Source organism: Stenomitos rutilans (assembly GCF_059505485.1).
On record NZ_JCACKR010000097.1, the window covers coordinates 1 to 53,471 of the forward strand.

General features: G+C 50.2%; 47 protein-coding genes and 1 other RNA gene. 24 read left to right on the plus strand and 24 right to left on the minus strand.

The genetic code is table 11. From position 1 onward, the window contains the following. Window positions 1–229: 229 nt before the first annotated feature. Window positions 230–775, plus strand: a complete 546-nt coding sequence (locus tag AC5JLP_RS19055) for a Dps family protein (protein WP_496069520.1) — start codon at window positions 230–232, stop codon at window positions 773–775. A 139-nt stretch (window positions 776–914) separates the two neighbouring features. Here AC5JLP_RS19055 and AC5JLP_RS19060 read toward each other — a convergent pair whose 3' ends face one another. Beyond that, the gene (locus AC5JLP_RS19060) at window positions 915–2,765 is read right to left on the minus strand and encodes a protein kinase domain-containing protein (RefSeq protein ID WP_496069521.1); all 1,851 of its coding nucleotides are present in this window, start codon (window positions 2,763–2,765) and stop codon (window positions 915–917) included. 855 nt (window positions 2,766–3,620) lie between these two features. Here AC5JLP_RS19060 and AC5JLP_RS19065 point away from each other — a divergent pair. The 4 genes from AC5JLP_RS19065 (at window position 3,621) to AC5JLP_RS19080 (ending at window position 8,107) form a co-directional block, all read left to right on the plus strand. Continuing rightward, the gene (locus tag AC5JLP_RS19065) at window positions 3,621–4,799 is read left to right on the plus strand and encodes a M20 family metallopeptidase (protein ID WP_496069522.1); all 1,179 of its coding nucleotides are present in this window, start codon (window positions 3,621–3,623) and stop codon (window positions 4,797–4,799) included. A gap of 249 nt (window positions 4,800–5,048) precedes the next feature. Further along, window positions 5,049–5,330: a hypothetical protein gene (locus AC5JLP_RS19070; protein WP_496069523.1), complete on the plus strand. Its 282-nt coding sequence runs from the start codon at window positions 5,049–5,051 to the stop codon at window positions 5,328–5,330. Between the two features lie 216 nt (window positions 5,331–5,546). Then, window positions 5,547–5,984, plus strand: coding sequence for a GNAT family N-acetyltransferase (locus AC5JLP_RS19075; protein WP_496069524.1), 438 nt, complete (start codon window positions 5,547–5,549; stop codon window positions 5,982–5,984). A 290-nt stretch (window positions 5,985–6,274) separates the two neighbouring features. Further along, complete coding sequence (locus AC5JLP_RS19080; protein ID WP_496069525.1) at window positions 6,275–8,107, plus strand: glycosyltransferase family 2 protein; 1,833 nt, start codon at window positions 6,275–6,277, stop codon at window positions 8,105–8,107. 80 nt (window positions 8,108–8,187) lie between these two features. Here AC5JLP_RS19080 and AC5JLP_RS19085 read toward each other — a convergent pair whose 3' ends face one another. Then, window positions 8,188–9,636, minus strand: a complete 1,449-nt coding sequence (locus AC5JLP_RS19085) for a uracil-xanthine permease family protein (RefSeq protein ID WP_496069526.1) — start codon at window positions 9,634–9,636, stop codon at window positions 8,188–8,190. 206 nt (window positions 9,637–9,842) lie between these two features. Further along, complete coding sequence (locus tag AC5JLP_RS19090) at window positions 9,843–11,135, minus strand: S-layer homology domain-containing protein (RefSeq protein ID WP_496069527.1); 1,293 nt, start codon at window positions 11,133–11,135, stop codon at window positions 9,843–9,845. A gap of 494 nt (window positions 11,136–11,629) precedes the next feature. Between AC5JLP_RS19090 and AC5JLP_RS19095 the strand changes: the two genes are divergently transcribed. Next, entirely contained in the window at window positions 11,630–12,211 is a 582-nt protein-coding gene (locus tag AC5JLP_RS19095) for a Uma2 family endonuclease (RefSeq protein WP_496069528.1), read from the plus strand. Window positions 12,212–12,334: 123 nt separating this feature from the next. On the opposite strand, the gene AC5JLP_RS19100 is transcribed toward AC5JLP_RS19095, so the two are convergent. After that, on the minus strand, window positions 12,335–12,796 hold the full coding sequence (locus AC5JLP_RS19100) for a hypothetical protein (protein ID WP_496069529.1): 462 nt from the start codon (window positions 12,794–12,796) through the stop codon (window positions 12,335–12,337). Window positions 12,797–13,214: 418 nt separating this feature from the next. On the opposite strand from AC5JLP_RS19100, the gene AC5JLP_RS19105 reads away from it, so the two are divergent. Then, window positions 13,215–13,391 (plus strand): hypothetical protein, encoded by a 177-nt coding sequence (locus AC5JLP_RS19105; protein WP_496069530.1) that lies wholly within the window; start codon window positions 13,215–13,217, stop codon window positions 13,389–13,391. Between the two features lie 280 nt (window positions 13,392–13,671). Further along, complete coding sequence (locus AC5JLP_RS19110) at window positions 13,672–16,773, plus strand: COR domain-containing protein (protein WP_496069531.1); 3,102 nt, start codon at window positions 13,672–13,674, stop codon at window positions 16,771–16,773. A 316-nt stretch (window positions 16,774–17,089) separates the two neighbouring features. On the opposite strand, the gene AC5JLP_RS19115 is transcribed toward AC5JLP_RS19110, so the two are convergent. The 5 genes from AC5JLP_RS19115 to blaOXA all read right to left on the minus strand — a co-directional run bounded on the left by AC5JLP_RS19115 (window position 17,090) and on the right by blaOXA (window position 20,853). Next, window positions 17,090–17,302, minus strand: a complete 213-nt coding sequence (locus AC5JLP_RS19115; RefSeq protein WP_496069532.1) for a type II toxin-antitoxin system HicA family toxin — start codon at window positions 17,300–17,302, stop codon at window positions 17,090–17,092. Then, window positions 17,299–17,544: a type II toxin-antitoxin system HicB family antitoxin gene (locus tag AC5JLP_RS19120; protein WP_496069533.1), complete on the minus strand. Its 246-nt coding sequence runs from the start codon at window positions 17,542–17,544 to the stop codon at window positions 17,299–17,301. The genes AC5JLP_RS19115 and AC5JLP_RS19120 overlap by 4 nt, the downstream gene beginning before the upstream one ends. 256 nt (window positions 17,545–17,800) lie before the next feature. Further along, window positions 17,801–19,336, minus strand: a complete 1,536-nt coding sequence (locus AC5JLP_RS19125) for a sodium:solute symporter family transporter (RefSeq protein ID WP_496069534.1) — start codon at window positions 19,334–19,336, stop codon at window positions 17,801–17,803. After that, window positions 19,333–19,638 (minus strand): DUF485 domain-containing protein, encoded by a 306-nt coding sequence (locus AC5JLP_RS19130; protein WP_496069535.1) that lies wholly within the window; start codon window positions 19,636–19,638, stop codon window positions 19,333–19,335. The genes AC5JLP_RS19125 and AC5JLP_RS19130 overlap by 4 nt, the downstream gene beginning before the upstream one ends. A gap of 351 nt (window positions 19,639–19,989) precedes the next feature. After that, entirely contained in the window at window positions 19,990–20,853 is an 864-nt protein-coding gene (gene blaOXA / locus AC5JLP_RS19135; protein ID WP_496069536.1) for a class D beta-lactamase, read from the minus strand. A gap of 347 nt (window positions 20,854–21,200) precedes the next feature. Here blaOXA and AC5JLP_RS19140 point away from each other — a divergent pair, with 347 nt between their 5' ends. Next, complete coding sequence (locus AC5JLP_RS19140; protein WP_496069537.1) at window positions 21,201–21,866, plus strand: SGNH/GDSL hydrolase family protein; 666 nt, start codon at window positions 21,201–21,203, stop codon at window positions 21,864–21,866. 230 nt (window positions 21,867–22,096) lie between these two features. Beyond that, entirely contained in the window at window positions 22,097–22,318 is a 222-nt protein-coding gene (locus tag AC5JLP_RS19145; protein WP_496069538.1) for a hypothetical protein, read from the plus strand. 73 nt (window positions 22,319–22,391) lie between these two features. Here AC5JLP_RS19145 and crtW read toward each other — a convergent pair whose 3' ends face one another. Beyond that, on the minus strand, window positions 22,392–23,183 hold the full coding sequence (gene crtW / locus AC5JLP_RS19150) for a beta-carotene ketolase CrtW (protein WP_496069539.1): 792 nt from the start codon (window positions 23,181–23,183) through the stop codon (window positions 22,392–22,394). 556 nt (window positions 23,184–23,739) lie between these two features. Between crtW and AC5JLP_RS19155 the strand changes: the two genes are divergently transcribed. Continuing rightward, complete coding sequence (locus tag AC5JLP_RS19155) at window positions 23,740–24,495, plus strand: TVP38/TMEM64 family protein (protein WP_496069540.1); 756 nt, start codon at window positions 23,740–23,742, stop codon at window positions 24,493–24,495. 450 nt (window positions 24,496–24,945) lie between these two features. On the opposite strand, the gene AC5JLP_RS19160 is transcribed toward AC5JLP_RS19155, so the two are convergent. Continuing rightward, a complete protein-coding gene (locus AC5JLP_RS19160; RefSeq protein WP_496069541.1) occupies window positions 24,946–27,759 on the minus strand; it encodes a valine--tRNA ligase in 2,814 nt (937 codons plus the stop codon). An 18-nt stretch (window positions 27,760–27,777) separates the two neighbouring features. Then, window positions 27,778–28,113, minus strand: a complete 336-nt coding sequence (locus AC5JLP_RS19165; RefSeq protein ID WP_496069542.1) for a hypothetical protein — start codon at window positions 28,111–28,113, stop codon at window positions 27,778–27,780. Between the two features lie 143 nt (window positions 28,114–28,256). On the opposite strand from AC5JLP_RS19165, the gene AC5JLP_RS19170 reads away from it, so the two are divergent. From AC5JLP_RS19170 to AC5JLP_RS19185, 4 genes are all read left to right on the plus strand, one after another. Then, window positions 28,257–30,176 (plus strand): pentapeptide repeat-containing protein, encoded by a 1,920-nt coding sequence (locus tag AC5JLP_RS19170; protein ID WP_496069543.1) that lies wholly within the window; start codon window positions 28,257–28,259, stop codon window positions 30,174–30,176. Window positions 30,177–30,607: 431 nt separating this feature from the next. Then, a complete protein-coding gene (locus tag AC5JLP_RS19175; protein WP_496069544.1) occupies window positions 30,608–30,805 on the plus strand; it encodes a type II toxin-antitoxin system VapB family antitoxin in 198 nt (65 codons plus the stop codon). After that, window positions 30,802–31,206, plus strand: coding sequence for a type II toxin-antitoxin system VapC family toxin (vapC, locus tag AC5JLP_RS19180; protein ID WP_496069545.1), 405 nt, complete (start codon window positions 30,802–30,804; stop codon window positions 31,204–31,206). The genes AC5JLP_RS19175 and vapC overlap by 4 nt, the downstream gene beginning before the upstream one ends. A 242-nt stretch (window positions 31,207–31,448) precedes the next feature. Then, window positions 31,449–31,688, plus strand: a complete 240-nt coding sequence (locus AC5JLP_RS19185; RefSeq protein WP_496069546.1) for a DUF2283 domain-containing protein — start codon at window positions 31,449–31,451, stop codon at window positions 31,686–31,688. Between the two features lie 19 nt (window positions 31,689–31,707). Here AC5JLP_RS19185 and sbcD read toward each other — a convergent pair whose 3' ends face one another. The 3 genes from sbcD to cysH form a co-directional block, all read right to left on the minus strand. Continuing rightward, entirely contained in the window at window positions 31,708–33,015 is a 1,308-nt protein-coding gene (sbcD, locus tag AC5JLP_RS19190) for an exonuclease subunit SbcD (RefSeq protein WP_496069547.1), read from the minus strand. 174 nt (window positions 33,016–33,189) lie between these two features. Beyond that, window positions 33,190–34,005 carry an SDR family oxidoreductase gene (locus AC5JLP_RS19195; protein ID WP_496069548.1) on the minus strand — a complete coding sequence of 272 codons (816 nt, stop codon included), beginning with the start codon at window positions 34,003–34,005 and terminating at the stop codon, window positions 33,190–33,192. Window positions 34,006–34,216: 211 nt separating this feature from the next. Beyond that, window positions 34,217–34,948: a phosphoadenosine phosphosulfate reductase gene (cysH, locus tag AC5JLP_RS19200; protein ID WP_496069549.1), complete on the minus strand. Its 732-nt coding sequence runs from the start codon at window positions 34,946–34,948 to the stop codon at window positions 34,217–34,219. A 150-nt stretch (window positions 34,949–35,098) separates the two neighbouring features. Here cysH and AC5JLP_RS19205 point away from each other — a divergent pair, with 150 nt between their 5' ends. From AC5JLP_RS19205 to ssrA, 4 genes are all read left to right on the plus strand, one after another. Continuing rightward, window positions 35,099–35,485, plus strand: a complete 387-nt coding sequence (locus tag AC5JLP_RS19205) for a glutaredoxin family protein (RefSeq protein WP_496069550.1) — start codon at window positions 35,099–35,101, stop codon at window positions 35,483–35,485. A 500-nt stretch (window positions 35,486–35,985) separates the two neighbouring features. Next, entirely contained in the window at window positions 35,986–37,524 is a 1,539-nt protein-coding gene (locus tag AC5JLP_RS19210) for a UDP-N-acetylmuramoyl-L-alanyl-D-glutamate--2,6-diaminopimelate ligase (protein WP_496069551.1), read from the plus strand. A 28-nt stretch (window positions 37,525–37,552) separates the two neighbouring features. Further along, complete coding sequence (locus AC5JLP_RS19215) at window positions 37,553–37,873, plus strand: transposase (protein ID WP_496069552.1); 321 nt, start codon at window positions 37,553–37,555, stop codon at window positions 37,871–37,873. A 380-nt stretch (window positions 37,874–38,253) separates the two neighbouring features. Next, window positions 38,254–38,642: a transfer-messenger RNA gene (gene ssrA / locus AC5JLP_RS19220) on the plus strand. Between the two features lie 242 nt (window positions 38,643–38,884). Here the strand turns inward: ssrA and AC5JLP_RS19225 are convergent. The 5 genes from AC5JLP_RS19225 to AC5JLP_RS19245 form a co-directional block, all read right to left on the minus strand. Next, window positions 38,885–39,241: an urease subunit beta gene (locus tag AC5JLP_RS19225; protein WP_496069553.1), complete on the minus strand. Its 357-nt coding sequence runs from the start codon at window positions 39,239–39,241 to the stop codon at window positions 38,885–38,887. Between the two features lie 30 nt (window positions 39,242–39,271). Next, window positions 39,272–39,685, minus strand: coding sequence for a GNAT family N-acetyltransferase (locus AC5JLP_RS19230; protein WP_496069554.1), 414 nt, complete (start codon window positions 39,683–39,685; stop codon window positions 39,272–39,274). 114 nt (window positions 39,686–39,799) lie between these two features. Next, on the minus strand, window positions 39,800–40,102 hold the full coding sequence (gene ureA, locus AC5JLP_RS19235; RefSeq protein WP_106258762.1) for an urease subunit gamma: 303 nt from the start codon (window positions 40,100–40,102) through the stop codon (window positions 39,800–39,802). Window positions 40,103–40,140: 38 nt separating this feature from the next. Next, window positions 40,141–40,974 carry an urease accessory protein UreD gene (locus tag AC5JLP_RS19240; RefSeq protein ID WP_496069555.1) on the minus strand — a complete coding sequence of 278 codons (834 nt, stop codon included), beginning with the start codon at window positions 40,972–40,974 and terminating at the stop codon, window positions 40,141–40,143. 205 nt (window positions 40,975–41,179) lie between these two features. Next, window positions 41,180–42,133 (minus strand): leucine-rich repeat domain-containing protein, encoded by a 954-nt coding sequence (locus AC5JLP_RS19245; protein WP_496069556.1) that lies wholly within the window; start codon window positions 42,131–42,133, stop codon window positions 41,180–41,182. Between the two features lie 556 nt (window positions 42,134–42,689). Between AC5JLP_RS19245 and fmdA the strand changes: the two genes are divergently transcribed. The 3 genes from fmdA to AC5JLP_RS19260 all read left to right on the plus strand — a co-directional run bounded on the left by fmdA (window position 42,690) and on the right by AC5JLP_RS19260 (window position 45,788). Further along, window positions 42,690–43,895, plus strand: coding sequence for a formamidase (fmdA, locus tag AC5JLP_RS19250; protein WP_496069557.1), 1,206 nt, complete (start codon window positions 42,690–42,692; stop codon window positions 43,893–43,895). 226 nt (window positions 43,896–44,121) lie between these two features. After that, window positions 44,122–44,388, plus strand: a complete 267-nt coding sequence (locus AC5JLP_RS19255) for an FmdB family zinc ribbon protein (RefSeq protein ID WP_496069558.1) — start codon at window positions 44,122–44,124, stop codon at window positions 44,386–44,388. 317 nt (window positions 44,389–44,705) lie between these two features. Further along, window positions 44,706–45,788 (plus strand): aliphatic amidase, encoded by a 1,083-nt coding sequence (locus AC5JLP_RS19260; protein ID WP_496069559.1) that lies wholly within the window; start codon window positions 44,706–44,708, stop codon window positions 45,786–45,788. Window positions 45,789–45,927: 139 nt separating this feature from the next. Here the strand turns inward: AC5JLP_RS19260 and AC5JLP_RS19265 are convergent, their stop codons facing one another. Beyond that, complete coding sequence (locus AC5JLP_RS19265) at window positions 45,928–48,123, minus strand: alpha/beta hydrolase (protein WP_496069560.1); 2,196 nt, start codon at window positions 48,121–48,123, stop codon at window positions 45,928–45,930. Window positions 48,124–48,465: 342 nt separating this feature from the next. Between AC5JLP_RS19265 and hisA the strand changes: the two genes are divergently transcribed. Then, complete coding sequence (gene hisA, locus AC5JLP_RS19270) at window positions 48,466–49,239, plus strand: 1-(5-phosphoribosyl)-5-[(5-phosphoribosylamino)methylideneamino]imidazole-4-carboxamide isomerase (RefSeq protein ID WP_496069561.1); 774 nt, start codon at window positions 48,466–48,468, stop codon at window positions 49,237–49,239. Window positions 49,240–49,291: 52 nt separating this feature from the next. On the opposite strand, the gene AC5JLP_RS19275 is transcribed toward hisA, so the two are convergent. The 3 genes from AC5JLP_RS19275 to AC5JLP_RS19285 form a co-directional block, all read right to left on the minus strand. Continuing rightward, window positions 49,292–49,516: a hypothetical protein gene (locus AC5JLP_RS19275; RefSeq protein ID WP_496069562.1), complete on the minus strand. Its 225-nt coding sequence runs from the start codon at window positions 49,514–49,516 to the stop codon at window positions 49,292–49,294. 352 nt (window positions 49,517–49,868) lie between these two features. Further along, entirely contained in the window at window positions 49,869–50,840 is a 972-nt protein-coding gene (locus tag AC5JLP_RS19280) for an Npun_F2552 family protein (protein WP_496069563.1), read from the minus strand. Window positions 50,841–50,991: 151 nt separating this feature from the next. Then, the gene (locus AC5JLP_RS19285; protein ID WP_496069564.1) at window positions 50,992–51,291 is read right to left on the minus strand and encodes a hypothetical protein; all 300 of its coding nucleotides are present in this window, start codon (window positions 51,289–51,291) and stop codon (window positions 50,992–50,994) included. A 360-nt stretch (window positions 51,292–51,651) separates the two neighbouring features. On the opposite strand from AC5JLP_RS19285, the gene gatB reads away from it, so the two are divergent. Continuing rightward, window positions 51,652–53,166, plus strand: coding sequence for an Asp-tRNA(Asn)/Glu-tRNA(Gln) amidotransferase subunit GatB (gatB, locus tag AC5JLP_RS19290; RefSeq protein WP_496069565.1), 1,515 nt, complete (start codon window positions 51,652–51,654; stop codon window positions 53,164–53,166). Window positions 53,167–53,471 lie beyond the last annotated feature (305 nt).

Genomic DNA, 53,471 nt, shown 5'->3' on the forward strand with positions numbered 1-53,471 from the left:
AGCGATTTCCTCAAGTCTTATGTCACCTTTCTACGCCCCAACTGCGTAAGTCCTAGGTTATTTAGAGTTGATTGATGGACAAGTGGCAGTAACGTCTTGCAGACTCTGTTCTATCCAAGGTGTAACGGTTGCTCTGCAATAATCCTCCATCTGGTTGATGCTCCGATCGCGGTGAATCTGGTCAACTGTAGCTGATGACCAAAAACGATCTTGAACAGGAGCTAGAATAATGCGGAAGCTAAATATTGGGTTGACGGACGAGCAACGCAGCGGTGTCTCTGAACTGCTGAACAAAGACTTGGCGGATGCAAACCTGCTATTGATCAAAACCAAAAAGTATCATTGGGATGTCACTGGGCCTGAGTTTCGCTCCTTGCACCAGATTTGGGAAGAGCAATACGAAGTTTTGAACGAAACGATTGATGCAATCGCAGAACGTGTGCGTGCTCTGGGCAATTATCCCCTTGGTACCGCAGAAGGCTTCTTGAAGTATGGCTCGATCAGTGAGCATACAGGTGACGTACCGCCTTCTTACGAAATGGTCGCAAATCTGGTGAATGACCACGAGCAGATCATTCGGAACCTGCGCGAACACATCGATCAGTGTTCAGAAGAGTTCCATGACGAAGGTACGGCTGACTTCCTTACAGGGTTGATGGAAGGACACGAAGAAATGGCGTGGATGCTTCGTTCCTTCATCGAAGGTAAGGCCGTACAGACAGATAATCAACAGCCTCCTGCTAATGTGAAGTTCCCTGTCGGTGCTGGGAAGTAAAGGCGTTCAGTGCTAGAGCGTGCAGGTTGATTGCAACAGAGTGCAGTCGGCCTGTATAGCTGTTGAAGTACTCTTGAGACACAGAACCTTTTGATTTGTACTCTTTAGATTTGTAAATGTATCCTTCTATCACATTCAACTAATAGCCCAACTGATCGCGGGCTTGTTGCCGTAGGGCACGGGCACCTTCGGCTTTTGGTTGAATCTGCAAGGCTTTGTCTAAAGCGGCGATCGCCTCGTCAAATCGTCCCAGGTTCCAGAGTGCCGCTCCTTTGGTGCTCCAGGCTTCCGCAGAGTTACGGTTAAGCGCGATCGCTTGGTCGAGTACATCGATCGCTTCGGATGAACGCCCAAACTCTTGCAGGGTGATACCGCGATCGACCCATGCTTCCATGAGCTTTGGTTTAATCAACGTAGCTTGCTCAAACAGTCCGAGTGCTTCAAGTGATCGCTCTTGGAGCTTTAACGCCTTCCCTTGGCTCCACATCGCTTCAGCATAGTCGGGATTAAGCGCAAGGGCATCGTTGCAGGCCACGATCGCCTGATCGGGGCGTTTCAGACCAGTCAGAGCATCGCAACGCCCCCAGTACGCCTTTGCCATCTTGGGCTTCAGCTTGATCACCTTATCGTAGTTGGCTAACGCTTCTGCATACTGCCGCTGCTGGCGCTGACGATTTGCCTGCTCTAAAAGTGTTGCCGCTTGTTGCTCAGGTGTCAGCGGTGTGGGACTGGTAAGGGGCGATCGCTTGGGAGTAGGGTAGGTAATCGCGCTCAGGGGTGTCGCTGGTTGGCGAATGCGCAACATGGGGCTTACTTTGAAGCCCAAAAACACCAGTCCCACCGCAGCGGTAGATAGCAGCATCCATTGCTTAAGAGAGGCTTTCTGGAAAAAAGCAGGTAGTCGATCGCTGAAGGATGGCTGTGCTGGTGCTGCTGCCAGTGCCGATGCTCTCAAGAACGATTCAGAAGCTGTGCGACCAGATAAGGTTAGCGTTTCATCTTTCGGGTCTGTCGGCACAAAGTCATAGGTCGCACTGGGCTGCTTTAACGTCATGAGCGGCGATTGAGACGGATCAAGCAGGACGGTCGAGGCCAAATCGGCCCCAAGCTCCGTCGATTGCCCTTGCTCGGCGGCATCTGGAGCGATGCTCCGGAGTGCTTCCAGGGCTTCTACTGCCGTGGGATAGCGATCGCGGAAATCGTAGCAGACCATGCGATCAAGTATCACAGCCAGTTCAGGGCTAACCTGCGGGGCATGCACGCGCCAGTCTAGCTCGCTGGTTTGAGCATCTTCGCCCAAGTCGCGTGGCAGCACGCCCGTCAAAGCCTGAATGCCCGCCAGCCCCACCGCATAGATGTCACTGCTAAAGCGGGGCTTTCCAGCAAGCTGCTCATTGGGAATGTAGCCATGAGTGCCGATCGACACCGTAGAGTCAGCTATATCCGTATTGGGGTCAGCCGCCTGAACGCTAACGCGCTTCACCGCGCCAAAATCGATCAGCACCAACCTGCCATCCCGTCGGCGACGCATCAGGTTAGACGGCTTCACATCTCGGTGAATGACGTTCTGCTGATGGACAAAGACCAGCACTTCCAGAATGTCTTTCAAGAGTGTAATCACCCGCGTTTCTTCCCACGGCTCGCCTTTGACAATCTGCCGCGTCATAGGTTCGCCTTCGACAAACTCCTGAACCAGGTAAAATTCCTGATTCTCCTCAAAGTGGGCGAACAATGAGGGAATCTGGTCGTGATTGCCCAGTTGATAGAGCACTCTAGCTTCAGTGTTGAACAATCGCCTCGCGGTATGAAGATTTTTAGGCTCGTTTGTCTTCACTAACAGCCGCTTAACGACGCAGCGAGGGCAATCTGGCAAATGGAGATCTTGCGCCAGAAACGTCTGACCAAACCCGCCAATGCCTAATTGACTGATGAGCTTGTAGCGCTTGCCCACCACTGCGGTGGGGCTGTCCTGTTGAAGTTGGTGAGTCATGTTTAGTTAAGCGACTCCAGGTTCATCAAACATTGAGGCAGCCGAACATTCTCATTTTTCCGCCTGCAACTGCAATATCAGGATGCCCTGAAGAGGTTCCTATCGATTTCAATTCCGATCGATTTCAATCATTGAGACTCGATGCTAAACCTGTGACTAGATAGGTGCCACGATCGGGTGCTACAAACGTGCCAACGATCGCTCAAGTACCGATATAGAAAGCAATTGGCAGACGGCAAATAAGCAGCATGCATCCCCTGAAGTAACACAATACAGCGCCTCGCCAAGGCATTAGCTAACGACATTCTCTCCACTCCTCACCTTTGCGTACTCGAATCGCTGCATCCAACGATCACTGTACAACTGCAACGACTGCGCGACTTCTAGAAGGCGGCACCCGATCGAGATACTAGTGTATTGGCTAAGCGCACACCTGGCAAACTTTGAACGAAAAACGGCAGTTTTGTGCAAGGCAAACCACACTTAAGAGCAAAACGTTTCCTAAGACCTAGGCAGCATTTCTGAAGACAACCGCATTAGCAGATCTGGCAACAAGCAGTGATAGATTAACATCTCTGCGTGCAGATGTTACTGCCTGATGATCCAGATGATGCAACGGCACACAGCCTTTCATCCTGACCATTTATTAGGAGCAAGAAAGGCGACAAGAATCGATCGCGATCGTGTTGGTTGTGTTCTAAGCCACAGCCTCCACGCCTTGCGGCCACCAGTCCTACTCCACCTGGTTTAGACGGCGATTGTCCGCTCTTACCACCCAAAAGCGCTGCACATCGTCCACGTTCAGAACCTTGTAACAATCCGTATCATGTAGGTAAAGCACCATACATTTGATTCATGCTCGCCCAAATCAAAGCGCTTGCTGACAGCCTCGCTCCACGGTTAGTCAAAATTCGTCGTCATTTGCATAGCCACCCCGAACTTAGCGGGCAAGAGCATCAGACAGCCGCCTATGTTGCAGGGGTGCTTTCATCCTGCGGGCTTCAGGTCAAAGAAGGGGTTGGCAAAGTTGGCGTTGTTGGAGAATTACCCGGTCAAGGGGCAGATCCTCGCTTGCTGGCAATCCGCACTGATATGGATGCCTTGCCGATTCGTGAGCGCACTGGTCTGGCTTTTGCGTCACAGCACCCCGGAGCCATGCACGCCTGTGGTCACGATGTACATACAACAGTGGGGCTGGGAACTGCGATGGTGCTTTCCCAACTGGGGCACGTTTTACCGGGCAACGTGCGGTTTCTGTTTCAGTCAGCAGAAGAGATTGCTCAGGGTGCCAGATGGATGGTAGATGATGGCGCAATGGCAACCGTAACAAATATCTTATCGGTGCATGTGTTTCCATCTATTCCCGCTGGAGTTGTAGGCATTCGCTATGGAGCACTCACAGCGGCAGCAGATGATCTTGAAGTCACGATTTTGGGTGAGTCGGGGCATGGAGCACGCCCGCATGAGGCGATCGACGCTATCTGGATTGCCTCTCAAATCATTACGGCACTGCAACAGGCTATCAGCCGAACCCAAAATCCCTTGCGCCCCGTCGTGCTGACGATCGGCCAAATCAATGGGGGACGTGCGCCCAACGTCATTGCTGATCAGGTGCATCTGCTAGGGACGGTGCGATCGCTCCACCCTGAAACAAGCGCCGCCTTGCCCGCCTGGATTGAACAAATCGTGGCAAATACCTGCCAGACCTATGGCGCTCGCTATGAACTCCACTACCGACGCGGTACACCGTCTGTGCAGAACGACAAAAGCATGACCCAACTTCTAGAGTCGTCTGCCAGAGCGGCGTGGGGTGCCCAAGGCGTGCAGCTCATTCACGAACCATCCCTTGGGGCAGAAGATTTCTCAGTCTATTTACAACACGCTCCAGGAAGCATGTTTCGGCTAGGAGTTGGGTTTAAAGACCAGCACAACTACCCCCTCCACCATCCTCAATTTGAAGTAGATGAGGCTGCCATTACAACAGGGGTTGTAACCCTTGCTTATGCAGCCTGTCAGTATTGGCAGCAGGCGTAGGGAGGCAGAGGGCAGAAGAAGCAGGGGAGCGGGGAAAGTTTTGAGTTGTAGAAGGGGCGTAGGGCGTAGGAAGTTTTGAGTTTAGCTTCTGCCTCATGCCTCCTCTACTTCCCCTGCCTCCTCTGCTTCCCCTGCCTCCTCCGCTTCCCCACACCCTATACCCCACGCCCCAACCCCCTGCACCCTCTCCCACACGAATCTGCCCATTGATGGAGTACCTGCCGACCGCCCTTTGCTAAAGATAAGGAGATGTCCGTTATTCCAGAGGATTTTATGGCAGCAAGCACACCGCTTAAAGGGCTAGAGCTAGTCGATTGCGCGCGAGCAAACGCAAAGCAGGGAGCCGAAACGGCTGCTAACCTATGCGGCTATGGTGCTGATCTCAACACGTTTAAGCAGGAGCTACAACAAGCCTGTGATGCAATGGGAGTCGAATTCCACGAACTCAGTGATTTGATTACGGATCAGCAAAGAATTCTGACGCTGGGAGAAGGAGAGGTTGTTGCACCCGATTCGCCCTCAGAACTTTGATGGTCAGCGTTTTAGCAAGCTGTCAGATCACTAGCGCAGGGTAAAATCTCTACCTAGGTCAACGCCCACATTGTCGTCCAATATTCTGGCTTCGTGGCCGATCACAAAGTTCTCGATGCAGAGTCTTGTGAAATTGCAGAGTCTTGTGAAATTATTGGTTAGTGTTATACAGCAAGTGAAACTGCAACGTGCAGGGCGCAGGGGTATAGCCTAAAAATGGATACGGCACAATTCTCCATCACGCGTCTGACAATTGATCAGTGGGAGAAAGCACGGGCAAGTATCATGCTGTTTTGGGATACAACGCCTAGTCACGAAACAATTGCCAAATTTCTAAGTAATCCTCAAAACATTCTGCTTTCAGCAGAAGTCGGTGAGGTGCTGGCTGGTCAAGCCATTGCCTATATGCTTGAGCGTTGGGACAGAGATGAACCAATGCTGTTCTTGTATTCCATTGATGTAGAAGAAGCCTACCGACATCAAGGAATTGGAACAGCTTTAATCAAGGCAGCCAGATCACTTGGGCAAGCAGAGAGTTGCTCTGAGGCGTTTGTTTTCACCAATGAAAGCAATCTTGCCGCTAAGCAACTGTATCAATCTACAGGTGGCAAAAGGTCGAGTCCTGATGACATTGTGATGTTTGAGTATGATTAGAAGCGCTGCCTAATAATTCTGTTGTAAACCAATCAATACAAAGGTTCAGTTAACTCAAGAAACTTTAGCAACAGGTGGTTGGAGCCGCTGAGTTAACGCGTGCCCTTGGGTTGATTGACCCAATCGTACCAAGAGAATGTCTGAGATGTTGCGATCGTCTCGCGTAGATAGACCTCGCAAGCTCGTAGCTATTTGTTAATCGTTAAATCTAGCGAATTGCATTCAGGAATAGTTTAGGATTGCTATGCAAGTAGAGTGACTGTTGATGTGCCCTAGATCTGACCGAATCTATGAGTGATTCAAATCCCATTCTTTTTGTGAGCAAAAAACTCGGCAAGTTGGTCAAGGTCTGGCAAGAGCGCAATACGCTGGGGCTGCTGAAATTTCTGTATCGACGGAGTTTAGAGAAGGTTCGAGGCCGGGTCTCGTACCAAAAGTGGATAGCCCGCGATCGCCTGACCAAGCAAGATATCGTTGCCGCTCAACGGGCGATCGAGCAATGGTCATTACGCCCCACGTTTTCAATCATCATGCCCGTGTACAACGTCGAGGCACGGTGGCTCGAAAAAGCTATCCAGTCGGTACAGAACCAGCTTTACCCCGATTGGGAGCTGTGTATTGCTGATGATGCGTCACCCAAACCGCACATTAAACGGATTCTGACCCACTACAGCAAATCGGATGCCCGCATTAAAGTGGCCTTTCGGCCCGAAAATGGGCAGATTGCCGCTGCCAGCAATACCGCGCTTGAGCTGGCGACAGGCGATTATATTGCGCTACTGGATCACGACGATGAACTGGCGATCAACGCTCTCTTTGAGAACGCCAAGCTCATCAATGAGCATCCTGATGCCGACTTCATCTACAGCGATGAAGACAAAATGGATACAAGGGGAAGGCGGATTGATCCATTTTTCAAGCCCGATTGGTCGCCCGACTACTTTCATGCGTGCATGTACACCTGCCATCTAGGGGTGTATCGGACGAGCCTGGTGCGCGCGATCAGGGGGTTTCGTGCGGGTTTCGATGGTGCTCAGGATTACGACCTGGTGCTGCGAGTAGCCGAAAAAACCAAACATATCTATCACATTCCCAAGATCCTGTATCACTGGCGAGTGATTTCAGCATCGGTCACCGCTGGTGGAGAGCAAGCAAAGCCTTGGGCCTACGATGCGGCGCGTAAGTCACTGGAGGAAATGCTGACACGAAGCGCTTATCCTGGTGTGGTCGAAACCGTCCCCGATCGACCGGGGTTTTGGCGTGTGCGTCGTCATATTATTGGCGAACCATTGATCAGCATCATCATCCCCAGTGCAGGCAAAGGCACAACGACATCAGAAGGTTCCTTCATTGCCGTGGAAAATTGTCTCCGCAGCCTTCAAGAGCGCAGCACGTACCGCAAGTTTGAGGTGGTGTTAGTCGATGGTTACGATATTCCCGATGACACGATCGCCAGGGTGATGCCACCGTCTGAGGATGCTGCTGATCGAGCGATTCGCCTGGTTCGCTGCCGAGAACCCTTTAACTTTGCTCATCGCATTAATCAGGGTGCCGCTCATGCCAAGGGAGAATTTCTGCTGCTGCTGAACGATGATACCGAAGTCATCACACCCGATTGGCTGGAATCGATGCTTGAGTTTGCCCAGCAGGAAGACGTTGGTGCTGTCGGCGCAAAACTACTCTATCCCGATGGCAAAATTCAGCATGGCGGAGTGATGGTGCTGGATGGCAACCCAGGTCATGCCTATCACGGTTTCGATCGTGACCATCCTGGCTACTACTGCTCGAATCTGGTCAATCGCAATTATTTAGCAGTGACGGCGGCTTGCCTGATGCTGCGTCGATCGGTGTTTCAGCAGGTTGGCGGCATGGACGAAATCTTTCCGCTGAACTACAACGATGTAGACCTGTGCTTAAAGGTACATCAAGCTGGCTACCGCAATGTGGTAGTGCCCTACGCTCAGTTGATTCACTACGAGTCGCTGAGCCGACAGCCAGGGCTACAACCTAAAGAATGGGAAACCCTGAACCAAAAATGGCAGGACTATTTCAAGCAGCTTAACGGCGACCCGTACTACAACCCCAACCTCTCGCACCGAGCCGTCACATTTGAACTCTGGTAAAACCCAACACCACGATCGATCCTGGGTTTTGCATCTAGAAGTCGCGATCAGCTTGGCTCTGAACCTACATCAAAGCAGTTTTAAGTCTCTACTTCTGACGTGACGGCTTCTGTTTCAGCATTCTCAGCACTTTCACTCTGCGGTAACAGCCAACTCAGGAGGATTGCTGTTAGTCCGCCTGTGGAAATAGCTGAGCCAAATAAGTTGCTAAACAGGGGTGGCTTATTCGCAAAGATCTGGGGTGCATAAACAACCCCCAACCCTAAGCCAAGCGAAACCGCCACAATAATCATCGATCGGCGATCTAACCCTGCTGAGGCAACAATGCCCAATCCGGCAACTGCAATGGAGCCAAACATCACCAGCGTGGCACCGCCCAACACAGGCTGAGGAATGGCTTGAAACACACCGCCCACAATAGGAAGCAAGCCCAAAATGGCAAAAATCCCTGCCACAAAGAAGCCTACATAACGGCTACCAACCCCTGTCATTTGGATCACACCGTTATTTTGGCTAAAAGTGGTATTTGGGAAGGTGTTTAACACAGCGGCAATGAGCGAGTTAACACCATCGCCCAGTACTCCACCTTTAATACGTCGGACGTAAAGCGCCCCCTTCACAGGTTCACCTGAAACAGCAGAGGTTGCAGTCAAGTCGCCAACTGTTTCAATTGCAGTTAGCACATACAGGAGGATAAACGGAGCAAATGCCGCCCAATCAAAGCTCATGCCATAGCGGAATGGAATGGGCAAGCTGAAGACAGGCAGTGTGCTCAACGCGCTGAAATTGACAATGCCCAAAAAGAGCGAGATGACATAACCCACTGCCAGCCCGATCGCGATCGCGCCCATCCGCAAAAACCGATTCTTTGCCAGGGTGAGGACGACAACAATCAGTAGCACAGTGCTGCCAAGCGCCAAATTTTGCCAACTGCCAAAGGAACCATCATTTTTAGCCAAAGCACCCGCCCCGCCCGCCAGACTGATGATGCCAGTCTTGATCAAACCTAGACCAATAATCATTACAACCGTTCCAGACACGACGGGCGTGATGATTTTATTCATCAAATGCAGAAAGCGGCTCAGAATGATTTCCACAAACGAGCCAAAGAAGCAAACGCCAAAAATGAGCGCTAGCGCCTGTTCGGGTGTTTTGCCGCCCTGCAAGGCAACAGTACCAACGCCTAAAATGGGCCCAAGAAACGCAAAGCTTGTGCCCTGAAGACTGAGCAAACCTGACCCAACAGGACCAATTTTTTTACATTGAATAAAGGTGCAAATCCCAGAGGCAAACAGCGACATGCTAATCAAATAGCTCGTATTTGCAGCATCCAAGCCCAGGCTGCTGCAAATAATGATGGGAGGCGTAATAATACCGACAAAGGCCGCCAGCACATGCTGAAAAGCGACAAAAATAGCTTCTCCAATCGGAGGTTTGTCTGTCAAACCGTAAATGAGTTCTGAGCGTCTGAGGGGGCGATCGTCCCTTTGAGCATCTTCTAAGGCAAGATCGGTATTTGTTTGTGTCATACAGCTATAGGTGAAGAACGATGAATCAATATACTGTATGCAAACAAATCTAGCTGTTGCGTTTTGCAATCTAAGATACATAGCAATTGTTGGGTGCCCACGTACCTTTGTAGTGGAATAAATGCTAAAAACCCCAACTGCACGAATGCATGTCGGGGTTTGTGTTCCAACGCGATCAACTAGAGCGGCGATCGCCCAACAGCCAACTATGGATTGGCGTAGAAATCGTTGCTCACTGTCAAGCGCAGATCAGCAGAGGGGTCAATCAAGATTACGTTTTGAGGAGTTTGCGATTGGCTAGCAGGTTGTCCACCCGTGGCACCCGCCAGAATGTTACCCAGATCAATCTTTTGTCCCAAAATGGTTGCCAGTACCGCGCTTGTTGCCGCAGAGGTTGCTGCATCTTTGAGCGTGCCAGGGCTAGTGTTTTGGGTTACGGGTTGTCCGTTCACCACCTGTGATCGCGCACTGAAAGGATAGGATTGGTTGCCGATCGTCACCCGTTGAGCAATAAACTGAGTGCCCAAGACTTGTCCATTACTGGTCACTGGAATCAGTTGACCGACAATATCGCTATCTCTCGGCACCACAATTTGCCCTTGCGGATTCTTGAGATCATCCACGACTCGTAGCGTCAGATTATTGATGGTTTCGCCAGGAGCTACCACAATTTTTTGCGAACCGAGGTAGCGAATGCCAAACGATGTTCCTTGTGGCACCAAATAACGAGGATTCAGCGCCGTTTGAGGAGTGGTTGGTGTGGGATTATTACCGCCTGTGGTTGGCGTGCTGCCGTTGAGTCGAGCAATGTAGTTGTTTGCACCTTCGCTGGTGGCGATCGGGGGAAGTTTGCCCTGATTCACCAACGTCTGATAGATGTAGGCCGCAACATCGGCGCGGGTCGCGGTTTCATTCGGGTTGAGGAAGCTGACGTTGGGGTAATTGACCACCACATCCCGCTCTGCCGCTGCTGCCACGCCAGTTCTTGCATAAGCAGGAATTTCGCCGCCATCTCTAAACGTTGCCAGAGTTGTATCGGCAGCGCGTGCAGGCGTGAAGTTCAAACCGCTGGACAGGGCAACCAATACCTGTACTTTCGGAATTTGCTGTTCTGGTTTAAAGGCTCCATCCGGATAGCCACTCATAAAGCCCGTTTCATACGCTTTGCCGATCGCCGCTGCACCCCAATAGGTGTTGGGAACATCACCAAACCCACGCGAGCCCCGCACCGCACCGTTACTAAACGCGTTTTTGACGATCGCGGCAAACTGAGCACGAGTCACGGGCGCATCGGGTTTGAATGTGCCATCGGGGAAGCCTGCAATAATCTGCCTGTCAGCCAGCGTGTCGATGAAGGGGCGCGCCCAGTGCGATCGAGTATCGGAAAAGTTGGCGGCACTGGCAGGAGCCGAAACGACAAACGGTGCAATGGCGCTGGAGGTCAGACCCACTGCCAGCAGTACTGCACTTGCTGAAGACCAATGACGAACATGAGACATAAAAAAACTCCGTAAACGCTGAAGCGATACTGATGAACAAGACGTATGAGCGATGGTAAAAAGCAGTTTCCTTGTGAGCGTTTATCTATACGGTCAACAAGAATGGATGATGCAACTGTGGCCTGTGCGTGCAAGTTGATAACTTGGTTTGGATAGCAAAGCCATTGATCACTTATTAATCCCTGACCGCAATACTATGACTTTGTTCCCAGGACATTTGATGCATCCGGATCGACCTGCCCTAAAGTGCCCCAACGAAAGCCAAAAGCGACAATCACCCTTTGCCTAAAGTCGGAAAGACCTGCAAAGGTTGCACTTAACAGGAAGAAAGCGAGATCTTATCGACTGGGCTGAAGCAAGACGTTCATCACCGGGTTTGTGTCTCTCTCAGTACTTCGCCAGGTTGCGAAAACACGCCACGCTTCAGGGTAATGAGCTATCAGAACGATACGGTAGATTAATGGATATGCTGCATCCGTACAGGAAGAATCGCCATGACGACCACCACGCGCCGCATGACCTTGGAAGAATATCTGGACTATGACGATGGGACTGATACTCGCTATGAATTAGTGAACGGGGAGTTGGCTGAAGTGCCTTCTGAAAGTGACCTGAACAATGAGATTGCGATGATCCTGCTCTTTGCGATCGGTCAATTTATCAATCCCAAACTCTTGCGACGTGGTACTGAAATTGTGGTCAATGGCTATCGCACCACGACGCGGATTCCTGACCTGATGGTGCTAACCGAAGATCTGGCGGCTGCCCTATCTGGCTCAAAGCGGAGCGTTGTCATGCCCGATATGCCACCACCTGCCCTCGTAGTCGAGATCGTTTCTCCTGGCACGGCTAACGAAGCGCGAGACTACCGTTACAAGCGTTCTGAATATGCCGCACGCGGCATTGCCGAATATTGGATTGTCGATCCGCAGCAGTCACAGATGACGATTTTGACGCTAGTTGATGGATTGTATGAGGAAGCTGTTTTCAAAGGGAACGATCGCCTCCTTTCTACCACACTGCCAAACTTAAATCTGACTCCAGCACAAGTGCTCCAAGCAGGCGCAAGTGAGTAATCGACGATTGCTCGATCAAGGGAACCAGGCAATTTGTCTCAAGCATCCAACTCCGCTAGAAAGTCCTTCACGGAGCCATATTTAATACTGCCGTTTGCAACGTCCTGACGAACGTCTTGAATATTAGGAAACAAGCACGTTTCCGTTTCCGTTTCTTGGTTGAGGTTCGCTTGTTGCTTTGAAAGGAACTGTAGTGATTGGTTTTGCTGTTGTAGCCTGCGATGGTTCAGTTGCAAGCTCTGTCTTTTTCCGCATTGGACGACGACGCTCACGTTTGAGGACACCACCCGCTTTGCCGTACTCACCGCTATTTTTGCCGTACTTAGCGGCAACACCTAGCAACATCTGCTCTGACAGGTCACGCAATGACTGCTCTGCGCTTTTGATGTCGCGGGAGAGATTGTCCAGCGTTGATAGGGTGCTGTTGTAGGTAAAAATTTGCGATCGCAGCGCTTGAATGCGTTGAGTGTATGTCTGTAGAGTCAACTCATTCCCCAGATCAAGACTGTCACTGATGGATTGCAAACCAGCCTCGCGTTTTTCTGCTTTTTGCAGCACGGCTGATGATCGTTTGGGTCGCGCCATCGTAAAGTCCTCTGGTAGAAATCAACGTACCTTTACACTCTATCGATCGTGCCAATCGCCTAACCTGAGTGAAATTGAGTAAAATCTAAAGAAAAGATAAAAACTTTTTCGTTGTTTTTCTCTAGGCGATCGCTCTCCGTTTAAGCTAAGTCCTACAAAGTTACAATTCTATTCTTGTAGGGGCTTGGCATTTGGGCAAAAAACTCTGCCACCACTGAAAGCATACCTGCCAAATGCTAAGCCCTCACAATTGGAGTTGCTGATGTAATTGAATTCATGATTTCAATTCAATCTCGCGTTGTCGGTGGTTTGGCTGCAAACGTAGGTGCAAAGTCCAAACCAGTTTAGAAATGGGCGGCACTTCGTTTGGATGATCACGATCGCATCGAGTCACACGTCGATCGCACTCAGTTAGGTAATGATCAAATCGAGTTACACGCTGATCGCATCGACTAACATCACGCTCGTACTTAGTAAGATGACGATCGAATCCAGTATGACGATGGTCGAACTGAGTAACGCGACGATCGCATCGAGTTTGACGACGATCGAATTGAGTAACACAACGATCGCATCGAGTTTGATACCAAATTAAACGGCGATCGCCATGCGAACCGTTGCCTACAAGAGAAAAAATAAGGCTATAACAGGCGTGAACAAACCCTTTGAACGAAACCTCGGAGGTTTGTGTCAGACCTTGAACCTCACAATCCATTGACGGTAAACCTCCGAGGTTTGAGGAACGGCTATAGTTTGCGCCAGATCGATAGCAACCGAAGAGACCGTTGGGACAGCTATCGTGCCTCAGCCCTGCTGCTAGTAAAGAGTCTACTTTTTTATCCTCATCCTTCATCCCTTATCCCTTCCTTCACGTCATGCCCGACAACCCACGCAATTTTCTCGCCAGCCCGGAAGGTGTAGAGCGCTTAAACGATGCCAAGGAACGGTTGAATCTGACAACCGCTGCCATTGCCGAACGGGCAGGGGTAAGTACCGATACTGCGAGGCGCTTGTGGCAACCGGAGCGGGGCAAGCGGGTGAGTAGAGCGAATGTGGTTGCCATTGCTCACGCGCTAACCCTGCTGCCAGAAGACATTGTGCCTGAAGGAGAGTGGCAGTATGACGATCCGCTGGCAGAAGCAGAGCGACGGATACAAGAGGCACGACGAAGCAATGCCACTTTTTTAGATTTATCACGGTTGGGCTTGTCTCGTATTCCAGAGGCGATCGACCAACTCACCCAGTTAACGCGGCTTGACCTCTACCAAAATCAACTGACGAGCGTGCCCGAGTCGCTGGGCAACCTGTCCCAGTTGACGACGCTTGACCTCTACCAAAATCAACTGACGAGCGTGCCCGAGACGTTAGGCAACCTGTCCCATTTGACGGTGCTTTCCCTCTCCCGAAATCAACTGACGAGCGTGCCCGAGACGTTAGGCAACCTGTCCCATTTGACGGCGCTTTCCCTTGCCCAAAATCAACTGACGAGCGTGCCTGAGACGTTGGGCAACCTGTCCAGTTTGACGGAGCTTTACCTCTCCCGAAATCAACTGACGCGTGTGCCTGAGACGCTAGGCAATCTGTCCAACCTGACGGGGCTTTCCCTTAACCAAAATCAACTGACGCGTGTGCCCGAATCGCTAGGCAATCTATCCAAGCTGATGTGGCTTACCCTTGATCGAAATCAATTAACGCGTGTGCCCGAGTCGTTGGGCAGCTTGTCTAAGCTAACGCAGCTTTACCTCTTCCAAAATCAACTGACGAGTGTGCCGGGTTGGATTGCTCAGCTCGTCCGGCTAGAACGGCTTGATTTAAACGATAACGCGCTCACAGATCTGCCAGCGTTTTTAACGGAACTGCCCCACTTGCAGGCACTCTTGCTGCACGGCAATGAGCCACTCGGTCTTTCTGACGAGATTCTTGGACCCACAGATCGAGAGATCAGTGAAGGCGCTACACCAGCCAGTCCTCAAGCCATTCTGGACTATTACTTCCGCATCCAGGCAGAGCGCCAACCCCTCAACGAAGCCAAGCTCATTCTGGTGGGGTACGGCAACGTGGGCAAAACCTCCCTCGTCAACCGCCTGCTTCACCAAACCTTCGACCCCGACTCCAAAAAGACCGAAGGCATCCAAATTACCCCCTGGCAATTGCGGCTGCACGACACCGAAGACATTACCCTCCACGTGTGGGACTTTGGTGGGCAGGAAATTATGCACTCCACCCATCAGTTTTTCCTCACCGAACGCAGCCTCTATCTGCTGGTGCTCAACGGTCGGCAAGGGCACGAAGACACCGATGCCGAATACTGGCTAGAGTTAATCCAGAGCTTTGGCGGCAACTCCCCCGTTTTGGTAGTGCTCAACAAAGTGCAGGAACACCCCTTTGACGTGAACCGCAGCGCTCTCCGGCAAAAGTTTCCCAACATTCGTGAGTTCATTGCCACCGATTGCCATACCCAGCAGGGACTGGATCAACTCCAGGCTGCCATTGAGCGCGAAACCGACCAACTGGAGCATCTGCGTGCCCCCTTTCCCGCCAGTTGGGTTGCCATCAAACAGCGCCTGACCGACATGCGAGAGAACTACATCTCCTTTGAGCAGTTCCGCCACGTCTGCCAGCAGGACGGTGAAACCAATCGCAGCGCTCAAGACTCGCTGGCAATCCACCTCCACAGCCTCGGCATCGCCCTCAACTATAAAGACGACCCCCGCCTGCGCGATACCCATGTGCTCAATCCCCACTGGGTCACGCGCGGCATTTACCAACTGCTCAACGCCCACACCCTTGCTGATACAAAGGGCGACTTGGCGATCGCCTGTCTAACGCAGATCCTCGACCAAACGGCGTACCCTCCCGAACGTCACGGCTTTTTGCTGGAACTGATGCGGAAATTTGAGCTATGCGTTCGCTTCCCCGAAGAGGAAGGGCGCTACCTCATCCCCGACCTGCTCGACAAACAGCAGCCCCCGATCGCCGAAGACTTCGATGTTGCCGAATGCCTTAACTTTCGCTACGAGTATCCCATCCTGCCCGAAGGACTGCTGCCCCGCTTTATCGTCCGTACCCACGTGTTGAGTACGCCCCAAGACCGTTGGCGCACGGGTGTCATGCTCACCCTGGAGGGCAATCGGGCACTGGTCAAAGCCGATCGCGTCGACCGCTGCGTCACCATCAGCATCAACGGGACGCTCAACAGCCGCCGTCGCCTCCTGGCTGTGATTCGCTACGACTTCGATCGCATCCACAGCAGCTTCAAGTTCAAACCACTAGAAAAGGTGCCCGTACCTGAACATCCAGACGTTTCCGTTGATTACAACGAGTTGCTGATGCGCGAGGAGCATGGACAAACCACCTTCGATATTTTCACAGGCAAACGCTTGCTCACGGTCAACGTCCGTGAGTTGCTCAATGGCGTGGATCTGGATGGCATCCGCAAGCCTACCCGCCTAGCCGACAAAGAAAAGCTTGCCCTGCGGCTGTTCTACAGCTACTCTCACCAGGACGAACTGTTGCGCGACGAACTCGAAGTGCATCTCAAGCTGCTCCAGCGCTATGGTTTGATCCAAAATTGGCACGATCGGCGCATTATGCCAGGTGCAGATTGGCAGCAAGAACTCGACACTAACCTGGAGCAAGCCGACATCATTCTGCTGCTCATCAGCCCCGACTTCATCAACTCTGACTACTGCTTCAACCGCGAAATGACTCGCGCCCTGGAACGACACAAGGCAGGCGGGGCAACGGTGGTGCCCATCCTGATCCGTCCGGTCAACTGGGACTTGTTCCACTCAAAACTCGGCATCAGCATTCAGGCACTCCCCCTTGATCTCAACCCGATTACCGACTGGTCCAATAAAGATAGGGCGTGGCTCAACGTAGAGCAGGGCATCCAGCGCATTATTGAGGCGAAAATGGGGTCATCCCTGCGAGAGTTAGGGCGCGATCGACCACCGCTTGGAGACTTTCCGTTCTAGCTCCAGGGGTGATCGTGATAGCCTTCTCGTGGCTGGCTTCTAGCTAGCCACGAAGGAACACTTTCTTAGAGATCTTAAACTAGGGCGTGTTTTAAAACCCTCGAAAGCCCCCCACCCCCAATTCTGGGGGCTTCCAAACAGGCTTCAAAGTCCCCCAATCTTGGGGGCTTAAAGCCCTTTGGGCATACAAGAAAAGGGGGCAGAAGCTTCAGCAACGAAGCGATTAGGAGTTTTAAAACACAGCCTAGGGCATCTTTCTAACATAAAGGACTGCGATCGCTTTATTTAGAGAAGAGCAGTTTTATAATCAGTGGCGCTACGCATCATCAAACGCATTCCAATCGATGCCTAATTGTCGAATCGCAGCCCGCACAGTGCCAAGTTTGAGATCACGGCTGCCCCAATCTGGCAGTACGGTAACCTGCTGTGTCTCTGGATTGAACCATTTACGATGAGAACCGCCACCACGTCGAGGCAACTCCTGACAGCCAAGTGCTTTTAGCTTACGTGTAACATCGCGGTACTTCATGGAGCCGTCACGAGGGTTTCGAGCCAGAGCGAATGTTCAGCATCCACAACCTGCATATTCAGCGGCAAGTGTCGCCCCATATCTTCATACGCTTCCACGACAGCCGCTAATGCATCACGGACATTTTCTAACGCTTCCTCGACAGTCTCGCCTTCTGTAACAAGTTCAGGCAGCAGGGGGGATGTCACCGTGAAACCACCTTCAGGCTGGGGTGAGAGCATTAAGGGAACTTTGTAAAGCAACGAACTCTCTCCTCTTTTGGATGTTGAAGAATGACTCTAAATACCTGCAAGCCATCATGATCGCACTACATTGATGGTACTCAATCCGTTCGCTAGTCGCAGCCGTACTCAGGATTGCAGATACGTACCCACTCATAACTGCAACAATCAAAAACCCAACATCGATAGTGGTGTTGGACTTCGTTGAAAATGCGATCGATGGGAAGTGCGATCGCACCAACTCTTTAGCCTTTATCCCTCATCCTTTAGCCTTTCCCTACACCACCTCACCCGTATGAATCCGGTGTTCCACTTCATCAAACCCTTCTACAGCAGCGCGTTCAGTGGTGAGAAGCGATACGATAATGCCCACCGCAAACGAAAGTGGAATCGTCACCAGGCCGGGATTCTTTAAGGGAAAAATCGCTGTTGAGTGCTTCAGAATATCTACCTGGATGGTGGGCGATAGGTAAATCAGCACCAAAGAGACGATCGTGCCAACCAGAATACTGGCAACTGCACCATTGGTCGTGAACCGTCGCCAGAGCATCGACAACAGGAGTGCAGGAAAATTCGCACTCGCGGCGATCGCAAACGCCAAGCCCACCATGTATGCCACGTTCTGTCCTTTGAAAACAATGCCCAGAACGATCGCCAGCACCCCTAACAATAGCGTCGCCGCACGCGCCACTTTCAACTGTTCCGTTTCATCCGCACGGCTCCCGCGCACCACATTGACCCACAGGTCATGGGAGAGTGCCGCAGCACCAGAGAGCGTCAGTCCCGCGACGACTGCCAGAATCGTTGCAAAAGAAACGGCGGCAATGAAGCCTAAAAACGCATCACCACCTAACACTTCTGCCAGCATCGGGGCTGCCATATTGCCCCCTTTGTCGATCGCCTTGATGGGATCTTGCCCCACCAGCACCATTGCCCCAAAGCCGAGAATAAAGGTGAGCAGGTAGAAAATGCCAATAATCACCGTTGCATACATCACCGAAACCCGCGCTTCCTTAGCATTGGGCACCGTGTAGAAGCGCATAAGAATGTGTGGCAATCCTGCTGTTCCCAGCATCAGCGACATTCCCAGCGAAATGGCATCCAGCGGATTGGACACCAGTTTGCCAGGAGCTAAAACAGTCGCGCCATATTTGACAGAGGCGGCATCGAAAAGGGCGATCGGGTTAAAGCCAAACTTTGACAGCACAATGATTGCCAGCAGCAACGTACCCGCCATCAACAACACGGCTTTGATAATCTGCACCCAGGTGGTAGCAATCATGCCGCCAAAAATAACGTAGGCCAGCATCACACAACCCACAATCACCACTGCCAGTTCGTACTCAAGCCCAAACAGCAGCTTGATCAAATTGCCTGCACCCACCATCTGTGCGATGAGGTAGAAGCTTACAACCGCTAAAGTGCCGATCGCCGATGCTACCCGCACAGGCGTTTGCTTCAAGCGATAGGCCACCACATCGGTAAAGGTGTACTTGCCTAGATTGCGGAGCGGTTCGGCAATGAGAAACATCACGATCGGCCAACCCACCAAAAAGCCGATGGAATAGATCAGCCCATCAAAGCCATTCAGCGACACCAAACCTGCAATGCCCAGGAAACTCGCGGCACTCATAAAGTCGCCCGAAAGCGCCAGCCCATTTTGCCAGCCGCTCACATTACCACCTGCGGCATAGTAATGTGCCGTATTTTTGGTTTTTTGTGCGGCCCAATAAGTGACACCCAGCGAAATGGCGATAAACAGAAAGAAAAAGACGATCGCCAGTGAGTTAAACTGTCCCAGCGTTGTATTCACAGTTCACCTGCCTGAATCTTTGCAAGTTGGCGATCGTAATAGGTGTTTGCCCAGCGAATGTAAACATAAATCAATACCCACGCTGCAACGATGACCAAGGCTCCCAGCAAAATGCCCAGCGATAGTCCGGGTGCCAACAACGATCCCAGCAGCGGTTTGTTATAAGCGATCAGGAGAATGAACCCAAAGTAGATGACCATCATGGCAACGGTCAGCCAAAGGGACACTCGCCAGCGTGTAGCAGCCAAAGCGGTTAACGCCCTCGCGCGATTCGTAGCGCGATCCGTCTCGGAAGCGTCCATGTGCATTTGTTCAGTAAGATCAGCTACATAATTTTATGAAAAGCGCTCAGTTAACGCTGTTAATTTCCATAAACTCTACTGGGATAAAGCACTTGCTGAGAGTGATCGCCCCTTTAACGAAAACGAGGCAAAATACGATCACTCAGCTCAACAACAAACCGCGATCGTGCCTCAGTCGCCAATAGCTGTGAGTGATCGCTGTGCTTTTAGCCCCAGACTGTTTCCATCCTGGCTGAACCGCGAGGCACTTCGTCTCTGGTGATGAGTTTTGCGCTGTCTTGTGTTGCGGTCGCTGCAATGATGCGATCGTGAAGATCCTAATGCGGTGGTCAGGAGGCAAACAACGAACACTTACAGCAGTCCCAAAGCTTTAAAGCAACGGCGTGTAACTTGCATCCGTTTGGGTGCGTCAGCCTCGGTCTGAAGGTCAATATTAGTGGCAAAAAAGTAGACGTTTTTACCTTGCTCTAAGTAGCCAACTAGCCAGCCGATTTGAGGGGTTGTTTGACTACCAAACCCCGCCCAGCCTGTTTTTGCCCTGATGGTATAATCAGGCGTTTTCTCGATGACGAGAATATCTTTGACGATCGCCAGCGATCGCTCAGAGAATGGTAAATCATGCTTATAAAAGCGCTGAAGAAATTGAACTTGCTGTTGGGGTGTAATGCGAAGATCACCTTCTAACCAAAAGCGATCAATTTCGGCTGGATTGCCAATTTTCTGGTTTCCGTATCCCGCTTGCGTCACCCATTTCTGCATCCGCTCGTGCCCCACTCGACGGGCAAGCACCTGATAAAACCAAACGGCTGATAGTTTGATTGCCTCTCTCATATTTAAGTCACGGTTCCATTCAGGAAGCTGTCTTGCAATGCCGTCCCATGTCAAAACAGCGATTTCATCGGCAATCACGCCTGTTTCAAGCGAAATCAAGGAGTTGAGAATCTTAAACGTTGATGCCGGTAAGAACGGTGTTGTATTACGCTTGGAATTATGTTCATATGTGCGATCGCTCGTTGCATCATAAATGAGGATTGAGCCATTCACTCCCAGGGTTTGAAATTCCTGGCTCAAGTTGGTTGTCTGAGTCACTGCAATGGGAGAAGCTTCAGGTGCTGAGCTTGCTATCGACCCCGATCGCACCGCCTGAGAGCGAACAGCCGTGATGCAACTCAACACCATTAAACACGCAATGACCCAGCGCAATACTCGCTTCATAACCATCTTGTAAGCCACTAAAATTTGAGCAGCCTTGAACTACAGCCTACTCGTTGCTCATTCCGCAAATCTAATTTGCTTTATTCACTTCTTCTAACGTAGAAGAGATGCAGATGGCTGAAATCATTAGACCGCCTGACTCAATTTTGCTTTAAACGGTTAGTATGATGGCTACCTTTCAACTAGGGGCTGCCATCAATTACTCGTACACATAACTGGCAGCAAGGGTTCCAGCCCCTAGCCTATCTGTGAGGACGGGCGCGGTAAGACTGAGGCACAAGGCTTTTGAGCTTAATTGATAACGCGCCCTAACACGACGACGATGGATTCAAGCGGTTGGAGGAGCAATGGCTCTAACGCTTTTGGGCTGTAAGCAACGGGCACAATTAATGGTAACTCTCTATACATTTGGTGATTCAATTCTCGATTGCGGTCGCTACAACGAGTTCGGTGTGCATCCAGGACAGCTCCTTGTGCAAAATGACGATCGCCTGTTTCCCGACTTTAAGGGTCAAGACCTCACTTCACGTGGATCGGCCCGCTTAGAACATCGTGCTCGTGATGGGGCGACGGTTGCGGGTTTGCCCGCTCAGGTACAGGGTTTAAGGGTTGAGGAGAAGGCGATCGCTCTGATCACTGTGGGCGGTAATGATCTGCTGCGGGGACTCATGCAGGATACAGGCCCAGGAATCGCCACCTTTGCCAGTGTCCTCGATGCCTTTGTACAGCAATTACCCATTCGTCCCGTCTGCTTGGGTACAGTCTATGACCCTACACTGGGAGACGATCGACGCAACTTTTCAGGGATTGATCCCACGATCGCTCGTACAAACCTCCAACGCATTAATACAGCGATTAAGGACGCTGCAGATCGCTATGGGCAATGTGTTGATCTTCACGCACATTTTCTCAAGGGCGATCCATCCTGGTTTACAGCGACGATCGAGCCTAGCCTGCGGGGTGCATCAGAAATACGGCGTGCGTTTCTCCCCTATGTTATTGGTTCAAGCTAAATCCATCACTGCTTAAGCGAAGCCAGGACTTCGTTGTAGGGCACCACACCTGTAACCGCATGGTCATGTCCGCTGCTTGCCAGGTGATACCCGCTGAGCATCCGGCGAGGCCTGCACGGACGATCGCAATCTTAGATATCCTTCAATCCTGGTGAGAGATCAGTGAGAAAGCAGTAAACGACTCCGAAAGAAAAAGATGGCTGAATGACCAGACCAGTGGATCAACTGCTGTGCCATTTTCTGCACATTCTGTTGGGAACATCCCAGTTATATTCTTCTGTGCATCATCGGCAGCAACAGAGTTTGCCTATCCACTTTTGCTATCAATAACATTAGCTGTTGCGAAGTTCAACAACCAACAAATGAAGGCTATTTCATTGACTATCTGTGTGAAACTGCCAGCAAATAAAACAGGTAAACTTTTTATCTCTGTAAAAATCTGCACACCTTAGAAACTCTGAGTCAGCTAAGCCAATGTTTCAGAAAGCTTTACGAGCCATGCTTTCTGATTCTCCTTCAGTGAGCTTAGCGCTGTGAGTGTCTGGTCTGCTTTAGTTGGTAAATTTTAGGGAGGTGCCACCAGGGAACGTGAGGATATTCATGGTGTTCTTCGTGATAACCAAAGTGATAGCAAGTCAAGAACGACCAAATGAGAGGAAACGTTGTACTCTGAGCACGATGGCAATTGCTATAACCAGTATCTGGTTCACGATGAGGTAAATAAGTACCAAAGTAAAATAGCTGCACTGAGCTTAAAATCGAAGGAATCACCCAAAATAGCGCTAAATTTGCTTCAGAAACATGCAAAAGATAATGGATGATACCCAGTGAGAGCACTAAGACTGCTGTCCTACTCCAGTTCCAATAGCGCTTCATGAACTGGAAATACCAGATAAAAACATTGGGTCTGCTACCATTGTGAAAATCCGGATCACGCTGTGTAGCGGGATATTTATGGTGTAACCAATGCTTTCTAAGCAGTTCTTGATAAGAGAATAATCCGTAGCAGAATACTGACAGAGAGCCAATGGCATTGTTGGCTTTAAGGTTGACAGGAAAAACTGCTCCATGCATGGCATCATGAGCCGTAATGAATAAGCCCGTGTAAAGGAGGCTCTGCCAGATCAACGCTTTTCCAGTTAGCCAAATACTGAAATTAGAAACATTGGCTGAAAGAAGAAAAATTAAACTAACAAGCCACAATATTAAGATCGTGATTGCAATAATAAAACCTTTAATAGATTGAGCCTCTATCTTTTGCGCTGGGTGTTCTATCGCTTCCACAGGCTCTTTCAAAGAAAATAATGTCTGTGTCATTTTTCACATGTAAAGCTGTAGTCCGGTGCATGTTTTTATTGTGTATGCCTTTATTGATTGCGTTATACGCTATCTCTCATCTGATAGCATAATCTCCTTATTTAGTAGCCGACACAGCGATTTGGGTCCAGAATTATCTTGAGAGAAATATCGAGGCCATCTTGTCGCTCGTTTTAATAAATCGTTTGATAGCATGACTTTCCCCTCTTGAACACATATTTCACAAGAGTAGGCATTTACTTCTGATGCGCATTCTATCTTGAGGCTGAATTGATGATGACCCCTTTCCAAAAGAAAGTAGCGATCGTACTTATCGGCTTAAAGTTGAATAGATATAATGCTTATGCTGATCTGAATTACTTACTCAATTCCGGTTTTCCTAAAACATATGGCTAGCAACGCCAGTTTTTACCAAACAAGCAAAGGTGTATAAAGCTATACAACTTTTGAATTGTTTTCTTTTGAGAAAGTATGCATCCCCTTCTCGCTTATAACCAATTGAAAGGCTGAGTTCAGAATTGCTACACCCATACGCAAGCTAACAATTGATATAAACATGAAATTAAATTGGCTTCGCAGCCGAAAATTCTGGTTGCTAATTGGTGGGTGTATACTGCTTGCTCTACTAGCCAGCACGCTTCCTCTTAAAGACTGGTTTACGGTTTTGAAAGACTGGCTGGCTAAGCTGGGGCCAGCAGCGATGCCTGCATTTATTGCCATGTATCTGTTTGCCACCGTGCTGGGATTTCCCAACATTCTTCTGATTTTAGTTGCAGGCACAATTTTTGGGTTAGCTAAAGGCACTCTCACCGTTTCGATCGCCGATACCTTGGGCGCGATCGTCTGCTTCCTCTTGGGTCGTACAATCGCTCGACAACGAATTAAAAAGTGGATTAGTAAACACCCTCGTTTTGCCCAGCTTGATCAAGCTGTTGGTAAGAAGGGGTGGAAGATATTGTTGCTCACTCGCCTCTCGCCGCTAGTTCCTTCTAACATTCTCAATTATGGGTTTAGCTGTACAAGAGTCAATTTCTGGCAGTACTGTTTCTTTTCATGGTTAGGTATGTTGCCTGTCATCACTCTGTACGTTTATTTAGGCTCGTTTGGCATTGCGCTCCTACAAGAAGGGCTAACGCCTAGAAAATTGGCCTTGCAAACAGGGGGGGTAGTTTTGGCGATGGGTGCGGCTGTTTACACTACACGGCTTGCCCAAAAAGCGTTGAAACCAACTTGTGCTTCAGAGGAAGCTACACAACAAGCAGAGTTGGTTTCCGAAGACTCATCAAATGCCTCATCAAATTCTGAACCCTAGTAGCCATCCTACAGCTGCTTCCACGTCAGTAAGGCAATGCCTTGCCCCTACAAAATGTGTCGCATTTTCAATCTAATCTGGTACGACATGAGTTAGAGGGTGCCGTATAGCCTTCGGCATTCAAGAAAAGCGACAGCGTCACGCACCGAAACCAGGCTTAAGGGTGCGTAACGACGAGGCCCAACATATCCTACTACCGTAGCGTGAAGTTGCCAGAGATCTAAACAATCGTTGCCGGGGTAATGCGATCGCAAGACACAGACTCCACCTGTTGCTGCTAGCCCCAAAAAATGTAGGGTTGGATTAAACCTACATGCTGAGACAGTTGGGCTTTGTCGGTAGGAGGAGAAGCGCATTGCCCCTTGTGGTGTTCTGAGTCTTCCGTCCTAAAGTTGAGGAAGAAACACATGTTGGTAGACTGGAGCTGGTGTTTGGGTGCCTGTAGAAGCACTAAAGTTTGCTGAGCCGATCGCCCAAAAGCTCTGCTTGTTTCTCAGCTTCTGCCAGGGTTGCCCGTGCGTTCTCAACGACATCCGCAGGCGCTTTGTTGACAAACCCCGGATTGCTGAGACGACCAGAGAGAGATTGAATTTCCGCCTCCACCCGTTTTAGATCGCGTTCAATCTTAATGCGTTGTGCTCCCAAGTCAACGACACCTGCCAGTGGAATCACCACCTGCACCGTGCCGACTACACCCGCGATCGCCTGAGACGCATCGGTAGCTACCTGCGCGGCATCATTGATGGTCGTGATGGTCAGCGTTTCTACTTTCCCCAAGTCTTTGATGTAAGCCTGACCTGCATTAAGGATTTGCTGTTCGCGATCGCTCTCAGTCTGCAAAATCGCCGTCACTTTCACCGCTGGCTTGATCTCCGCTTCGGCACGCAAGTTACGAATGGTGCGAATGGTGCCGATGAGCAAATCAAACTGTTGCTCTAGTTCAGGATCGATCAGGCTAGTATCCGACTCAGGATAGGGTTGCAGCGCCAGATAGCGATCGTCGCCTGCTTGCGTCAGCGTATGCCAGATCTCTTCTGTAATATGCGGTGTGAACGGATGCAGCAGCTTGAGAATGCCTTCCAGAACGAAGACTAGCACCTGTTGAACCGTCTGTTTGGACTCAGCATCATCGCCCTGTAAGCGCGGCTTCACTAGCTCGATATACCAGTCGCAGAAATCACCCCAGATAAATTCATACAGCCCTTTGGCGGCTTCTCCTAAACCGAAATGGTCGATCGCGTCACGGGTTTGCTGCGTCACCTGGTGGAAGCGAGAGAGAATCCAGCGATCGGCGAGTTCGAGGGTGTGGGGTGTGGGGGTGAAGGATGAAGGATGAAGGATAAAGGATAAAGGATGAAAAGGTTCTTGATTATTGCCCCCTGCCTCCCCTGCCTCCCTGCCTCCCAAACTCCCACTCCCCACATTCATCAACACAAACCGGGATGCATTCCACAGCTTGTTCGTAAAGTTACGGGAGGCTTCGACGGTGGCGGATTCGTCGGTTTTGCGGTTGTATTCCAGGCGAATGTCCTGCCCTGCCCCTGCGACTTCGCGGATGAGGGTATAGCGTACCGCATCGGTGCCGTATTTGTTGATCAGCAACAGTGGATCGATACCGTTGTTGGAGGATTTGGACATCTTTTTGTTGTTTTCGTCCCGCACCAAGCCGTGAATGTAGACGGTTTGAAAGGGCATTTTTCCGGTGAAGTGCCCTGCCATCATGGTCATACGGGCGACCCAGAAGAAGATAATGTCGAACCCTGTGACGAGCGTGGTGGTGGGATAGTAGCGCGCGAGATCGGCGGTTTGTTCGGGCCAGCCGAGCGTGGAGAAGGGCCACAGTCCCGATGAGAACCAGGTGTCGAGCACATCGGGATCTTGGACGAGTTTAACGTCTGCACCGAATTGGGCGATCGCCTTTTCCCTTGCCTCTGCCTCATTCCGTGCCACCACAAACGGCGTGTTGTCTTGAATCTCGCCGCCTGTTTCATTCACGGCATACCAGGCCGGAATTTGATGCCCCCACCAGAGTTGGCGCGAGATGCACCAGTCGCGCAGGCTCACCAGCCAATCGCGGTACACTTTCGTCCAGCGATCGGGCACAAAGGCGGGTGACTGCTGACCATCCAGAAACTCCAGCGTCTGGTCTGCCATCGGGCGAATTTTGACGAACCACTGGGTTGAAAGCAACGGCTCAACGGGCACCTTACCGCGATCGCTATAGGGCACCGTATGCTTGTAGTCCTCAGTTTTGACCAGGAAGCCTTCTGACTCCAACTGCGCAACGACGTTCTTCCGCGCCACAAAGCGATCTTGTCCCTGAAACGCGCCTGCATTCTCGTTCAGGCTCCCGTCTTTGTTCATGATGTTGATGAACGGCAGGTTGTGGCGCTTGCCCATTTCAAAGTCGTTGGGGTCGTGGGCAGGGGTGACTTTCACGCAACCCGTCCCAAAGGTGGCATCGACGTACTCATCCGCAATGATGGGAATCTGCCGACCCACGAGAGGTAAGGTCAGCGTTTTGCCGATTAGAGATTTGTAGCGATCGTCGTTGGGATTCACCACCACAGCCGTATCGCCCAGCATCGTTTCGGGGCGTGTGGTTGCCACTTCCACAAAGCCAGACCCATCCGTAAGGGGATAGCGGAAATGCCACAGATGCCCGTTGACTTCCTGGTTCTCCACTTCGGTATCCGACACGGCGGATTGCGTGGCAGGGCACCAGTTGACGAGGTACTCGCCGCGATAAATCAGCTTTTCGTCATAGAGTTGCACAAACGCTTCTACCACCGCTTCAGACAAGCCTTCGTCCATCGTGAAACGTTCCCGCGACCAGTCTACCGACAGCCCCAAACGGCGCAATTGACCGACGATCGTGCCGCCCGATTCTTCTTTCCACTCCCAGGCGCGTTTCAGGTATGCCTCTCGCCCCACATCCTGCCGCTTTTTCTTCTGCGCCTTCAGTTCCTTGTCCAGAATGGTGCTGACGGCAATACTGGCGTGGTCGGTGCCCGGTAGCCAGAGGGTGTTGCGCCCCAGCATCCGGTGATAGCGAATCAGCACATCAATTAAGGAATGCTCGAAGGCATGACCCATGTGCAAGCTGCCCGTGACGTTGGGCGGCGGAATCACGATGCAGTACGGTTCGCCGGGATGATTGGGGTCAGCTTTGAAGACCGCGTTTGCCTCCCATAAATGCTGCCATTTGGCTTCGGCGGTTGCAGGGTCGTATTGGCTGGGCAGATTTGGGGTTGCGGCGGTCATGGGAGCAGCTACGTGTGTTTAACTTTGATACATTCTGCCACGACGCGCGGTTGGGATGCGAACGGGATGGCGCGTCGAGCTAACAAAAGCAATGTCAGTCCATGCAGAAGCAATGTCAGTCCATGCAGAAGCATTGTGATGCCATACAAAAGCAACGTGACCCAACACAATGCGATTGCGAGGCGATACATTGCCAATGTGACCCATTACAACAGCATTGTGGGGCAATACACAAGGATTGTGACCCGACACAATGCCAATGCGACGCAATGCAGAAGGATTGTGACCCGATCGATTGGTAATGTGACCCGATCCATTTGTAATGAATCGTGATCCGATCGCAATGTATGGCAATGCATCAGGATTGTCCCGGACTAAACCTCGGAGGTTTTATAAATCTCCGAGGTTTGCGTCAGCCCTGACCACTATGATGACGAAATCTTTTGGCAAGGCAATAATGAACGAGAAGCCTGCTGCACCCACTGCTCTGCGCCCCCATGCCCCAACTGCACTACCATAAGCAAGATTTGCAAAACCGATCGTTCAAGCAGCAAAACCTTGCAGACGTAAACTTCAGCAAATCTGACATCCGAGGCTGCAATTTCAGCGATGCTATGTTAGCAGGCGCAGACTTTCAGCAAGTTAAAACTGGGCAAAGCCGTAAGCAACTTATACTCCAGTTTGTTGAAATTTTCGTTCTCGTTGTCGGTTTCGCTGTCTTTTTAGCTACCAATGGCATCGCTGCCTTTGCCGTTGCCCTTTTCGCTGTCGCTGCCGTTGTCCTTTTCGCCGTCGCTGGCGTTTTCGCTGTCGTTGTCGCTGGCACTGGCACTGGCGTTGTCCTTTTCGCTATTGCTGTCGTCGTCGCTGGCGCTCTCGCTATCGCTGCAATCTCTGCCTTTTGCAGAGGCGCAATAGCGGAAGGCATTGCTGGGGGTAGTGTTGCAATTCTCTTTGCTGGATTCGCCATCTACTGGTTTAGAGAGCAAATCAAAACGATTCGCTATCGACGTGGCACTATCTTCGAGGCTGCTGATCTGACCAATGCAAGGTTTTCTGATGCCACTATTCATAATGCTGATTTTTCAAATGCAACCCTTGACTTTGTGGACTGGACTCACGTCTCGTTTGCTCGATGCAAATTCCCCAACGACTTTAATGACACCATCCGGGCACTCTGCACAAGCCGCAACGGTTGCAGTCAAGATTACAGCCAAGTCAACTTACAGCGCCTTCACCTGGCAGGGGTTGAGCTAGAGGGCGCTAATTTACTGAGGGCAAACTTGAATGATGCGAATTTGCAGAACGCTAACTTAAAACACGCCCACTTAGAAAGCACACAGGCATTAGGCACCGATTTTTCTCATGCTGTCTTAACCGGAGCCTGCATTCAACATTGGGGAATCAATGCCGCGACTCGCTTCAATGATGTGCGTTGTGACTACATTTATTTAGAACCAAACCAGCAAGAACGTAGACCTGCCAGCGGTATCTTCCAGCCAGGAGATTTTGCGAAGCTGGTGCGCCAGTTCTCAGATACATTGGTTTCAAATACGCTCGATTTTCTTTTTCACAATGGCATTGAACCGCAGGCGTTTGATGTAGCACTGCGAAATTTGCTCACGGAGTACGAGGATGCAGGCTTGTCGCTGCATTCGCTGGTGGATGTAGGCGATGGCAATCGGTTCGTCAAACTAGCCGTTGCCAATCCTGAAGCGGACAAAGCGCCAATGCACGCGCAGTTTACGCACGACTACGAGTTGCATAAACAACTGGCGGCATCACGAGAAGCAGAGCAGGCAGCGCAGCAAAAGTTAGCCCATGCTGAAGGGCAACTCACCGTCTATCGAGAGCAATCCGTGTTCTTGCAAGGCTTCGTTTATCATCAAACCGACCAATTCAGCAGACCAATCCTCAACGCTCCCAACGCTCAATTCACAGGAGATCCTATGTCAGACAAACGCAGCAACATCGAACTAAACAACGTGACAGGCGGCATTAATAGTTTGGTAGGCGGCGACAATAGCGGCGTGGCAGGCAAAGAAATCACGGGTGCAGCAGGCGGCGACATCAGCGGCACGCTCACCCTCACCCTCGGTCAATTGGAAGCCACCAAAGACCCTGACGCACTGAAGCTGGCAGACCTGCTGAAGCAATTGAAAACGGCGATCGAAACACCCGACGCTGGCTTGGACGCAAAAGACAAAGAGAAAGCGCTGAAGCATGTCGATGCGATCGCAAAGTTGGGGGGCGATCGTAAAAATCCTGATCTGCTGGAACGCGCAGGTGATGCGTTGGATGCGTTGCCGACGATCGTCAAGCGTGGCAATGGGCTGCTGGAGTTCTCTGAGAAATACTTGCCCACCATTACGGCAGGCATTAAAACCGTTTTGGCAGCCTGGGGGATTGCGCTGTAGCTGATATCAAGCAGGACGGTTGACGCGAATCAACTGACCGCTCAAAGCTGCTTCTGGTCTTATTAAGTAGGTGGTGAAATTAAATATAAGATGGGCGTAGGTTGGGTTGAAGCATAAAACCCAACCTACGCATGGGTTAGCGGTAGCGTAACCCATCCTACAAATAATTGTGCTTTCCTACTTACCTCATGAAGCAGAAGGCGATTGATGATCTGAAAGCCGCGCTCAAGGGATTGGGTGATCCGACGCTCAAGCAACGGGCGGAGGCGGAGTTGAAGCAGTTGAGAGCGGAGTGAAGAGGGCGTATGGCATGGGATGCAAAAGGGCAAAAGTAGGCGATCGCAGCAATTCTGCTCAATCAGTCAGCACTTTTGGGTGAACGGAGAAAGCACATTACTATTGAACTAAGCAAGCGCTCTTTAGAATCAGTTATGGTGACTCAGCTCAATATCAACGAATCTTTGCTACAAGAAGCACTAGCACTCGATGACCAGGCAACCGTCGATACTTTAGTTGAGACGGCTTTGCGCGAGTACGTTCAACGCCGTAAGCGGCTCAAACTGCTAGACCTTTTTGGTACTGTTGATTACGAAGACTACGATTACAAGCAGCAACGACAGCAGGCATGAGCGTCATTGTTGATACATCCGTTTGGTCACTCGCGTTGCGTCGGCAAACACCGCCTGCATCCTCTCCGATCGTCACGACCTTGCGAGATCTGATCGTGAATGACCAAGTTGCGTTGTTAGGCGCGATTCGCCAAGAGATTCTCTCAGGCATTCGTAGTTCTGAACAGTTCACTCGCTTGCGAAGCTACTTGAGATCCTTTCCAGATTTAACGCTATCTAGCGATGATTATGAACTTGCCGCAGATTTTTTTAATACCTGTCGAAGCAGAGGTATTCAAGGCTCAAATACTGATTTTCTGATTTGTGCAGTTGCTCATCGTCGCAGTTTCAGTATTCTTACCACCGACCACGATTTGCAAAATTTCCAGACCTGCATTCCAATTGTTTTATTGTCAATTTAAAGCTAGAAAAATCTTCGATCGCCTTAAAGCCGTTGCAAGCACAATGACAGTTTAGTTGTTATCCCTTACGAAGCATCTGAAGACAGCATTATTCATGTCACAACCCGTCAGCAAATTCGCTTTCGCCTGAAAAGTGGGAGATATAGCAGTCCTAAATCATTTGTGAGATTGAGAGGCTTTGTGAGAAAGGATTCCACTGGAATCCTTTCTCACAATCCAAATAGGATCGCTATATACACTCAATGACTAATGCCAAAATGAATTACTTTGAGGCGGAAGATGTGCTGTACGTCACGCTTTTGGATGAACCGGAAGCAAACAGCGTCGAGATTAGCCCAACTATTACGGCTGAACTTAATGATGCAGGGGAACTGATTGGTATTGAAATTCTCCACGCCAGCGCCTTTATCCACGACGTAATTTTAGAATCAACGCAGGGAAAATTGTTGAATCTCGCCACTCCTGGAGCAATTCCGACATAGTGGAATCGTTTTTTTAATGTTAGAGCAACCGTAATTGGGTCTCTTGGGGTTCCGCTTGAGCGTTGAGTGCAGTTTCTTCTTCAGCCGCGATCGCGGCTTGAAACCAGGCATGTTCTTCTTCTGCCAGTAGGCTCTCAGCGACAGCAAGCATATCGTCTTCAAGCTCCTGCAAGTCTTCCCGGTTAGCGAGATAGGCTTTGAGGGCATCAAGAGGTGCAATGGTGGTGCCGCTACCCAGTTCGGGCAGACGTGCGCGAGAAAACTGGCTAACGATTTCAGGATGAATGGTGTAGGTGTGGGCGTTGTTCAGTGCCTGATGGATGGCATTGGTATCAATCTGTTCAAGCTGCTCCGATCGCAGGTGATATACCAGACGCACTACCGCATCCTGAATCACCTCTGGTTTGAGCGCTTGGAGTAGCTTGCTCTGAGGATCGTCCGCTTCAGAGAGGTTTATTTCGATCGTGCGAAAGGCTCGGACGGGCAACGGGCAAAACTCAAAGGTGGTCTGTCCTTTTGCCAGCGTGACCAGTACAAAGCCTTTGTCTTCCTTTTCTTCGCTGAAATCGACGCGCTCAATGCTGCCAGGGTAGACGATCGGCGGGCTTTCGCAGAGTACCTGATGGCGGTGGACGTGCCCCAATGCCACGTAATCGAAACAGTCTCGCGAGAGCAATCCTAATGGGACGGTAAAACCTTTGCCCACTGCCAGAAAGCGCTCGGCTCCAAAGCGGGCATTGTCTGCCATGAGGTGTGCCAGTAGCACGGTGGGAATGTCTGGATCGAGGCGACGAATCTCGCCTTCCAGGGCAACGCGGAGGCGATCAATCAATAATTGACCGACTTCACCCAGCGACAGCCCTTCCGCATCGGGACGCGTGAGTAGGGTTGATCGTGTTAGCCAGGGCAGCGTAATTACCTGCACCAGACCATTCTGTATTTGAATACGGTGGGTTTCCAACCGATCGCCCACCACAAAGCCAGGTACATCCAGCGTCCGGTAAATAGACAGACTTGCGCCACCTTGCCCCTGGGCGTGCTGGTCATGGTTTCCCACCAACAGCACTGCCGGAATTTGCGCGGCGACCAATCGGTGAAACTGGCTGGCAAAGGCTTGTTGCACAAAGGGTGGTGGAGTCGCGTCAGGGAAGGCATCGCCACCAAACAAAACGAGATCGACGGGTTCGGCAAGGGCGCGATCGATGCAGCGTCCCAACGTGCCAACAAAATCCTCTAAACGGGAATTGAGTCCGGTTTCAGGGTTGACTCGCCCGTGCGAAAACCCGCTGCCCATGTGGATATCTGACAGATGGAGAAGTTTGATCACACGCTTGGCTCGAAATAGCTGACAGTTGTTGCTATCCAGTGTAGAGCCACTGTTCTAGATAGTACAAAATTATCAAGAGCCAGAACTTACAACTTTTGACCAAAACCTCGGAGGTTTAAGCGATCAGCTTCTTACGATGCTTGATTCTTGGCAAAACCTCTGAGGTTTGCGTAATTAGCGCATCATTGCCCCTCGGATGATGCCACTGAACAGGCGATCGGGTAACAGCTTGCGCAGGAAAATCAAGGCTCCCGCGTTTCCCCCTGCTGGGTAACGGAGCCGCCGTGAACCATCTGTCGCCGCTCGATAAATTACCTGTGCCGTAACCGCTGGTGGCGATCCGGTAGCGTCTGCCTTTCTCGTGGCTGTCATCACTTTTGCAACGAACGCATCATAGGCAGTCAGCCCTGGTTTACTGGCAAGCTCTGCTGATCGCTCGTAAAAATCGGTCTTAATGGGTCCCGGCTCAATGATTTTGACGCGGATATTGAATGCTTCCAGTTCGTATTGCAGCGATTCGGAAAAGCCTTCCACTGCCCATTTGGTAGCATGATAAAGGCTGTAAAGCGGGAACCCCATCTGTCCACCAATGGATGACACATTCATAATGATGCCCGATCGCTGTTCGCGAAAGTGCGGCAAGAGTGCTCGTGTCATCGCCATCAAGCCAAACACATTCGTCGCAAACTGACGTTCAATTTGCTCCAGGCTACACGCTTCAAACGCACCGACCAAACCATAACCTGCATTGTTGAGCAAAATATCGATCGACTGAAAGCGTTCTAAGGTCTGCCTGATCGCCTGCGAAATCGATTCTGGATCAGTCACATCCACTCGTAAACAGCAGACGTTTTCCAGTGCTGCCAAGGCTTCAGCCTTCTCCGGTGAACGCATGGTTGCCACCACATTCCAGCCTCGTTGCTGAAACAAGCGTGCGGTTTCATACCCAATGCCTGTGGAAGCACCTGTGATCAGAATGGTTTTGGTCATAAATAGGGTGAGGAGTAAGGAGGAAGTGGAACCAATGACAGCAAGGAAAGTTTCGAGTTTTGAGTTTCAAGAGAGGAGTGAGGTGTTTTAGCGTTTAGCTTCAAGTTCTAAGGTTTGAGTCTGACCCCTCTCCCCTCTACTCTCTCTCGTCTCTTTTAGCCTTCAGCCTTCAGCCTTTCTACCCTACTCCCCACTCCCCACTCCCGATTCCCTAAATATGGATGCCGCACTCTGTCTTGCCCATCCCCCGCCAGCGTCCAGCGCGTTCGTCTTCACCTTCAGCAATAGCTGTGGTGATGGGTTCGTCGCCGATGCTGGGGTAGCCTTGGTCGTGGAGTGGATTGTAAATGACATCGTGTTCAAACACGTAGGCCCAGGTTTCTTTGCGCGTCCAGTTGGCGATCGGGTTAATCTTCAGCCGCTCTTGCGTATCGATTTCAAAGATCGGCATATCGGCACGAGTATTTGCCTGATCGCGGCGACGTCCGGTAATCCAGGCGATCGCACCTAGCTCTGCCAACCCTCGCTGAAGTGGCTCAATTTTGGTGACTTGATGAAACTTGGCGATATCAGCATCCCACAAGGCTTCGCCGTATTTGGCAGCAAAGGCTTCGCGGCTATTCGCTTCGTTCGTTTTGTAGATCTTTAAGTCAAGGTTGTATAAGGCTTTGGCTTTGGCAACTAGCTCTAGTGTCTGGGGGAAGTGAAAGAGCGTGTCTAAAAACAGCACGGGTACGGGTGTAGCTGGCTTGAGTTCTCGGTAAAACAGATCGGTAATCAGGATGTCATCGACGTTAAACGCGCTGGTTTGCACCAACCCTGTAGGGATGTTCTCGACACTCCAGGCAAGGATATCTCTAGGATGAGCGTTCTCAAAACGCTGGTTGAGTTTTTTCAGGTCGAGGCTGGTAGGTTGAATAAGCGGCTTCGTAGATTGGGTCATCGCGACGAGTTACCTCAAGTCTTCTGCATTCTCTACGATAGCGAACTAGGGTAACGTTGTGTCAGCACGATCGCTAGGAATCGATCTCTTTTGGCATCGTCGCTGTGTCAAAACGGTATCGATCGAGCGTTAAGCAGCAAGGAGTAAAGCTTGAGCCTTCATCTAATTCTTTACAGCAAGCCGGGCTGTCATTTGTGTGAAGGACTGCAAGAAAAGCTCACGCAGATCAAGAGCTTCGATTTAGTTCTGGACGTGCGGGACATTACCACTCGTGATGATTGGTTCCAGGTGTATCAGTATGAGGTTCCGGTGCTGGTATTGGTGAAGGAGAAGAGGAGTCAGGAGTCAGGAGTCAGGAGTCAAGAAGCGGGGAAGGCAGCAGAGAGAGCAGAGGAAGCAGGGGAAGCAGGGGAAGCAGAGGCAGGGGGAGCATTTCAAAGCTTAGAACTCAAAACTTCATCCCTCATCCCTCTTCCTCGTCCATCACCGCGTGCAACGGTGCAGCAGTTGGAGCAGATGTTGCGGCGGTATTTGTAGGGAGAAGGGAGAGAAGAAGGCGGGAAAAGAGAGCAGAAGGCAGAAGGCAGAGGGCAGAGGGCAGAAGGTAGAGGGTAGGAGAAGGAAAAGGATAAAGTTGGAGGCACGTTGAAGGCGTTCTGAACTGTCTCAAAACGTTTTTGAGGGTGGCTGGAGAGTCTTTGGGATAGTCTGGAGAGTTTTTACTACTCGTTGTTGAGTGTTTGATACTTACTCACAAGTCTTCGATACTCACGCGAGAGGCTTTGGGAGTGTCCGAAGAGTCTTTACTACTCGTGCAAGAGTCTCTGGGATAGCTGAGGAGTCTTTCAATGAGGCTGACACAAACCTCGGAGTTTTGTACTGGTAATAAGATGGACCATCGACACGGAGGGCAAAACTCCGAGGTTTTGGTTAGATGGCGTGAGGTTTTCGCTTCTCGTCGCAAAGCGCTGCCGACGCTCTAAAATCTAGACTTTGGTGGTCGTGCATCGTTCATTCCATAGAAAGGGAGCGCTGACATGAAGTTACGAGAGTTGCTGGCGATCGTTCCGGGTATGGCACCATTGCCTGACCATCCTGCGCTGGAGGCTGAGGTAAAGGGGTTGGCGACAAATTCTCATACCTGTCAGCCAGGAGATTTGTTTATTGGGCTACCGGGAACGCGCGTTGATGGGGGTGATTTTGGGACAGGGGCGATCGCGGCAGGAGCGATCGCGGCCATTGTGTCTCCTCAAGCGGCACAAAAGGCAGCGAGTGAACAACGCGCTCCACTCCCGACTTCCGACTCCCGACTCCTAACTCTCTGCATCATTCCCGCTAACGATATGGTGCAGGTGTCGGCTCAACTGGCAGCGGCATTCTACGACAACCCAGCGCAGCAGTTGAAGCTGGTGGGCGTGACGGGTACTAATGGCAAGACGACAACGACGCATCTGATTGAGTTTCTGTTGCAGCAGGCGCACAAGTCTACGGCGCTTTTGGGCACGCTTTACACGCGATGGCAGGGCTATCAGCAAACTGCTTTGCACACGACTCCGTTTGCGGTGGAGTTACAGCGACAGTTGGCAGAGGCTCTGGCCGCAGGAAGTGAGTTTGGTGTGATGGAAGTGAGTTCCCACGCTTTAGCACAGGGACGAGTGCTGGGTTGTAGCTTTGAGGTTGCAGTCTTCACTAACCTGACGCAAGATCATCTGGATTTTCATCGTGATATGGATGATTATTTTGCGGCTAAAGCGCTGCTGTTTAGTCCTGGTTATCTCAAAGGGCGTGCGATCGTTAACCTGGATGATCCGTATGGACAACAGTTAATTCAGCACCTTGAGCAAACTCGCACCTGGAGCTATAGCACCGAAGATGCAACGGCAGACTTGTACACCAGTGCTTTGCAGTACGGTGCAGATGGAGTGACTGGCGTTCTGCATACCCCTCGTGGTGAAGCTGCTTTTCGATCGCCCCTCGTCGGTCAATTTAATCTCGCTAATCTGCTGGCAGCCGTTGGTGCGGTGTTGCATATTGGGCTAGAGCTAGGTGATGTTGTGGCAGCGTTGCCGCAGTTTGGTGGCGTACCAGGACGGATGGAACAGGTGCAGGTATCGCCCAATCAGGATATCAGCGTGATTGTGGACTATGCTCACACGCCCGACAGTCTGGAGAATTTGTTGCGAGCTGCACGACCGTTCATTCAAGGCAAGATGGTCTGTGTGTTTGGGTGTGGAGGCGATCGCGATCGAGGCAAACGTCCCCAGATGGGTCGCATTGCTGCCGATCTGGCCGATCGAGTGATTGTCACGTCCGACAATCCACGTACTGAAAACCCACAGCGCATTTTGCAGGATGTGGCGGCTGGCATTCCTGAAGCCGTCGAACCTACGGTGATTGGCGATCGGGCTGAGGCCATTCGTCTGGCAATTCTAGAAGCTCAACCGGGTGATGGCATCTTGATCGCGGGAAAAGGCCACGAAGATTATCAGATTCTAGGGACTGAAAAGATTCATTTTGACGATCGAGAACAGGCGCAAAAGGCTTTGGAACAGCGTCTACAGCAATTTCCAGTCTAGTGAGGCGTATTAGATATAGTAATTCAGGGTGTTTATTCCCCAGAAACTCGTGCCTAAGCTGTGGCAAGGTGCCTGTGTCATCATTGATAACTGCTCGCTTCATCTCGGTGAAGACGTGAGAAAGTTGATTGAGGATGCAGGTGCCAAGCTGATCTTCCTACCGCCGTACTCGCCAGACTTTTCGTCGATCAAGAATTGCTTTTCAAAGCTTAACAGCATTCTGCGTTCGATTGGGGCACGGCGTTATCCAGAGCTTAACGAAGCCATTGATGCAGCTTTCTACCAAGTGTCATTGAGCGACTTAAGGAATTGGTTCTCTCATTGCTGTTACTGTGCCCCACTAGTATGAAAACGCTATATTAGCCTTAAAGCATAACTCAAGTTTGGTAAGACACCTGCTCTTCACTCGGTTTTTCTTTTCCTACTAAAATTATGGTCTTGTATTTATAGATATTAGGAAGGATTGAAAGGAAACCGTTACAGCCCCAAACATGGAGATGCTTTAATCCCTGATAGCTGAAGCTGATTCGACGACATTAAGCTGTTAACACTGTCTCAAAAAGTTTGGACGGCACTAAATTGTTAAAGCGACACGATTCTGTTACAACCGGGACTTCGACGACATGATCTTGTTAACGCTGACAAATAAAGTGTTACTCCACAGTAGGCTTCGTGTTTAGCCAGCAACATACACAGCAGCCAAGAGCAGTTATAATAAAGAAACGACTCGGGGCTGCAACGGTTTCGACGTTTTGGCGAACACTACAGTGTGATTCAGGCTGAGAGCGAGCTAACTCTCATAAATCAATGGCTCAAAACAACGTACATGCGAACAACATCGTACCTTTTGCTCGTAAGCAAGCACTTGTTGCTGCCTAACAACCTCTAACTGGTTCGAGCGTCTGTCATCTGACTCCGTTAAGGATGATAGACAACCCCCAACGGATGCTCCAAGAAGCTTTCTCTGGTAGGCTTTTTGGCTAAGATTTTATCAGAGCATCCCACTGTCCGGGATAAGGGACGGTTCCCGCTTTGAGGATCAGAGAAGCTAAGCCTGTGAATGAGCGATGTACCAATACCCAGGGCGGACACGGGTTCGACTCCCGTCAGCTCCACTTTAAGAGCGGTTTGGCTCAAGTTTTTGTTCTTTGCTCGTACCTAAACGCTGGGCAACTGACCCAGGCTAGGTACGGATACGGCTGTGCAAAATTTGTTTTTAGGGTTGCTGTGTCAGTCAGTAGAGGCTCTCGATTAAATGGACGCTCTCTTGAAGCAGTTAATCAAGAGATTGGAAGGACGCAGAGGGTTTAGAAAAGTCCAGACAAGCTGCATAGCCCTGGTCGAATCATTTAAGCAGCCTTTACTTTTTCTTTTTCCCGTCACTTTTCTTCTTGCTGTCGCTTTTCTTCCCATCCAAAGCACCATCGATTTTGTTGTTTAAGCCATAGACTTCACGGCTACCTGCTAAAGCAACTAACGCCACTTCTTTTTCATCACCGGGTTCAAACCTTACGGCTGTACCAGCCGGAATATCTAAACGCATTCCACGCGCCTGGGCTCGATCGAACGCCAGTGCCGTATTCACTTCAAAAAAATGAAAATGAGACCCAACTTGAATGGGTCGATCGCCTGTGTTTGCCACAACGAGTGTTACTGTTTTACGCCCTTCATTCAGTTCAATGGTTCCGTCGTCAATGAGCATTTCTCCAGGAATCATTTGACCTCCGTTCAGTAAAGGTTATACAGATTAAACTAACTTAAACTCCAACAACGGCAACATCCTTCCTGCATTAATGACTGAAGGAGTCTCTCCAATCTGCTTTGCTCCCATCGCTTCATAAAACCCTGCAGCATTTGGATCACTTTTAATCAGAAGCGTGCTCACCCCAAACGAACGAACGGTTTCAATCGCATGATGCCACAATAATTTTCCGTAGCCATGACCAAGCACAGAAGGCTCAATGAAGAGATCAGTCAGTTCCACCGTTAAATCTTGCTGTTGTAAGCTATAAAAACCGATAATTTGAGTCTTCTTTTGAAGCACGAAAAAAGTATCTTTGGCAATCCATTCAGGTAGAATAGCGAATACATTACGGCAGCGCTGTATAAAGTCTGCATCGTAGCCCCAGTGAGCCTTAGAACGTAGCAGTAGTTCAGTCAAAAATGTTGCTTCCTCCACTCTCGCAGGTCGAATAGACAAGTTAACCTCGGCCATCAATTGAGTTACCTACTGCTTGTGCTAGCTGGCGTTAGCTGTAGTGCCATTTGCTCTGTACTAGCGAATGGGATCATGCACTGTAACCAGTTTGGTGCCATCTGGAAACGTCGCTTCAACCTGAACCTCATGAATCATTTCAGGGATGCCCTCCATCACATCACTACGCGACAGCAATGTGGTACCGTGGCTCATTAATTCAGAAACGGTACGTCCATCTCTTGCCCCTTCTAAAATGGCAGCCGAAATGTAGGCGATCGCCTCTGGATAATTCAGCTTTAGTCCGCGCTCTTTGCGCCGTTCTGCTACCAGTGCAGCCGTAAAAATCAACAGTTTATCTTTCTCTTGCGGCGTTAATTGCATCGGTTACTCCTCATCACATTCTCCTTGATGATATGTCCCTATGACACTCCCCAAACCCTGGGCACACAACCCGATCGACCTAAGAATAATAAGCGGATTAGCTGCCAAACCTCAATAAACCAGCGGCGCACTGCGGCGGTTGAGTGCCCTCGATAGCGACAGAGTAAGCCTGATTGTAAGCGAGTTACGCCGATTTCTCCTGCTTCACCTGTCCAGAGCAATCGGGCCTTCTCCACCACTGCCGTGTCCACAGCCTGCCCCACAAAGGCAAAGCTGCCGACAATCGGACACCCTGCCAGACCATGAGCACCATAAAACGAGGCTTCACTGCCTGGTAGCCATTGGCGATCAATCCACAGCGGGCAGCCCTCTTGCCAAATTTCCGTGTGCGATCGCCAATCACCTTGCAAGAACTGCTCTCCTCTTGCACTACGCCCAAAGCGAGTAATTTCCCAACCCAGCCAGGTGGCCCCAGCCGCTAACTCAACGTGCATCGCTTGACGATACAGCGCCTGGTCAAAGACGATCGTTTCCTGTGGAAACCATTCTAAACAAGCTCCAGCCGATACCTCAACGCGCGTCCTCTGTCTTGCTTCTTGCCCATTCGTGCGGTAGATTTTGCCCGCTGATGCAGTGGTAATTAATGCGTTCGTCTGCGGTTGCAGTTGGATGTCGAGGTCGAGCCGATCGCCCCCTACAATGCCGCCTGCGGTGTGCAAGATGATACTGTGGCAAACGGATTGACCTTCTGGATAGAGCGATCGCTGCACTTTGAGCGGTGCTTGTGCTTGAGTATGAGCAACGTGCGTGGTCTGTTCACGGCTGGCATAGATGAGTTTTAAGCTGCCCTGCCAGCCTGGTGCGTTTGTCATAAAAAAGCTTAAGAAACGGAATCAAAAAATAGTTTACAGGGTGATACTATCGCAATCCTATCTGATTTGTGAACATGATTCTGAATGAACCGTCAGCCGTCAGCTTTCAGCTTTAAATTCAAGGCTGACTGCTGACCGCTGACCGCTAACTATATCAAACGCAGCATGCTTTTCAAGAATGCTTTAGGGCTGCTATATCTCTGCTTTAAAAACGACAAATTGACTCTGGTTTTACAGGACATATAGAGTTAGGCAAGGGATTATTTTGCAGATAGAGTACGTTGAGATTGGTAAGCGCTTTAAGGGAAGTGAGATTACTAATGCGATTGCCACCCAAATACAGCGTTGTAAGGTTAGACAAGGTGCTGAGCGCATTGACATTCGTAATTTGATTGCCACCCAACGCAAGATTAGTAAGATTTCTCAACGGTTTTAAGGCACTGAGATCGGCGATTTTATTGCCACTGAGATCGAGATTGGTTAAATCTGCGAGTGATGTAAGTGGCGTGAGGTCTGAAATATTTTGAGCAGATAGTGAAAGCTCTGTGAGGCTTGTGAGTGATCGCAACGGGCTAATATCGGCAATGCGGTTGAAGCTTAAATCCAGATTATTCAACATTGACAGGGACTTTAGAGGGCTGATGTCGAGAATCTGATTAGACACCAGATCGAGACTGACTAGATTTTCTAAAAACCGCAGCGAATCAATGTTTACAATGCGATTATTGCCTAAAAAAAGAGCCTTTAATTTACGTAAGGGCTGGAGTGGAGACAGATCAGTAATGCGGTTATAGCTTAGATAGAGTCGAGTCAGGTTGGTGAGCGTACTGAGGGGGTTTAGATTCGTAATGTGATTATTGCCTAAGTAAAGCTCATCCAAACCTGTCAAGTTTTGTAGGGGACTAAGATCGGCAATCTTACTATCACTAAGATCGAGCGTTGTGGTGCTAGAAAGAACTTCGTCCGCTTGATAGCAATCTGCTGTGCGCGATCGTTTCAACAGGACATTAATGGTTTGTCTAGCAGGTGCAGGAAGTGTTGCTTTCTTGAGGCACCAATCTGCAAAGCTTTTAAATTGCCTGATTGATGGTGTTTTTGCAACGGCTTGGGTTGTCAAAGTTGAAGTGCTGTAGCCGCTTGCAATCAGAACAATCAACAAGCATTTAAATGCTGTTTTTTGATGCCGTTTCCCAACAGAAGAAAACCTCAAATGCAAGCGGTTGCCTCCCCTCATATCGACTTATAGCTTGAGCTTTAATGCCAATTAGTTTAAACAATCAGCACTCGAAATACAACTGGTAACGTCTGTTTTGCCAAGCTTTTTACATTGATTGACACGACAGTAACACACGCGATCGCACAGCCGTTGACTGATCGACTTCCCTTAGTCTGTCAGGCTTTCGCAAAGCTTAGTGGTACAACCGAAGCGCTGACGCGGCAAATTAATGCTGATCGCAGAAAATGTGATGAAAGTTACAGATTGCGCTAAGCCTTGACACTAGAGTCTAAACGTTATCTGAACCTTTGAATGCTGATTCAGAGGCATTTGTAGTGAATTGTTGCTAATTCCAGCCTGAAGTTATTTGCGATCGTAGTTGTGTTTCGCACTCGCCTTGAACGGCATAAGAAAGTTCAGGGTTGCGATCGTGAATGCCTTTTTGGGGTAAAGCATTAGACGTTTTCGTTAAAGCGAATGAGGTGAGCAGGAGCGTTCTATGCCCAAGACATTATTTCAAGTCGATTTGACCAAGCCAACGGATCAGCAAGATTTGCCTGGTCACAACCGCTGGCATCCAGATATTCCAGCCGTTGTTTCTGTCAATCCTGGTGATGTTTTTCGGATTGAGTGCAAAGACTGGACGGATGGGCAGATCAAAAACGACGACAGCCCAGACGACATTCGCGATGTTGATCTAACGGTTGTTCACGTTTTGAGTGGGCCGATTCACGTCAATGGTGCTGAACCTGGCGATATTCTAGTTGTTGATCTGGTTGATATTGGTGCGCTTCAGGGCGATGAGTGGGGTTTCACAGGCATTTTTGACAAGAAGAATGGTGGTGGGTTTTTAACCGATCACTATCCTGATCCAGCGAAAGCCATCTGGGATTTTCAAGGCATTTATACCACGTCCAGACATATCCCAGACGTGAAATTTGCAGGGATTATTCACCCCGGTTTAATTGGCTGCGCTCCCTCGCACGAACTGTTGGCAAAGTGGAACAAGCGGGAGAAAGAACTGGTTGATACCGCCCCCGATTTGCGAACCTATGGTGCAGGACTTTCGGGCGATAAACCCGTGCTAGCAGCGCTGCCCAATCCTACAAACGCCATTCTTGGACAGTTATCCAAGTCTGAGTTCGATCGCGTCGCGGCAGAAGGCGCTCGCACCGTTCCACCCCGTGAGCATGGCGGCAACTGCGACATCAAAAACCTGTCTAAAGGCACCCGCATTTACTTCCCCGTCTATGTGGAAGGTGCCAAACTTTCAATGGGTGATATTCATTTCTCACAAGGAGATGGTGAAATTTCGTTTTGCGGCGCGATCGAGATGTCAGGCTACATCGACCTGCACGTAGATATCATCAAAGGTGGTGTCGAGAAATATGGCATGGTCAATCCCATTTTCAAACCCGGTAACGTTGAGCCTCGCTTCTCAGAATACCTGGTATTTGAGGGCATTTCGGTCGATGAATTCACAGGTAAGCAATACTATATGGATGTCCATATAGCCTACCGACGGGCGTGTTTGAACGCGATCGAATACCTGAAAAAGTTTGGCTATACGGGCGAACAAGCCTATCTTTTGCTTAGCTGTGCCCCTGTAGAAGGTCGAGTCAGCGGCATTGTGGATATTCCTAACGCGTGCTGCACACTGGCAATTCCCACCGCGATCTTTGACAAGCCCATTTTGCCTGTGTAAGGGGGAAAGTTTTGAGTTTTGATGCCCCCCAACCCCCAATTCTGGGGGGACCGAACTATGAAGTCCCCTAGAATTGGGGGATTCAGGGCGCTAGTTTTTGCTTATTTCAGTGCCATTCATCCAAAGTTCGTTGTTACATTTCAACTAGGCATCTTCAGCTACTAACTCAAAACTCTTAACTCTCTTAATTTCATCAGCGAATTATCCAGTAAGGTAGACCTCATCAATGCCTCTTTACGAATTTAAATGTGATACTTGCGGTGTGTTTGACCAGTGGCGATCGATGGCAGAATGCAACGATCCGGCTAGCTGTCCGACCTGCCAAGGGGCGACGAAGCGTCTTTTTGCCGCGCCTACGCTTTTGTCTGGCTCTTTACGGTTGAAAACCGCTAGCTCAGAACCTCAGCTTGTGCAGCGATCGCACGATCAAGAACCAGAGCGACCCAAAGCGCGATCGCACAATGGTGGGCGACCCTGGATGATTAGTCACTAACGCACCTTCGCTTGCGGTACAGCCTTCACTAGAAATGCAGGGTCATTTCATTCCAAAAGTCGAATCTTGTGAGCAACGGATTGAGACACAGATGAAGCGGATTGTTTGTCTCTGCCTGATCAAGCGTCATCTGTTTCATTCGTTAACATCCGTTGCTGATCAGTGCCTTTGACGGAATGAAATAGCTCTGCTGGAAATGTAATCGTTGTTACAAGTCTGGTCTATTGAAGTCGATAGACTAAAGCCCATTGCCAGTGATTCGATCTGCTCTGCGTGCAGACGTGTGGCACCGAATCAAGATTATCTAGGAGGCTTGAATGTCTTATCACGGTGATATTTCGTCCAGTGATGATGCTGTGGGCGTAGCGGTAGTCAACTACAAAATGCCGCGCCTCCACACCAAAGAAGAGGTCATCGAAAATTGCAAAAACATTGCTTCGATGATCGATGGGATGAAAGTTGGCCTGCCAGGAATGGATCTGGTGATTTTTCCTGAGTATTCCACTCATGGCATCATGTACGATGCCAAAGAGATGATGGAAACAGCCTCCTCGATTCCTGGGCCGGAAACAGATATTTTTGCTGAAGCGTGCATTCGCAACAAAACTTGGGGCGTTTTTTCGCTCACAGGTGAACGCCATGAAGATCATCCTAACAAGGTGCCATACAACACTCTGATTTTGATGAATGATCAGGGTGAAATTGTACAGAAGTATCGCAAAATCATGCCCTGGACGCCGATCGAAGGGTGGTATCCCGGTAACTGTACCTATGTTTCTGATGGCCCCAAAGGCTTGAAAATTAGCCTCATTATTTGCGATGACGGTAACTATCCTGAAATTTGGCGTGATTGCGCGATGCGTGGCGCTGAACTGATCGTGCGCTGCCAGGGTTACATGTATCCTGCGAAAGAGCAGCAGGTCATGGTGTCCAAAGCGATGGCGTGGATGAATAACGTCTATGTTGCTGTTGCTAATGCCGCTGGCTTTGACGGTGTGTACAGCTACTTTGGTCACTCGGCGATCGTCAGCTTTGATGGTCGGACATTGGGCGAATGCGGTGAAGAAGACATGGGCGTGCAGTACGCGGCCCTATCCAAATTTGCGATTCGTGATTTTCGCAAAAATTCTCAATCGCAGAACCACCTGTTCAAGCTCTTGCATCGCGGCTACACGGGCAAAATCAATTCCGGTGAAGGCGCAGAAGGCGTGCAGGAATGTCCCTACGAGTTCTATCGCACCTGGATTAATGATCCTGCGAAGGCGAAAGAAATTTCGGAATCCATCACGCGTCCTACAGTTGGTGTGAAGGAATGCCCGATCGAAGGGTTGCCCACCGAAAAACTCATCGAAACGCCTCTAGTTGTGAAAGAGAAAGAAGCGGTTCTGTTGAACAACTAACGCTTGATGACATTCGCTTGGTTACATTGACTCATTGCTACACCTACCAAACGCCTGCGTTAACGCAGGCGTTTTTCTTCTTTAATTGACCGCGACTGCTCCCCCTGCCTCACTTCTGCCTCGCCGTCCGCCTCAAAAACTACTTGCCATCGGCTGGAGTGACAGTTGTTTCAGTTGAAACTGATTTCACATTCACATCTTTTGTCAGAATTCTGGCTCTGGTTTCACCACGCTTGAACCCAAGCACGTCAACGTAGTAGCGCTCTGGAGACGCAGCTACCTGAATTTTGCGCCGTTCACAAAGCCAGGACAATGCCTGTAACGCAATTTTGCGCCGTTGTTCGTCTGGTAGTTGCGTGGCCTGCTGTAAGTTTGCCTTTAACTCCACTGGTAGCTCACTGTTATTAACACTAAGCTCGATCGGCGGTTGAAAAATCAAGGAGTCCAATAGTCCTTGAAAGCCCAAGAAGGCTAACCGATGAATCAGTAAGTTGCTCAGGCGACCGTAGAAGTACCCCCCATGTACATCCACTCCAACCCCTTTACCTGGATCGCTAGAAAAATCAACATACGCTTTGAGCAACTTGACATAGTTCACAAAATTGAGCGGCGATCGCTGTCCTTCTGAAATTAAAACATTGACTTCTTGATTGTCTCGTTTGGCGTAGTAGGTGATGTCGCGGTATTCTGTACAGTCGAGGTAGGTGAATAGATCAGCGATCGATTCGGGGTCTTGGTTTACTTTAGCAAGCGACTCTTCATCTACTTTAGCGCTTCGCTTTCGCATGGCTTCTCGCTTCTTCTGACCTTCTTGCCCAAGGCTACGCGTGTCGCGGCTCAGCGTTTGCACACCAATAAAGTTCAGTAGAGGCGATGGTTTTGCGCCACTCATTAACTCAGGCAGGTTAACGATGCCATAAGTGCTTTTTGATGTAGCGTTTTGTTTGTTTGCATCCAGATTAACGGTTACATTTCCCATGCGAAAACCCTGTGCATAGGTGCTAGCTGGAAATGAGAAATAGTTAGCGGTTGTAGAGGCTAACCGCAGCGCTAAGTCGCCTTCGTTGCTAAAAAGATACGCTTCTTCAAACCGTCGTAGTGAGGAACGTAAGAAATTTGTGCGGCTAGAAACAATGGTCATCAGAGGAATATCAGGCGAAATTAGAATTAAACGCCCTAGTGCAAACACGCGCCCAACATTCGGCGACGGCAACTTCTCTAAACTCTTTGTATCGCCGATCGCGGCTGGGTCAAAAGCATCTGACAGAATGCGGATGACCTGAGTCGTGACAAAGCCGCCCATACTATGACCGACGAATGACAGCCGGATGCGAGGCTTTTCGTCATGCCAATAAGCCGCCGCTTTGCGGAAATCGGCTGGTGTATAGGTTGGCTTTTCAGCGATGACAAGGCTGGCATAAATTTTGAGAAAGACCGCATCATCGACAGACGCAAGATCACGCTGTTTAATTTTGGGCAGCAACAGACGGAACGCATCGTCATTGCGATCGCTCAACAATGCCGCTTCAATTTCAATCGTTTCCCACGTTTTTCGGACGGCTACTGCCAAAAGTCCAGGAGCCAGATCCAAGCCTTCACCCACTTCTTTTGCCACCGTTTCAAAAAGCGAGTCGTTCATGCGGCGTTTGACGAGACCCAAATCGACCTGTCGAATAAATTCGACTAAATCAGGCACGCCGAAGTTATTCGCACGATAAGAATCCCGAAAATAAACAATAATCCGCAAAAGATAGAGTGTTGCCACAATCATGGTCAGGGCAACGCTTATAAGCATCACGATAGCCAAGAACGCATCCACAAGAGGCGAGGAAAAGATGACCAGTAAAAGCAACCCAACTGCCGCGATCACCAACCCACCCCAAAACAGAAATTTCAACGCAATCGGTAGGGCTTTATCGGCATCTTTAAAGTCAGAAGGAACGCTTTCTGAGGGCCAGCGATAACCTAAATAAACAAAACTATTGGGTTTACCAAAAATTGCAGATTCTTGCTGGTTTAAATATGACCACGTCTTCTGCCAGCCTTCAAACACATAATCTCTACCCTCGACTTCTTTACCACCTTTAATGACTCGTTCAATCCCCGTGTTGTAGCCATGAATTTGAATGACCAGTCCGGTGTAGCTTTTGTTCAGCTTTGAATTTTGATACAAGGACTCAACCACTTCACTCACGGTTGGCATGATCTCGTCAGGTTTGCATTCATCTTGCTCAACGTTGATTGGGGCTGTACTGCGTACAAAATAGCCAGGAACCATTTCTGGCTGACTGCCGAGTGATTGTCCTCGTTTGAACTCATCAACCCAAACATCCATGTTGCATCCCTCATGACGTGACTAAACTTGAGCTTATTGCTGCTCCAATATGATGCAGCTAGTGCCTTATACGGAATGAGTTTGGCTGTTTCCAGGTATGAAAAGAAAAACTTTGCTTCAAGTATGATGGTTTTCTTTTGCAGGACTGTAAATCGCCAGGAAATTGGTAAGCGTCCACCAATCTAGCCAGGGGGTACTTACTGCACCCTCATCTTATGCATGAACTCATCTTTATTTCTAGGGCTGATCCATTAAAGCCAGTTTCGCTTGATTGTCACTGATTGATCTTCACGAAGTGATACGTTAGGGTGATTGGATTCGCGCGGCGTATGAGGTCAAAGTATGGAGGTCATCCCAGCGATCGATCTGTTGGAAGGGCGCTGTGTACGTCTTTATCAGGGCGATTATGCTCAAGCGCAAACGTTTGACGAGAATCCTGTTTCCGTTGCGCGCCAGTGGGCTGATCAGGGTGCCACCCGACTGCATGTGGTGGATCTGGATGGTGCGAAGGTTGGGCACCCAGTCAACGTGCAGGCGATCGAGGCGATCGTGCGTGCGGTCGATGTGCCGATACAGGTAGGGGGTGGCCTGCGCGATCGTGCCAGTGCCGCCGCTCTTTTTGAGCTGGGCGTTCAGCGCGTGATTTTGGGCACGGTTGCCGTTGAACAACCTGATTTGGTGCGTGAACTGTGTCAGGAATTCTCAGAACAGATTGTGGTGGGAATTGATGCTCGGAATGGGTTGGTGGCAACACGAGGCTGGTTAGAAACGTCTCAGGTGTCTGCGATCGACCTGGCAACGCAAATGGCAGACTTTGGCATTGCTGCCATTATTTACACCGATATTCATCGTGACGGCACCCTACAGGGGCCAAATCTAGAAGCGTTGAGAGCTTTAGCGGCAGGCGTTGCAGTGCCCGTCATTGCCTCTGGTGGCATGAGTTCGGTGACTGATTTGTTGAGCTTGCTGGCACTCGAACCCTTGGGCGTAACCGGAGCGATCGTGGGGCGTGCTCTTTACACTGGGGATATTTCGCTTAAGGAAGCGCTACGAGCGATTGGTCAGGGGCGTTGGCAAGATGTGCCTCCCGATTTTGGCTCTTCTGCTCTGGCGTAATTGAGTGAGAAAGCGGTCAAGCTGAGGGGTTGGTCAGTCTGAAGCTAAGGGTTTACGAGTGAAACAGGAGACGGCTATTTGCCAGATCACGAATCAGGGGCAAGCGAGCTTGAATGTAGTGACTAAACGCATTGACTTCATCATGGTCGAGCGATCGCTGCGTTTTTAGTTGTTTGAGCAGCCATTGCACTAAGCCGTTGTCGTCTAAATTGAGCAGCGTTTGAGACTGACTCGTTTCCACAATGAACCAAAGCTGACGCAGCATGGATGGGGACATACAACTTTTCCAGAGACGGGCTAGGACTAGGTAATCGAGAAGACTGCATGTAACACGCTAATGAACCTGGAATCTTCTGGATACTTTTGTCTACGCTCACCATAGCGAACTGACCGGAACTGGAAGCGGGATCACATAAGTCAACACAAGAGTTACAAATAGCTTCACCATCCGATTTATAACTTGACATTTAGCTCATTTAAGCTCTTTTTTGTCGCTCAGGGTAAATGGGAGCGGGGGGCAGGGCGAAAGGGGACAAGGGGGGCAGGGGAAGCGGCGGGAGTAGGGAGTAGGGAGTGGTCAACTTTTTAGCCTTTAGCCTTCACCATTTAGCCTTCACCCCTCATCCTGCTCATTGCTCTGCATACGCCTGCATGGGTTCTTTGATCAGGCGGATATAGAGATGGCGAAAGGTGGATTTGAGGACGCGAGGTAACCCAAAATCGATCGGCATCAGGTGATCGGGCAGTTTCCAGTCGGTGATCTGAAGTGCTTGAGGATGCAGCAAGGGGAAGTGGATGGCTTCTACGGTTGAGCAGAGTCCCAAGCGCTGAGAAGCCGCTACGGTTGGCACAGTCGCAGGATCGACGTTCAGAAGATCGACGATCGCACGATCGAGCGCAAAGACATCCCGTGACGCTGCCAGGAGGTTGAGCCGACGAGGTTCGCCACCGCTGGGGCCATTCCCTTCATGACCAATAATGCCATCCAGAATCGTGAGATTGGGGTCGATCGCCCGTGCGGTTTCGGCCAGCATTTCGCCAAAGCGATCCCGATCCTTACCCGCTTCCATGTGCCACCAGGCTTTCATTTTGCCAGGAACACACCCAAAGAGATTCTTCACGCCCATTGTGAGCGTCAACTGCATATGCGATTTGACCTTCGGCAAGTTGATCACCACATCGGCCTCGATCGCCTCTTTACTGAGTAGTAAATGATTAAACTCAGCGCCTACCGTTTCGTAACGTCTGCCATGAAACTCAACGATCGGCAACTTGAGCGCTTCTGTCAGGGGTAAATAACCATTCGCTTTCGCCACACCCTTTGCACTACCAAAGGCTGGCCCATCGCCCAAGAAAGGTTTGCCACCCGCTTCTTGCACCATCTGCGCCACGCAGTAAACCATCTCTGGACGAGTAACACATTCCTTACCCGGACGACCACCCGTGAGCAGGTTGGGTTTAAGGAGAACGCGATCGCCCGGTTTCACAAAGGCTGTCATGCCACCCAGCGGCTCCAGTAACGCCTCCAGAGCTTGACGCAGTTGAGTATGGTCATAAGACTGAGCGCGAAGCAAACTAACCGATGGCTGTACGGGTTTCATAGCTTGATTCCGTTGTATGGGGAGGGGTGAAGGGAGTTTTGAGTTTTGAGTTGGAAGAGAGAGGAGTGAGGTGAGAGGTGTAAGAGTTTTGAGTTTGACTTGAATAGCTGACCGCTGATCGCTGACCGCTGATAGCTAACTGCTAAATGAGCTAGGAATGTGCGCGACTCAACGGAGTAACCCGCTGAGCATTAGCAAACACCCCCTCTCCGTGAATTTGGGCGATCGCAGGTTTTAACTCAATTTTTGCCACGTTCGCTCTATTGATACAGACCGTCTGCTCTGCTAGATGGAAAAACCACCATTCTTTGTCCAGAATACGCCGAATCTCCTGCTGTACTTCTTGCTCTAGTGCGGCGGGGTCAGCGAATTGAGAAAAGGTATAAGATTCGGTTTGACCACCCAGATAGTAAATGGTGATCTGCATCTCGTTATTAATCTGATTCTGCATGGTCGTTTCTCCTCTTCAGCAATGGTACTCGGGCGATTCAAGGTTTATAAAAGCAATTCTCATCAAAATAGGACTGATACATTTTGACTAAAACCTCCGAGGTTTAAACCGCTACGTGAATTACAATGTCCACTCCTTGGTTAAAACTTCCGAGGTTTGCATCGTCCTAAAAAACGATCGGTCAGGCGCGATCGACTGAGAATAGTGTCCGACAAAAACGCTCGTTGTGCCATGCCTTCTTAAAATGTGCCATGCCTGGTTCAAAAGAGAGCATTATGTAGCTGTCTCCCACGACGGCTAAGTTTCCCACAACGGCTAAGATAGAGCTAACTGTTCCACAGTCGCAAGCTGAAAAGGTCTATGACTACCGCCGCTCCGGTGAAAACTCAGTATGAAGCTGTCATTGGGTTAGAAACACACTGCCAGCTCAGCACCCAAACCAAGATTTTTTCCAATAGCTCCACAGCTTTTGGAGCCATACCCAACACCCATATCGATCCCATCTGCCTGGGCCTACCTGGGGTGCTGCCCGTCCTTAACCAGAAAGTGCTGGAGTATGCCGTCAAAGCAGGGTTGGCGCTGAACTGTCAGATTGCCCCCTATAGCAAGTTCGATCGCAAGCAGTATTTCTACCCCGATCTGCCGAAAAACTACCAAATTTCGCAGTACGACCTGCCGATCGCCGAACATGGCTGGCTGGAAATTGAGCTATACGACAAAGAAACGGGCACTGCAACCCGCAAGCGCATTGGTGTCACCCGTCTGCATATGGAAGAAGACGCGGGCAAATTGGTGCATGGTGGGAGCGTTGGCGAAGCCTCTCGGAACGAGACTCGTCTCTCTGGCTCCACCTATTCGCTGGTGGACTACAACCGTGCTGGTGTGCCGCTCATCGAAATCGTTTCAGAGCCAGATATCCGCAGTGGGCGAGAAGCGGCAGAATACGCGCAGGAACTCCGGCGGATTGTGCGCTATCTCGGTGTCAGCGATGGCAACATGCAGGAAGGCTCGCTGCGTTGCGATGTGAACATCTCCGTGCGTCCCGTCGGTCGTGCGGAGTTTGGCACCAAGGTCGAAATCAAAAACATGAACTCGTTTAGCGCCATTCAGAAGGCGATCGAATTTGAAATTGAGCGCCAAATTGAAGCGATCGAAGCCGGTGAACGGATCGTACAAGAAACACGCCTGTGGGAAGAAGGCGCACAGCGCACCATCAGTATGCGCGTGAAGGAAGGTTCCAGCGACTACCGCTACTTCCCCGAACCGGATCTGGGTCCTATTGAAGTGTCGTCAACGCAGCTAGAGCAATGGCGATCGGAATTGCCAGAACTGCCTGCTCAAAAGCGCCAGCGCTACGAAACCGAACTGGGTCTATCCGTTTATGATGCGCGGGTGTTAACGGATGATCAGTCGATCGCCGCCTACTTTGAAGCGACAGTTGCAGCAGGTGGCAACCCCAAACAAGCCGCCAACTGGATCATGGGCGACATTAGTGCCTACCTAAACAGCAACAACAGCTTGAGCATTACCGACTTGCCCATCAAGCCTGCCAACCTCGCCGAACTCATCAGCCTGATCGACAGCGGCACGATCAGTAACAAAATTGCGAAGGACATCTTGCCCGACCTTCTCGCTCAAGGGGGATCGTCTAAAGAACTCGTTGAACGCAAAGGATTGATTCAAATTTCTGATACTGGCGCGATCGAAGCCGCGATCGCTGAAGTCATTGCAGCCCATCCTAAAGAGTTGGAGATGTACCGCAACGGCAAAACTAAGATGCTGGGCTTCTTTGTGGGGCAGGTGATGAAGCAAACAAGTGGTCGAGCCGACCCCAAACTCACCAACCAACTGCTCACCAAACAGCTCAACGGTTAATGCTTAAGGGAGGTCTGAGGCAAAAATTAACCGCCCTTTGTCAAAAAAACATAAAAAAGGGGTGTCACCCCTCACCCCATTAATGGCATACTGTGTCTAGTAGATGCACCCTGATGATAAGGGGGAGACGCTTTGGCGACTCCCTCTTTTTTTTACGAAAGGCAGAAGGCAGAGGGCAGAAGGTAGAAGGTAAAAAAGGCAGAGGGGGCAAGGGAAGCAAGGGAACAAGGGAGCAAGCTTCTGAACTCAAAACTTTTTGGCTCAATCGGTGATCCAGGGAGGTGACGTTGACCAGGACTATTGGT

Coding starts and splice junctions, on each gene's coding strand:
- AC5JLP_RS19140 (WP_496069537.1), top strand. CDS start 21,201: ATGGCTCTAACGCTTTTGGGCTGTAAGCAACGGGCACAATTAATGGTA.
- AC5JLP_RS19070 (WP_496069523.1), top strand. CDS start 5,049: ATGTCCGTTATTCCAGAGGATTTTATGGCAGCAAGCACACCGCTTAAA.
- AC5JLP_RS19115 (WP_496069532.1), bottom strand. CDS start 17,302: ATGAAGTACCGCGATGTTACACGTAAGCTAAAAGCACTTGGCTGTCAG.
- AC5JLP_RS19105 (WP_496069530.1), top strand. CDS start 13,215: ATGATCAAATCGAGTTACACGCTGATCGCATCGACTAACATCACGCTC.
- AC5JLP_RS19080 (WP_496069525.1), top strand. CDS start 6,275: ATGAGTGATTCAAATCCCATTCTTTTTGTGAGCAAAAAACTCGGCAAG.
- AC5JLP_RS19170 (WP_496069543.1), top strand. CDS start 28,257: ATGCCCCAACTGCACTACCATAAGCAAGATTTGCAAAACCGATCGTTC.
- AC5JLP_RS19275 (WP_496069562.1), bottom strand. CDS start 49,516: ATGTCCCCATCCATGCTGCGTCAGCTTTGGTTCATTGTGGAAACGAGT.
- AC5JLP_RS19090 (WP_496069527.1), bottom strand. CDS start 11,135: ATGTCTCATGTTCGTCATTGGTCTTCAGCAAGTGCAGTACTGCTGGCA.
- blaOXA (WP_496069536.1), bottom strand. CDS start 20,853: ATGAAGCGAGTATTGCGCTGGGTCATTGCGTGTTTAATGGTGTTGAGT.
- AC5JLP_RS19055 (WP_496069520.1), top strand. CDS start 230: ATGCGGAAGCTAAATATTGGGTTGACGGACGAGCAACGCAGCGGTGTC.
- AC5JLP_RS19240 (WP_496069555.1), bottom strand. CDS start 40,974: ATGACAAACGCACCAGGCTGGCAGGGCAGCTTAAAACTCATCTATGCC.
- AC5JLP_RS19210 (WP_496069551.1), top strand. CDS start 35,986: ATGAAGTTACGAGAGTTGCTGGCGATCGTTCCGGGTATGGCACCATTG.
- hisA (WP_496069561.1), top strand. CDS start 48,466: ATGGAGGTCATCCCAGCGATCGATCTGTTGGAAGGGCGCTGTGTACGT.
- AC5JLP_RS19160 (WP_496069541.1), bottom strand. CDS start 27,759: ATGACCGCCGCAACCCCAAATCTGCCCAGCCAATACGACCCTGCAACC.
- gatB (WP_496069565.1), top strand. CDS start 51,652: ATGACTACCGCCGCTCCGGTGAAAACTCAGTATGAAGCTGTCATTGGG.
- AC5JLP_RS19110 (WP_496069531.1), top strand. CDS start 13,672: ATGCCCGACAACCCACGCAATTTTCTCGCCAGCCCGGAAGGTGTAGAG.
- AC5JLP_RS19280 (WP_496069563.1), bottom strand. CDS start 50,840: ATGAAACCCGTACAGCCATCGGTTAGTTTGCTTCGCGCTCAGTCTTAT.
- vapC (WP_496069545.1), top strand. CDS start 30,802: ATGAGCGTCATTGTTGATACATCCGTTTGGTCACTCGCGTTGCGTCGG.
- AC5JLP_RS19100 (WP_496069529.1), bottom strand. CDS start 12,796: ATGGCGCGACCCAAACGATCATCAGCCGTGCTGCAAAAAGCAGAAAAA.
- crtW (WP_496069539.1), bottom strand. CDS start 23,183: ATGACACAGACATTATTTTCTTTGAAAGAGCCTGTGGAAGCGATAGAA.
- AC5JLP_RS19075 (WP_496069524.1), top strand. CDS start 5,547: ATGGATACGGCACAATTCTCCATCACGCGTCTGACAATTGATCAGTGG.
- AC5JLP_RS19225 (WP_496069553.1), bottom strand. CDS start 39,241: ATGATTCCTGGAGAAATGCTCATTGACGACGGAACCATTGAACTGAAT.
- ureA (WP_106258762.1), bottom strand. CDS start 40,102: ATGCAATTAACGCCGCAAGAGAAAGATAAACTGTTGATTTTTACGGCT.
- AC5JLP_RS19175 (WP_496069544.1), top strand. CDS start 30,608: ATGGTGACTCAGCTCAATATCAACGAATCTTTGCTACAAGAAGCACTA.
- cysH (WP_496069549.1), bottom strand. CDS start 34,948: ATGACCCAATCTACGAAGCCGCTTATTCAACCTACCAGCCTCGACCTG.
- AC5JLP_RS19155 (WP_496069540.1), top strand. CDS start 23,740: ATGAAATTAAATTGGCTTCGCAGCCGAAAATTCTGGTTGCTAATTGGT.
- AC5JLP_RS19285 (WP_496069564.1), bottom strand. CDS start 51,291: ATGCAGAATCAGATTAATAACGAGATGCAGATCACCATTTACTATCTG.
- AC5JLP_RS19065 (WP_496069522.1), top strand. CDS start 3,621: ATGCTCGCCCAAATCAAAGCGCTTGCTGACAGCCTCGCTCCACGGTTA.
- fmdA (WP_496069557.1), top strand. CDS start 42,690: ATGCCCAAGACATTATTTCAAGTCGATTTGACCAAGCCAACGGATCAG.
- AC5JLP_RS19130 (WP_496069535.1), bottom strand. CDS start 19,638: ATGGACGCTTCCGAGACGGATCGCGCTACGAATCGCGCGAGGGCGTTA.
- AC5JLP_RS19185 (WP_496069546.1), top strand. CDS start 31,449: ATGACTAATGCCAAAATGAATTACTTTGAGGCGGAAGATGTGCTGTAC.
- AC5JLP_RS19095 (WP_496069528.1), top strand. CDS start 11,630: ATGACGACCACCACGCGCCGCATGACCTTGGAAGAATATCTGGACTAT.
- AC5JLP_RS19265 (WP_496069560.1), bottom strand. CDS start 48,123: ATGGATGTTTGGGTTGATGAGTTCAAACGAGGACAATCACTCGGCAGT.
- AC5JLP_RS19060 (WP_496069521.1), bottom strand. CDS start 2,765: ATGACTCACCAACTTCAACAGGACAGCCCCACCGCAGTGGTGGGCAAG.
- AC5JLP_RS19260 (WP_496069559.1), top strand. CDS start 44,706: ATGTCTTATCACGGTGATATTTCGTCCAGTGATGATGCTGTGGGCGTA.
- AC5JLP_RS19085 (WP_496069526.1), bottom strand. CDS start 9,636: ATGACACAAACAAATACCGATCTTGCCTTAGAAGATGCTCAAAGGGAC.
- AC5JLP_RS19255 (WP_496069558.1), top strand. CDS start 44,122: ATGCCTCTTTACGAATTTAAATGTGATACTTGCGGTGTGTTTGACCAG.
- AC5JLP_RS19195 (WP_496069548.1), bottom strand. CDS start 34,005: ATGACCAAAACCATTCTGATCACAGGTGCTTCCACAGGCATTGGGTAT.